This is a genomic window from Planococcus soli (genome assembly GCF_016881065.1).
In the GTDB taxonomy this organism is placed as follows: domain Bacteria; phylum Bacillota; class Bacilli; order Bacillales_A; family Planococcaceae; genus Planococcus; species Planococcus soli.
The window spans coordinates 1-57,671 of the sequence record NZ_WXYN01000046.1 but is presented as its reverse complement, the minus strand read 5'-3'; the positions used below and the strand labels follow the sequence as shown (position 1 = coordinate 57,671).

54 protein-coding genes and 1 other annotated feature (1 of these 55 running past the window's edge) are annotated in these 57,671 nt (G+C 45.1%); of the genes, 16 read left to right on the top strand and 38 right to left on the bottom strand.

What is annotated here, in order from left to right; all coding sequences use genetic code 11:
- The 7 genes from GJB59_RS13995 to ezrA form a co-directional block, all read right to left on the bottom strand.
- Positions 1 to 82 carry the 5' portion of an RDD family protein gene (locus GJB59_RS13995; RefSeq protein ID WP_142829359.1) on the bottom strand. 494 nt of this gene lie to the left of the window's left edge, so the window shows 82 of its 576 coding nt (coding positions 1–82); it begins with the start codon at positions 80 to 82; the stop codon falls past the left edge of the window.
- A gap of 12 nt (positions 83 to 94) precedes the next feature.
- The gene (gene sppA, locus GJB59_RS13990; RefSeq protein WP_142829361.1) at positions 95 to 1,108 is read right to left on the bottom strand and encodes a signal peptide peptidase SppA; all 1,014 of its coding nucleotides are present in this window, start codon (positions 1,106 to 1,108) and stop codon (positions 95 to 97) included.
- Positions 1,109 to 1,184: 76 nt separating this feature from the next.
- Positions 1,185 to 2,102 carry an EamA family transporter RarD gene (gene rarD / locus GJB59_RS13985; RefSeq protein ID WP_142829363.1) on the bottom strand — a complete coding sequence of 306 codons (918 nt, stop codon included), beginning with the start codon at positions 2,100 to 2,102 and terminating at the stop codon, positions 1,185 to 1,187.
- Positions 2,103 to 2,312: 210 nt separating this feature from the next.
- On the bottom strand, positions 2,313 to 3,887 hold the full coding sequence (mbcS, locus tag GJB59_RS13980) for an acyl-CoA synthetase MbcS (protein WP_142829365.1): 1,575 nt from the start codon (positions 3,885 to 3,887) through the stop codon (positions 2,313 to 2,315).
- A gap of 234 nt (positions 3,888 to 4,121) precedes the next feature.
- Entirely contained in the window at positions 4,122 to 5,324 is a 1,203-nt protein-coding gene (thiI, locus tag GJB59_RS13975) for a tRNA uracil 4-sulfurtransferase ThiI (RefSeq protein WP_142829367.1), read from the bottom strand.
- Between the two features lie 6 nt (positions 5,325 to 5,330).
- Positions 5,331 to 6,434, bottom strand: a complete 1,104-nt coding sequence (locus tag GJB59_RS13970) for a cysteine desulfurase family protein (protein ID WP_142829369.1) — start codon at positions 6,432 to 6,434, stop codon at positions 5,331 to 5,333.
- A gap of 58 nt (positions 6,435 to 6,492) precedes the next feature.
- A complete protein-coding gene (gene ezrA, locus GJB59_RS13965; protein ID WP_142829371.1) occupies positions 6,493 to 8,196 on the bottom strand; it encodes a septation ring formation regulator EzrA in 1,704 nt (567 codons plus the stop codon).
- Between the two features lie 154 nt (positions 8,197 to 8,350).
- Here ezrA and hisJ point away from each other — a divergent pair, with 154 nt between their 5' ends.
- Positions 8,351 to 9,151 carry a histidinol-phosphatase HisJ gene (hisJ, locus tag GJB59_RS13960; RefSeq protein WP_142829373.1) on the top strand — a complete coding sequence of 267 codons (801 nt, stop codon included), beginning with the start codon at positions 8,351 to 8,353 and terminating at the stop codon, positions 9,149 to 9,151.
- A 55-nt stretch (positions 9,152 to 9,206) separates the two neighbouring features.
- Positions 9,207 to 9,686 carry a free L-methionine (R)-S-oxide reductase MsrC gene (locus GJB59_RS13955; protein ID WP_142829375.1) on the top strand — a complete coding sequence of 160 codons (480 nt, stop codon included), beginning with the start codon at positions 9,207 to 9,209 and terminating at the stop codon, positions 9,684 to 9,686.
- Between the two features lie 60 nt (positions 9,687 to 9,746).
- Here GJB59_RS13955 and megL read toward each other — a convergent pair whose 3' ends face one another.
- A complete protein-coding gene (gene megL / locus GJB59_RS13950) occupies positions 9,747 to 10,955 on the bottom strand; it encodes a methionine gamma-lyase (RefSeq protein WP_142829377.1) in 1,209 nt (402 codons plus the stop codon).
- A gap of 331 nt (positions 10,956 to 11,286) precedes the next feature.
- Between megL and rpsD the strand changes: the two genes are divergently transcribed.
- Together rpsD and GJB59_RS13940 are read left to right on the top strand one after the other, a co-directional pair.
- Entirely contained in the window at positions 11,287 to 11,889 is a 603-nt protein-coding gene (gene rpsD, locus GJB59_RS13945; RefSeq protein ID WP_142829379.1) for a 30S ribosomal protein S4, read from the top strand.
- A 74-nt stretch (positions 11,890 to 11,963) separates the two neighbouring features.
- Positions 11,964 to 12,176 (top strand): hypothetical protein, encoded by a 213-nt coding sequence (locus GJB59_RS13940; protein ID WP_142829381.1) that lies wholly within the window; start codon positions 11,964 to 11,966, stop codon positions 12,174 to 12,176.
- Here GJB59_RS13940 and GJB59_RS13935 read toward each other — a convergent pair.
- The gene (locus tag GJB59_RS13935) at positions 12,173 to 13,015 is read right to left on the bottom strand and encodes an STAS domain-containing protein (RefSeq protein WP_142829383.1); all 843 of its coding nucleotides are present in this window, start codon (positions 13,013 to 13,015) and stop codon (positions 12,173 to 12,175) included. The genes GJB59_RS13940 and GJB59_RS13935 overlap by 4 nt on opposite strands.
- A 350-nt stretch (positions 13,016 to 13,365) precedes the next feature.
- Between GJB59_RS13935 and GJB59_RS13930 the strand changes: the two genes are divergently transcribed.
- The gene (locus GJB59_RS13930; RefSeq protein ID WP_142829385.1) at positions 13,366 to 14,172 is read left to right on the top strand and encodes a cobalamin-binding protein; all 807 of its coding nucleotides are present in this window, start codon (positions 13,366 to 13,368) and stop codon (positions 14,170 to 14,172) included.
- A gap of 89 nt (positions 14,173 to 14,261) precedes the next feature.
- Here GJB59_RS13930 and GJB59_RS13925 read toward each other — a convergent pair whose 3' ends face one another.
- Positions 14,262 to 14,843, bottom strand: coding sequence for a YflT domain-containing protein (locus tag GJB59_RS13925; RefSeq protein WP_142829387.1), 582 nt, complete (start codon positions 14,841 to 14,843; stop codon positions 14,262 to 14,264).
- Between the two features lie 147 nt (positions 14,844 to 14,990).
- Positions 14,991 to 16,256, bottom strand: coding sequence for a tyrosine--tRNA ligase (tyrS, locus tag GJB59_RS13920; RefSeq protein ID WP_142829389.1), 1,266 nt, complete (start codon positions 16,254 to 16,256; stop codon positions 14,991 to 14,993).
- Positions 16,257 to 16,626: 370 nt separating this feature from the next.
- Between tyrS and GJB59_RS13915 the strand changes: the two genes are divergently transcribed.
- Positions 16,627 to 19,647, top strand: coding sequence for a transglycosylase domain-containing protein (locus GJB59_RS13915; protein ID WP_142829391.1), 3,021 nt, complete (start codon positions 16,627 to 16,629; stop codon positions 19,645 to 19,647).
- A 92-nt stretch (positions 19,648 to 19,739) separates the two neighbouring features.
- On the opposite strand, the gene acsA is transcribed toward GJB59_RS13915, so the two are convergent.
- Positions 19,740 to 21,458, bottom strand: a complete 1,719-nt coding sequence (gene acsA / locus GJB59_RS13910; protein WP_142829393.1) for an acetate--CoA ligase — start codon at positions 21,456 to 21,458, stop codon at positions 19,740 to 19,742.
- A 168-nt stretch (positions 21,459 to 21,626) separates the two neighbouring features.
- Here acsA and GJB59_RS13905 point away from each other — a divergent pair, with 168 nt between their 5' ends.
- Genes GJB59_RS13905 through GJB59_RS13895 form a run of 3 tightly spaced genes read left to right on the top strand, consistent with a single transcriptional unit; the run spans position 21,627 to position 24,075 of the window.
- A complete protein-coding gene (locus tag GJB59_RS13905) occupies positions 21,627 to 22,259 on the top strand; it encodes a GNAT family N-acetyltransferase (RefSeq protein WP_142829395.1) in 633 nt (210 codons plus the stop codon).
- Positions 22,260 to 22,282: 23 nt separating this feature from the next.
- The gene (locus GJB59_RS13900) at positions 22,283 to 22,927 is read left to right on the top strand and encodes an acetoin utilization AcuB family protein (protein ID WP_142829397.1); all 645 of its coding nucleotides are present in this window, start codon (positions 22,283 to 22,285) and stop codon (positions 22,925 to 22,927) included.
- The gene (locus GJB59_RS13895; RefSeq protein ID WP_280525838.1) at positions 22,897 to 24,075 is read left to right on the top strand and encodes an acetoin utilization protein AcuC; all 1,179 of its coding nucleotides are present in this window, start codon (positions 22,897 to 22,899) and stop codon (positions 24,073 to 24,075) included. Before GJB59_RS13900 ends, GJB59_RS13895 begins: the two co-directional genes overlap by 31 nt.
- A 176-nt stretch (positions 24,076 to 24,251) precedes the next feature.
- On the opposite strand, the gene ccpA is transcribed toward GJB59_RS13895, so the two are convergent.
- From ccpA to GJB59_RS13830, 13 genes are all read right to left on the bottom strand, one after another.
- Positions 24,252 to 25,250 carry a catabolite control protein A gene (ccpA, locus tag GJB59_RS13890; protein WP_142829399.1) on the bottom strand — a complete coding sequence of 333 codons (999 nt, stop codon included), beginning with the start codon at positions 25,248 to 25,250 and terminating at the stop codon, positions 24,252 to 24,254.
- 100 nt (positions 25,251 to 25,350) lie between these two features.
- Complete coding sequence (locus tag GJB59_RS13885; protein ID WP_142829401.1) at positions 25,351 to 26,436, bottom strand: bifunctional 3-deoxy-7-phosphoheptulonate synthase/chorismate mutase; 1,086 nt, start codon at positions 26,434 to 26,436, stop codon at positions 25,351 to 25,353.
- A 170-nt stretch (positions 26,437 to 26,606) separates the two neighbouring features.
- Positions 26,607 to 26,936 (bottom strand): bacillithiol system redox-active protein YtxJ, encoded by a 330-nt coding sequence (gene ytxJ / locus GJB59_RS13880; RefSeq protein ID WP_142829404.1) that lies wholly within the window; start codon positions 26,934 to 26,936, stop codon positions 26,607 to 26,609.
- A gap of 16 nt (positions 26,937 to 26,952) precedes the next feature.
- The gene (locus GJB59_RS13875) at positions 26,953 to 27,765 is read right to left on the bottom strand and encodes a YtxH domain-containing protein (protein WP_142829407.1); all 813 of its coding nucleotides are present in this window, start codon (positions 27,763 to 27,765) and stop codon (positions 26,953 to 26,955) included.
- A gap of 40 nt (positions 27,766 to 27,805) precedes the next feature.
- Positions 27,806 to 28,297, bottom strand: coding sequence for a DUF948 domain-containing protein (locus GJB59_RS13870; RefSeq protein WP_142829409.1), 492 nt, complete (start codon positions 28,295 to 28,297; stop codon positions 27,806 to 27,808).
- A gap of 134 nt (positions 28,298 to 28,431) precedes the next feature.
- On the bottom strand, positions 28,432 to 29,745 hold the full coding sequence (gene murC / locus GJB59_RS13865) for a UDP-N-acetylmuramate--L-alanine ligase (RefSeq protein ID WP_142829411.1): 1,314 nt from the start codon (positions 29,743 to 29,745) through the stop codon (positions 28,432 to 28,434).
- Positions 29,746 to 29,902: 157 nt separating this feature from the next.
- Positions 29,903 to 32,467 carry a DNA translocase FtsK gene (locus GJB59_RS13860; protein ID WP_142829413.1) on the bottom strand — a complete coding sequence of 855 codons (2,565 nt, stop codon included), beginning with the start codon at positions 32,465 to 32,467 and terminating at the stop codon, positions 29,903 to 29,905.
- A 6-nt stretch (positions 32,468 to 32,473) separates the two neighbouring features.
- Positions 32,474 to 33,082 (bottom strand): YtpR family tRNA-binding protein, encoded by a 609-nt coding sequence (gene ytpR / locus GJB59_RS13855; RefSeq protein ID WP_142829416.1) that lies wholly within the window; start codon positions 33,080 to 33,082, stop codon positions 32,474 to 32,476.
- Positions 33,079 to 33,894 (bottom strand): DUF1444 family protein, encoded by an 816-nt coding sequence (locus GJB59_RS13850; RefSeq protein WP_142829418.1) that lies wholly within the window; start codon positions 33,892 to 33,894, stop codon positions 33,079 to 33,081. The genes ytpR and GJB59_RS13850 overlap by 4 nt, the downstream gene beginning before the upstream one ends.
- 65 nt (positions 33,895 to 33,959) lie before the next feature.
- Positions 33,960 to 34,277: a thioredoxin family protein gene (locus tag GJB59_RS13845; RefSeq protein ID WP_142829421.1), complete on the bottom strand. Its 318-nt coding sequence runs from the start codon at positions 34,275 to 34,277 to the stop codon at positions 33,960 to 33,962.
- Between the two features lie 12 nt (positions 34,278 to 34,289).
- The gene (locus GJB59_RS13840; RefSeq protein ID WP_142829423.1) at positions 34,290 to 34,805 is read right to left on the bottom strand and encodes a hypothetical protein; all 516 of its coding nucleotides are present in this window, start codon (positions 34,803 to 34,805) and stop codon (positions 34,290 to 34,292) included.
- A 59-nt stretch (positions 34,806 to 34,864) separates the two neighbouring features.
- Entirely contained in the window at positions 34,865 to 35,383 is a 519-nt protein-coding gene (locus GJB59_RS13835) for a DUF84 family protein (RefSeq protein WP_142829425.1), read from the bottom strand.
- A 42-nt stretch (positions 35,384 to 35,425) separates the two neighbouring features.
- Positions 35,426 to 36,499 carry a M42 family metallopeptidase gene (locus GJB59_RS13830; RefSeq protein WP_142829427.1) on the bottom strand — a complete coding sequence of 358 codons (1,074 nt, stop codon included), beginning with the start codon at positions 36,497 to 36,499 and terminating at the stop codon, positions 35,426 to 35,428.
- A 279-nt stretch (positions 36,500 to 36,778) separates the two neighbouring features.
- Here GJB59_RS13830 and GJB59_RS13825 point away from each other — a divergent pair, with 279 nt between their 5' ends.
- A complete protein-coding gene (locus GJB59_RS13825) occupies positions 36,779 to 37,093 on the top strand; it encodes a PepSY domain-containing protein (protein WP_142829429.1) in 315 nt (104 codons plus the stop codon).
- Between the two features lie 26 nt (positions 37,094 to 37,119).
- Here the strand turns inward: GJB59_RS13825 and GJB59_RS13820 are convergent, their stop codons facing one another.
- The 6 genes from GJB59_RS13820 to pepV all read right to left on the bottom strand — a co-directional run bounded on the left by GJB59_RS13820 (position 37,120) and on the right by pepV (position 42,476).
- Positions 37,120 to 37,974, bottom strand: a complete 855-nt coding sequence (locus tag GJB59_RS13820; RefSeq protein ID WP_142829431.1) for a YtnP family quorum-quenching lactonase — start codon at positions 37,972 to 37,974, stop codon at positions 37,120 to 37,122.
- 22 nt (positions 37,975 to 37,996) lie between these two features.
- Positions 37,997 to 38,647, bottom strand: coding sequence for a tRNA (guanosine(46)-N7)-methyltransferase TrmB (gene trmB, locus GJB59_RS13815; RefSeq protein ID WP_142829433.1), 651 nt, complete (start codon positions 38,645 to 38,647; stop codon positions 37,997 to 37,999).
- 22 nt (positions 38,648 to 38,669) lie between these two features.
- Positions 38,670 to 39,578 carry a diacylglycerol/lipid kinase family protein gene (locus GJB59_RS13810; RefSeq protein ID WP_142829435.1) on the bottom strand — a complete coding sequence of 303 codons (909 nt, stop codon included), beginning with the start codon at positions 39,576 to 39,578 and terminating at the stop codon, positions 38,670 to 38,672.
- A 23-nt stretch (positions 39,579 to 39,601) separates the two neighbouring features.
- The gene (thpR, locus tag GJB59_RS13805) at positions 39,602 to 40,144 is read right to left on the bottom strand and encodes an RNA 2',3'-cyclic phosphodiesterase (protein WP_142829437.1); all 543 of its coding nucleotides are present in this window, start codon (positions 40,142 to 40,144) and stop codon (positions 39,602 to 39,604) included.
- Positions 40,145 to 40,236: 92 nt separating this feature from the next.
- Entirely contained in the window at positions 40,237 to 41,085 is an 849-nt protein-coding gene (dat, locus tag GJB59_RS13800) for a D-amino-acid transaminase (RefSeq protein WP_142829439.1), read from the bottom strand.
- A 17-nt stretch (positions 41,086 to 41,102) separates the two neighbouring features.
- Positions 41,103 to 42,476, bottom strand: coding sequence for a dipeptidase PepV (gene pepV / locus GJB59_RS13795; protein WP_142829441.1), 1,374 nt, complete (start codon positions 42,474 to 42,476; stop codon positions 41,103 to 41,105).
- 301 nt (positions 42,477 to 42,777) lie between these two features.
- On the opposite strand from pepV, the gene GJB59_RS13790 reads away from it, so the two are divergent.
- Positions 42,778 to 42,999, top strand: coding sequence for a DeoR family transcriptional regulator (locus tag GJB59_RS13790; RefSeq protein ID WP_142829443.1), 222 nt, complete (start codon positions 42,778 to 42,780; stop codon positions 42,997 to 42,999).
- Between the two features lie 40 nt (positions 43,000 to 43,039).
- Here the strand turns inward: GJB59_RS13790 and GJB59_RS13785 are convergent, their stop codons facing one another.
- Both GJB59_RS13785 and GJB59_RS13780 read right to left on the bottom strand, forming a co-directional pair.
- Positions 43,040 to 43,753 (bottom strand): pseudouridine synthase, encoded by a 714-nt coding sequence (locus GJB59_RS13785; RefSeq protein ID WP_142829445.1) that lies wholly within the window; start codon positions 43,751 to 43,753, stop codon positions 43,040 to 43,042.
- Between the two features lie 10 nt (positions 43,754 to 43,763).
- Complete coding sequence (locus GJB59_RS13780; RefSeq protein ID WP_142829447.1) at positions 43,764 to 45,368, bottom strand: putative polysaccharide biosynthesis protein; 1,605 nt, start codon at positions 45,366 to 45,368, stop codon at positions 43,764 to 43,766.
- A 128-nt stretch (positions 45,369 to 45,496) separates the two neighbouring features.
- Here GJB59_RS13780 and GJB59_RS13775 point away from each other — a divergent pair, with 128 nt between their 5' ends.
- Entirely contained in the window at positions 45,497 to 46,780 is a 1,284-nt protein-coding gene (locus GJB59_RS13775; RefSeq protein WP_142829449.1) for a BaiN/RdsA family NAD(P)/FAD-dependent oxidoreductase, read from the top strand.
- Between the two features lie 288 nt (positions 46,781 to 47,068).
- On the opposite strand, the gene leuS is transcribed toward GJB59_RS13775, so the two are convergent.
- From leuS to GJB59_RS13760, 3 genes are all read right to left on the bottom strand, one after another.
- Positions 47,069 to 49,480, bottom strand: coding sequence for a leucine--tRNA ligase (gene leuS / locus GJB59_RS13770; protein ID WP_142829451.1), 2,412 nt, complete (start codon positions 49,478 to 49,480; stop codon positions 47,069 to 47,071).
- Positions 49,481 to 49,523: 43 nt separating this feature from the next.
- Positions 49,524 to 49,730 (bottom strand) — a binding site (T-box leader).
- A 44-nt stretch (positions 49,731 to 49,774) separates the two neighbouring features.
- Positions 49,775 to 50,428 carry a 3-oxoacid CoA-transferase subunit B gene (locus GJB59_RS13765; protein WP_142829453.1) on the bottom strand — a complete coding sequence of 218 codons (654 nt, stop codon included), beginning with the start codon at positions 50,426 to 50,428 and terminating at the stop codon, positions 49,775 to 49,777.
- A gap of 17 nt (positions 50,429 to 50,445) precedes the next feature.
- Positions 50,446 to 51,138, bottom strand: coding sequence for a CoA transferase subunit A (locus tag GJB59_RS13760; RefSeq protein ID WP_142829455.1), 693 nt, complete (start codon positions 51,136 to 51,138; stop codon positions 50,446 to 50,448).
- A 176-nt stretch (positions 51,139 to 51,314) separates the two neighbouring features.
- On the opposite strand from GJB59_RS13760, the gene mnmL reads away from it, so the two are divergent.
- Both mnmL and mnmM read left to right on the top strand, forming a co-directional pair.
- Positions 51,315 to 52,268 (top strand): tRNA modification radical SAM protein MnmL/YtqA, encoded by a 954-nt coding sequence (gene mnmL / locus GJB59_RS13755; RefSeq protein WP_142829457.1) that lies wholly within the window; start codon positions 51,315 to 51,317, stop codon positions 52,266 to 52,268.
- On the top strand, positions 52,265 to 52,828 hold the full coding sequence (mnmM, locus tag GJB59_RS13750) for a tRNA 5-(aminomethyl)-2-thiouridylate-methyltransferase MnmM (protein ID WP_142829459.1): 564 nt from the start codon (positions 52,265 to 52,267) through the stop codon (positions 52,826 to 52,828). The genes mnmL and mnmM overlap by 4 nt, the downstream gene beginning before the upstream one ends.
- A 57-nt stretch (positions 52,829 to 52,885) precedes the next feature.
- Here mnmM and GJB59_RS13745 read toward each other — a convergent pair whose 3' ends face one another.
- Both GJB59_RS13745 and GJB59_RS13740 read right to left on the bottom strand, forming a co-directional pair.
- Positions 52,886 to 53,746: a hypothetical protein gene (locus tag GJB59_RS13745; protein WP_142829461.1), complete on the bottom strand. Its 861-nt coding sequence runs from the start codon at positions 53,744 to 53,746 to the stop codon at positions 52,886 to 52,888.
- A gap of 266 nt (positions 53,747 to 54,012) precedes the next feature.
- Complete coding sequence (locus GJB59_RS13740) at positions 54,013 to 56,019, bottom strand: heavy metal translocating P-type ATPase (protein WP_142829539.1); 2,007 nt, start codon at positions 56,017 to 56,019, stop codon at positions 54,013 to 54,015.
- A gap of 283 nt (positions 56,020 to 56,302) precedes the next feature.
- Here GJB59_RS13740 and GJB59_RS13735 point away from each other — a divergent pair, with 283 nt between their 5' ends.
- Entirely contained in the window at positions 56,303 to 56,845 is a 543-nt protein-coding gene (locus GJB59_RS13735) for a recombinase family protein (RefSeq protein ID WP_142829463.1), read from the top strand.
- Positions 56,846 to 56,876: 31 nt separating this feature from the next.
- Positions 56,877 to 57,671: LTA synthase family protein (locus GJB59_RS13730; RefSeq protein ID WP_369122945.1), on the top strand; the 795-nt coding region annotated here is incomplete at its 3' end.

The window sequence follows — 57,671 nt, the reverse complement described above, 5'->3', positions numbered from 1 at the left end:
GAACTTCCTCGTAGCTTGGTGTGTCGGGACGATGTGGTGCGACTTGCACTTCTGCTGGTTTATTCGTTTCGTGGTCTGTCATCATGGTCCCTCCTTATTTATCACCGTATAAATACATCATACGCGGAGAACTGTATTCAGTCAGCATTTTTGTAATCATCTGCGTCTCAATGTCATTGCCGAAGAACGAATTTACTTTCATCGATAACAATGAGCCCAATCCTTCTGAAGCACCGTATTGGAATACTTCTGCATTGCCCAAATCAAAGTCGGTCTTTACTTGCTCAATGACGTCTTCTTCAAATCCGAAATCATCTGCCAAGTTGACTTCCACTGCCTGGCGGCCATTCATGACACGGCCATCTGCAACAGCTCTCACTTCATCTTCCGTCATGCCTCTGCCTTCTTCGATAACATCTACAAATGATTCATATGAATCATCCAGCATCTCCTGAAGAAGTGCACGTTCGTCCTCTGTCATGTCGCGCGTTGCGCTCATAATGTCTTTGTATGGTCCTGACTTGATCGTGACAAAGTCCACACCGTAGCGCTCTGCCAGTTCGCCGTAATTGACGCTTTGCATGATGACCCCGATAGAACCCGTCAAAGTTTCTTCATTTACAAAAATCTTATCTGCGGGTGCAGCAATGTAATAGCCGCCTGATGCTGCTGTCGCTCCCATGGAAACATAAAACGGTTTTTCCGTTTCTTCCTGGATTTCAATAATCTTGTCGTAAATTTCAGCTGACTCTACTACTCCGCCGCCCGGTGAATTTACCGTAAGCACGACAGCTTTAACTGAGTCATCCTCTTTGACATTTTCCAATTGTTCCATAAAGAAAGAATGGTTATACCCGGTTGTTCCAAATAGAGACGATGCCTCGCCTGTGTCTTGGATCACTCCGTCCACATTCAACACTGCTACACGATTATCAAAATCTCCCTCTTCTATAACGACTTCGGAGATGCTAGATTGGGTAGTCGCCATCAAGTCATCGACACCCTCTCCAAATCCGCTTTGAAGAAAAGCGAAAGCTGAGTTGATAACCAATGAAATTCCCAATACGGCTGCAGCCACTACTAAAGCGATCCATCTTTTTGTATTCATTTATGCAATTCCCTCCTTGGTTTCTACCTCTTACTATACGGTAAACACTTGCAAATGTTTCATCGAAAAAGGAAATTTAAACCGAAACTTTCCGGTTGGCCTTTCGGATTCCCCGAGCCTCCAAAAATTTCGAGGAAGTGAACAGCACCAAAGCGCTCCAAATCAGCGAGAAGGATATGATGTCTATTGCAGTAAAAGCTTCTCCGTAGATAAAAACGCCGATCAGCAGCATCAGTGAAGGAGCAATATACTGCAGGAACCCAACCATATACAGCGGGATTAACGGGGCTCCGATGGCAAAAAACAGCAGCGGCAAGGCTGTAACCAATCCGCTGGCAACCAGCAGAACATCTGTAGTCAGTCCAGTATGCAAAAAAGATACCCGGTCGATCGACATCAAATAGACATAGTACGCAATTGCGATAGGGAAAACAAACAAAGTTTCGATTGCCAATCCGCGCAATGCATCCAAACGAATGGTTTTCTTGATCAGTCCGTAAAAAGCAAAACTGAACGCCATTCCTAATGCAAGCCATGGTAGTGAACCGAAAGAGACTGTTAATATCAAAACGCCTGTTGCCGCTAACAAAAAGGCGATTTTAATCGCAGGTGATAACTTTTCTTTCAGGAAAATTGCGCCCAGGAGCATGGAAATCAACGGATTGATGTAATACCCCAAGCTGGTTTCGACAATCCGGTCATGTGAGACTGCATAGACATAAAAAAACCAGTTTGCAGAAATCAGGAACGATGCCAGCATCAATAAGAAAAATTTCTTCTTGGAAGACCACAGCATTTTCAGGTCAAGCCATAACTGACGGCCGCCGTTTATGAGTAAGATAAAACCAAGAGTAAACAAGAAAGACCATATAATTCGTCCTGCCAGAATCTCATCTGCTGGAACATGATCGATCTGCTTCCAAAAAATCGGCATGAACCCCCACAATGTATACGTTAAAATAATGACCAAAACACCTTTTTTAGATTCTGTCATCCTGCATCGCGCACCATTCTTTATATATTTTGTATTTCGAAATAACAGTCTCATTATAGGCTGATGTCGTATGTAAAGTAAATAAAGAGAAACTCCCATGAAATGTGTATGCAGCGTACCGAGTGGCAAAAATAGGACAAAAGAAAAACAGCCGGTCATAAGCTGTGCGGGAGCAGTTAAACTCCAGTAACGGCTTGTGACTGGCTGTGCTTATTTATTAAGCTCTTCTTGTTGGCGCAACTCCACACGACGGATTTTTCCGGATGCCGTTTTCGGCAATTCAGCAAGGAAATCGATGGCTCGCGGGTATTTATATGGCGCCGTCAATCCCTTGACGTGGTCCTGCAGACTTTTCACCAATTCATCTGAAGCGGCATGCCCTTCCACTAACACTACAAAGGCCTTGACAATCGTGCCGCGTATTTCGTCAGGCGCACCGATAACGGCACATTCTTGAACCATTGGATGTTTAACCAGTGCATCTTCCACTTCAAACGGCCCGATCGTGTAGCCGGACGAAATGATAATATCGTCCCCACGTCCTTCAAACCAGTAATAGCCGTCATCATCTTTTGAAGCTTTGTCGCCTGTAACATAATAGTCCCCACGAAACTGCATCCTGGTGCGCTCCGGATCTTTGAAATATTCTTTGAACAGGGCGGGCGTCTCAACGTGGACGGCGATATCTCCCACTTCTCCGGCCGCACACGGTTCACCAAAATCATTGATGATTTCCACGCTGTTTCCTGGCGTTGGTTTGCCCATTGAGCCGATGCGTGTTTCCATTCCCTTCATCACACCGACCAGCAATGTGTTTTCCGTTTGACCATAGCCATCGCGTACCTCAAGCCCGAAATTATCCTGAAAGACATTGATCACTTCCGCATTCAGCGGCTCGCCAGCCGACACGGCGCTGTGCAGTGCGGACAAATCGTATTTTGCTAAGTCCTTTTGCTTCGCCATTATGCGGTATTCTGTAGGCGTGCAGCAGAGCACGTTGATGTTGCGGGTTTCCAGCAGTTCCAAATACACGGCCGGATCAAACTTGCCATTATAGACAAAACCGGTGGCTCCGCTTCCCAACGTTGCCAGGAACGGACTCCAGATCCACTTCTGCCATCCTGGGCTCGCTGTCGCCCACACCACGTCTCCTTCTTTCGCTCCGAGCCAATGTTCAGCGGACGTGCGCAGATGCGCGTATGCCCAGCCGTGGCTGTGTACGGCGCCTTTAGGATTGCCGGTAGTTCCTGACGTATAGGAAAGAAAGGCCATGCTTTCTTTTTTTGTCGGTGCTGCTATGTATTCGGTGGACGCGGATGCCATTTCATCCAACAAGGAAATCCAAGAATCATCGGATTGGCCAATGACAAACTTGACGACATTATCCATTTCCATGACATCTTTAAATTGATCCATAAACGGTTCATAAGCAATTACCGCTTTAGCATCACTGTGGTTCAAGCGATAGGCAATGTCTTTTGCCCGAAGCATTTCAGAACTTGGAATGACGGCCAATCCTGCTTTTAAAGCACCAATATACACAACATATGCTTCAATCAAGCGAGGCACCATCACCAGCACGACATCGCCTTTTACAAGACCAGCTTTTTCAAAGCTATTGGCTGCACGGTTTGCACGCTGCATCAATTCGTCATATGTAACCTGCTGCTTTTCACCTTTATCATTTTCCCAGAGGATTGCAAGCTTCCCGTCCCCATTTGCATATCGCTCGATTTCTTCTACCAGGTTATACGAATCCGGCGCTATCAGTTCTTGTCGTTTCACAGTGATTTCCTCCTTGCAGATAGACTGATTATTATTCTCCTATCATTATACAGGAAGAGTTTAAGTATTCATATTATTTCATATAGTTGAACTATTGATTTTCCTACATATCAAAGGACGAAATGTTGGACTTATGAATCATCATTTTAGAAACTGCTATGTAAACCTCTTTCCTATATGAATTAACTATAATTTCCCTACAAAAAAAGCCGCCCATGACAGGCGGCTCCACTTTTATAGTAAATCTTCAAATTGGCTTACTTTAACTCGTGGAAACTTGATGATTTCCCGCTCTGCCACCGCTTCTTCAATAAACTCATCAAATGATACAAAGTTTTCGTAGTACTCCACTTTTTCAAGCTTTGGTTTGGTTTTTGGATTTGCCGGCGTAAAAATCGTGCAGCAATCTTCGAAAGGCCGGATGGAAATGTCATATGTCCCAATCTGTTGGGCCGTCTCGATGATTTCCAGTTTATCGGTTGCGATTAGTGGACGCAGCACCGGTGTATTCGTCACTGCATTGATCGCCTGCAGGCTTTCCAAAGTTTGGCTCGCTACCTGGCCCAAGCTTTCGCCTGTAATAATGGCGCGGCAATTGGTCTCAGCCATTACCAGATCCGCGACGCGCATCATCATCCGGCGTGTTGAAGTCATGGTGATATTGTCCGGCACTTGCTTATGCACTTCCTGCTGAAGCTTAGTGAACGGGATAATGTGCAGATTGACGGATGAACCAAACTGCGAAAGTTTTTCAGCCAAGTCGAACACTTTTTCCTTTGCGCGGTCATTGGTAAAGGGCGGACTAAAAAAATGGATCAGTTCCAGCCGGACGCCCCGTTTGAGCATATGATAGCCGGCAACCGGACTGTCCAAACCACCCGATAGCATCAATAAGGCCTTGCCACCGGCTCCTACAGGCAAGCCGCCAGCTCCTTGAATAACTTCTGCCATCATATAAACCGCTTCTTCCCGCACTTCCACTTTCAAGTCTATTTCCGGATCTTTCATCTGAACTTTCAAATCCGGAAAAATTCTCAATACGTGGGAGCTGAGCTCTTTCATGATTTCCGGTTTTTCATGCGGAAATTCTTTGAAGGGCCGTTTAACGGATACCTTAAAACTTTTATCAGTATCCTGGATTTTGGCGATAACGGCTTCCGCTGTTCTTTTCATCGCTTCAAGATCCAATTCACAGGCGGTTACCGGGCTGAACGATTGGATGCCGAAAACATGCGGCAAGCGTTCAATCACTTGCGCCAAATCCTGTTCGCTGTCTGATGTGATGAACATCCGGTCGCGTTCCGCTTTGATCTGCAGGCTTTCCAAATCGGCAAACGTCTGCCTGACATTGTCGCGCAGCCGTCCAATAAACGAACTGCGGTTTTTGCCTTTTGTTGATAACTCTCCGTAGCGCACGAGGATTTGATTGGTTTTCATGGTGGGTTAAACTCCTTTTATGGTGCGGTAGACCCGCTGAAATGCGCTTTGCAGCGCGATAATGTCTTGTTCTTCGGTAAATGCTCCAAAACTGATGCGGATGACGCCATCCTTAAATTCACGCGGCAGTCCGATTGCCCCTATGACATGGCTCGTATCGCCGCTTTTAGATGAGCAGGCACTGGAAGTGGAAACGATAACCGATTCTTTTTGCAAACCTGATACGAGGATTTCACCTTTTGTCCCTTTTACCGCTATGGCCAAAATATGCGAAGCCGCTCCTGCGGGGCTGACGATTTTTACGCCTTTGAATTCCGAAAAAAACTCACGCAGCTTTTGGTTCCACTCTAGGTGCAATGGATTTGGCTGTGCCAATCTCAGCGCTTTTGCTAAAGCGACTGCATTGGGGACGGAAACAGTGCCGCTCCGGATTCCAGATTCCTGGCCACCGCCAAACTGAATCGCCTGCAGCTTGACACCGGAATATGCCAATAGTCCGCTGCCCTTTAATCCGTGAATCTTATGGCCCGACACAGACAATAAATCAGGCATGGCAGTGGGATCAAGTTCCAGCTTGCCGATACTTTGAACAGCATCTACGTGAAACAAGATGCGCCGTTCTTTCAGCATGGCCGCAATTTCTGCAATGGGATGGATCGTGCCAATTTCATTGTTGACGTGCATAAGCGATACCAGAATCGTATCGCTTTTAAGAGAATTCATCAACTCAGCGACATCGATCGCTCCTGACCAGCTGACTGGAAGACGCGTCACGCTAAAGCCTTCCTGTTCCAATGCTGCCAAGCTGTTTAATACGGAAGGATGTTCTGTTGCGGCTGTGACAATATGTTTGCCACGGTGCTGATAGCTTCTGGCGGTGCCGATCAAAGCTAAATTGTTTGCCTCAGTTCCACCGGAAGTAAAAACAATCCTTTCCATGTGCAGTTTCTCTTTCACTTGGCTGCGTGCAGTTTCCAGCAGGTCTTCTGCCTGATTTCCCCATACATGAAGTGATGCTGGATTGGCATAAAAGCGCTCATTAGCTGCCACAAAGGCATCAAGCACTTCTTTTCTGGGACGGGTTGTCGCGCTGTTGTCCAAATAAATCATGTTCCACCTCCGAAAAGAAAACCACCAGCTCATTCGCTGGTGGTTTACATTTTGTTTTTTAAATGCGCCATGCGTCTTCTTTGACCAGTACTTCAATGCGCTTCATCGAACCAGGTTCAAAGTTTTCAACTGCAGTCGCAGCTTCTTCCAGTGCTTTGGTATAGCGAAGCTGGCGGAACGATTCTTCCGCTCCTTCAAGCTTGGCATCCAACTCCAGGTTGGATTTGCGGTAACGGTTGCCGTATTGGATAATTCGTTCAATCAACAGCACGTTCTCAACCATTTCAACAGCTTTTGCATGGACTTCTTCTATGCTTTTCTCTGCTTGCTCTAAGTAGTTATGCACCAATTTAATATTCAATGGCACTTCACGCAAAGTCTGCATCGTAACGAAAAGATGTTCTTCTGCTTCTTCGAGCCGGACATCCATATCTTCCGGAATTCCAGGAATGTTGGCTTTATGCAGAACGCGATCTGTTTCCTGCAACTTGCGTTTTAATTGCTCGACTTTCGCACGTGCATTATTTTCTTCAATGCGCAGGCTCTTCAATGCCGTCATGAAATCAATTTGCGTTGAGTCCACAATCGAGAGGTCTTCACGAATATGAAGCAATTCTTCCTGAAGGCTGGAATACGCTGATTGGTCTTCTTCCAGGCGTGAACGCAGCAAATCGTAGCGTTTGGCCAATTGCTCCATTTTTTCCATACAGGATTTCGGAATGGCAGCTTCGCTTTCGCTGATCTTGTAGCTATGCTGTACATATCTGCATTCTTCTTCCATTTCTTTCGTGTCGCGTGCCACAACTTCCAAGTGGCGTTCTGTATCTACACGGAAATCATCAACATAATGCTTGGCTTCCACTTCTTTTTCCAGAAGCTCATAAAACGAGTCGATCCGGTCTTTCATTTTTTCAACGGCAATTTTCGTTTGTTCAATCTCGAGCTGCGCAATGTTCACTTTCAAAACTTCCAGCTCTTCTTCTATCTCATCTAATTGAAGCGTCAACTCCAAATGACCAAGGTAGTAAGACTGCTCTTCCATTTCGTTTTTGCCTTGGCGCAATTCAGCAATATAGGAAGGGATTTTCGTCTGAACATCTGCCAATAATGGTGGAATATCATCAACCAGCAAAAATGCTTGTTCGCCTTCAGTAGACAAACTGATAACAATTTCGCGTGCTTTCAAGTAATTGCCTTCGTTAGTCAGTTTCTCATATTCGTCAAACATCGGAATAAAAGATTCAAGTCTTTTTTCCAGCGGTCCTGCAGCAGCACCATAAGAATGCTGATGAGCCAGCAGGTTTTTGCGGGCACGACGGTATTTTTCCTGAATTAAATCAATTTCGCTGCGATTTTTTTCTTCGCTGCCAATCAATTCTTCCAGTTCCACCAGAATCGTGTTCATCTGTTGATCGACATTGTCGATTTTCACTTCCGTATCCTGTTCAAGCTTTGTCGCTTTGCTGAATCGGAAGCGGTTGATTGCTTCTTCAGCGTCATATAAGGAAGCATCTATTTTTGGAATATGCACATCCATGATTTCTGTCCATACGTTGCGCCAGCGTTCAAACATTTCTTCCGTCTGGCCGTTCATGTTCAATTGTTTTACTTTTGTCAATTCTTCAAGTATCGGTTTATTTTGTATTTGCAGTTTTAACTGTTCCAAGCGCTCAATTTCAGCCAGATGTTTTTTGCGAAACATAAAGCCGATGATCATTATCGCTAATAGAATGATGACCGCAATGATGATATACTCCATCATAAGTCACATAGCCCCCTGTTCCAAAATCACATTACCAGTTATACGTAAATGTATTCATGATTCTTTTATTTTAACATGTATTCTACTCTTATGTTTGCCAAATTAGAAGAAAAGCGATTATATTTTTTAATAGACAGAAAAGAGGGTGACTAATATGAAACGAGATGGTCATATTCATACACATTTTTGTCCTCACGGGACAAAAGACTCAACAGAATCTTATATTGAAAAAGCAATAAAGTCCGGATTTACGGATATTTCTTTTACCGAGCACGCCCCGCTTCCGAATAACTTTATAGACCCGACACCTATGAAGGATAGCAGCATACGCATGGACCAGCTTTCTCCTTATATGCATGAAATAAACCGGTTAAAGGCTGCCTATCAACGGGACATCCGCATCCGTGTAGGGTTGGAAGTCGACTTTATAGCAGGATATGAAAATGAGATAAAGTCTTTTCTGGATGATATCGGACCTTCTCTTGACGACGCCATTTTGTCCGTCCATTTTCTCAAAGTCGGCAACCAGTATTATTGTTCCGATTACAGCAAGGAAGTGTTTGCCGAACTGGCTGCTGCATGTGGTTCTGTCGAGGCCGCCTATAATCTTTATTATGATACGGTGGAAGCTTCCATACAGGCAGACCTTGGGCAATTCAAGCCAAAACGAATTGGCCATCCGACTTTGATCCACAAATTCCAAACAGTGCATGACGAAAAGATCGAAGATAGTGCACAGATTCTACATGTTTTGCAGTTGATGAAGAAAATGGGCTGTGAACTCGATGTCAATGGTGCTGGATTCTCAAAGCCCGAGTGCCTGGAAGCTTATCCACCGCTCCCTTATATCGGATATGCTAAATCTCTCGGCATCCCGCTTGTCTTCGGTTCAGACGCTCATAATGTCAATGGCTTGCATAAGCATTACGAGAAATTTTATACTTATCTAAGTTAAATGGTTTCTGCTGATCAAACTTATCCAAAAAAAAAAATGAAATGAGGTTATGCAATTGTTTACACAAACAGATTACAGCGGCAGCCGCTTAGATCAATACAAGATGCTATCAAAGCAATTGGATGCATTGCTGGAAGGCGAAAAAAATAACATTGCCAACTTGAGCAATGCCTCTTCTTTGCTCAATCAATTTCTTGAACGCACAAACTGGGTCGGCTTTTATTTGATTGAAGACGGAGAACTTGTGCTCGGTCCTTTCCAAGGTCTCCCGGCATGCGTAAGGATTCCCGTCGGCAAAGGGGTTTGCGGCACGGCCGTAGCTGATAAAAAAACAATGCTGATAGAGGATGTCCAAGCATTTCCCGGCCATATTGCCTGCGATGCGGCATCCCGTTCTGAAATCGTCATCCCGCTTATGAAAGAAGATCAGGTGATCGGCGTCCTTGATATCGACAGCCCAGAGCTGAGCCGTTTTACTGAAGAAGACCAGCAAGGCCTTGAACTTTTTACTGAAGTTTTAATGAAGCATCTTTAAAACAGGAAGACCCGGAACTCGAAATTCGAGCTTCGGGCCTTTTTTTCAAGCCATTACCTATTATATTTCCTGCAGTTTCGGTTTTACTCTTTCAAATGCTTTGGTTAAATCCTCAATCAAGTCATCTGTGTGCTCTAATCCGACCGACAATCGAAGCAAAGAGTCGCTGATGCCCATTGCCTTTCGCTTTTCTTCTGGTACGACAGCGTGGGTCATCGTTGCCGGATGCTGGATCAATGTTTCCGCATCACCTAAACTCACCGCAATCTTTATGAGCGACAAAGCATTTAGGAATGCTTGTGCTTCTTTTTTCCCCCCACTGATTTCAAAAGAGATCAACCCGCCTCCTTGCCGCATTTGCCGCTTCGCAATTCTAACTTGTGGATGCCCCTCATCGTACGGATAATAAATTTTCTTCACCAGTTCCTGCTGTTTCAAAAAACTTAGCACAGTTTTAGCATTGGCAACATGCCGATCCATCCTCACATGCAAAGTTTTCAGCCCTCTCAGCAATAGCCATGCGTCGAATGGCGACATGATGCCGCCCACGTCTTTTTGCACCGTCATACGAAGATGCTGCATTTCTTCCATGTTACTTCCTACCAAAATTCCTCCGACCACATCACCATGGCCATTCAAGTATTTGGTTGCACTGTGCAAAACAAAGTCCGCTCCTAGACGCAACGGATTTTGCAGATATGGCGAACAGAAAGTATTGTCCACAACCACCCGGAGATTGCGCCTTCTCGCTACCGCCATCACTGCTTCCAAATCAACAAGTTCCATCGTCGGATTGATCGGCGTTTCTACATAGATGCAAACCGTTTCCGGCGTGATTGCCTGCTCCACTTCCTGTTCGCTTGTCATGGAAACGAGATCATGCGTAATTCCATATTTTTCTTCCATGATTTCAAGCAAGCCATACGTACATCCATAAATCCCTCTGGAGCAGAGGACATGGTCACCGGCTTTGGTCAGGTAAATCAATATGGCACTGACCGCTGCCATCCCTGATCCGAAAGCCAGCGCACCTTCGCCCCCTTCAATTTCTGTCATCCGATCCTCCAGCACGCGAACTGTCGGATTGCCAAGCCGTGAATAAATATTGCCTTCACACTTTCCTGCAAACCGATCTTCCCCTTGTTCTGCATCTGCAAAAGAATACGTCGATGTCTGATAAAGCGGTGTGACCAGACTGTCTTGATGGCCAGCACTGTCATAGCCTTTGTGAATGACTGCCGTTTCAATATTCATTGGTTTTCCTCGCATAAAATCCACTCCTTGACCGAAATAGAAAGCGCTTACATTATTACTTGATTTCATTCTACCTTGAACGATATAAAAAAGGAAGCCGCCACTTTCTAAACATGTCTGCGGATCTTTGTTGACTTGAGTGTTCGAAATCGGTTATACTATGCTTTGTGTAAAATAATCGCAGCAGTTGTATGTGCGTGTTCGTCCATTTTATTCCTTATATTAAGGTGTATCGTGTAACTCTTTGGCTGCTGAGCGAAGGTACAAGAATATAAAATGGCTTGCAGCATGAATGCATCTGGTTTTTATTTTACTCTAAAAACCAAAAACAGAGGAGGAGACTACTATGTCTCGTTATACAGGTCCATCATGGAAACTGTCACGCCGTTTGGGAATTTCTCTTACAGGCACAGGTAAAGAATTAGAAAAACGCCCTTACGCACCAGGTCAACACGGTGCTAACCAACGCAGAAAAGTTTCTGAATATGGTTTGCAACTACAAGAAAAACAAAAACTACGGTTCATGTACGGAGTTAACGAACGCCAGTTCAAAACTTTGTTCAACAAAGCCGGCAAAATGCCTGGTAAGCACGGTGAAAACTTCATGATCCTTCTTGAAGCTCGCCTTGATAACGTTGTTTATCGTTTAGGTCTTGCGCGCACTCGTCGCCAAGCTCGCCAAATCGTAAACCACGGCCACATCCTTGTTGATGGCAAACGCGTTGATATTCCGTCATTCAGCGTGAAACCAGGACAAACAATTGCTTTCCGTGAAAAATCAAACAACCTTGATGTAGTAAACGAAGCAATCGAAGTAAGCAACTTCGTTCCTGAATACGTAACTATCGATACTGATAGCAAAACAGGAACATTCGTACGCCTTCCAGAGCGCAGCGAATTGTCTGCTGAAATCAACGAACAGTTGATCGTTGAGTACTACTCACGTTAATTTAAAATTTTCGTGAATGGTAGTTTCGAAAACCCCCAAAACCTTGTTCATTCAATGGTTTTGGGGGTTTTTTTGTGCCGTTTTTTGATTATGCAAACAAACTGGCGGATAGCGCAAACAAACTGGGTTATTCCGCAAATAAAACCTGTATTCCGCAAACAACTCGGGCTTACCCGCAAATAAAAATCGAAATTGATGATCTTTCCTTAATAAAAACTCACAAATTTGCAACATTCAATAAAAAAATCCCAGGAGCCCAATTAGGCTCCTGGGATTTTATTGGTTAAACCAAGTGAACTCTGTGCTGCTTCAAGGCTTGGGCGATTGTGTTGTAGACTTCAATGTCGACAAATTTTATGCCAAGCTGCACGGCTGTTTGCGCAATGACAGGGCTGATTCCGGATAGCGCCACTCGCACCCCGATAATTTCCAATCCTTTAATCAATTGAAAAACCTGTTGGGCAACCATTGTATCAATCAACGGAACACCCGACAAATCGATAAACAGTTTTTCCAGATTGTGCTTGGAGCTTTGTGCCAATGCTTTTTCAAACATAATTTCCGCCCGGTGCGGCGTAATTTCGCCGATCAATGGCAGCATGCCGGTTTTTTCAGCTAGCAAAATAACAGGAGCACTCATTTCGATAATCATTTGCTGCTGCGAATTCATACGCTCTTCCGCAGCTTTTGAATTTTTGTCCGTAAACTCAACAATGACTTTGCTGATGGTCTCAACCACTGCTTTTGTCCATTGAATCAGCTTTTCTTGGCTAATGTGTTCTTTATGTGTTAAAACATACTCTCCGATTTCATCCAAATATTGCTGCTGTGTCCGAAAAAACTCTTCAATGACTTCCACAATCGGTGTATCGAGATGGGCATCATCCTTTGCAATTGTTTCAATCCAATCTTGAAAGCCTGTTTTAAACTCATTGCTGTCTTTTTCGAACATGGCGCAAAAGCGAAGATGGAATTCATGATTTTGTTTTTTTAACAACTCCACTTTTTCCGGATCGGTCAAACCGTAAACGCCAGCTTTACTTTTATCTAATGAACGATACCAATCCTCAGTCATTTTCCAGGTCCGTGCGCTTAAGTGCTCAAACAATTCTTGGTCTTTCAACATTTAACAGCCATTGCATCAAATCGGTTAATAATCTTTGCATAATGTAAACATTGCAAGATTTTAACACCTATTTAGCAATAGCTTCCACCCCGCTCTCGCTTAATAATTTCACTCTCGCTATTCACTGGAGTGCATTAATTTACATTTACTCTTCTCACTATGCTTACCCATTTTTATACATAATAAACTCTGGTTGTTGCTTTGCCGTTACTCTTTTCATAGAAATCAGACAGAAAGCGGTCATTTTAAAGTGTTGCTGTCTTCATCATACTTGGTTTAAACTATTTCATCAATTGACATTAATGTTTTCTGCATACATGGTAAACTGGACTAAACGGAGGTGGAACAGGATGCGAATAATTTCAATTTGCCCAAGCAATACGGAATTACTGGCATTTTTGGATGCCGAACATTTACTGGTCGGCATAGACGATTATTCTGATTGGCCGAAAGAAATTACGGCATTGCCAAAGTTGGGGCCTGATTTATCGATCCGCATGGACGAACTAGAAGCTTTAAAACCTGATTTGGTTCTGGCATCATTGAGTGTGCCGGGAATGGAAAAAAACGTGGATGAACTGATTCGAAGAAAAATCCCTCATCTTGTTTTAAATCCTCAAACCCTGGATGACATTGGACAGGACCTATTGAAAGTAGCCGATGCCTGCGGAATAAATGCTGCAGCTATCCACGCCGAGTACGTGGGTGTGATTGAAGAAATCAAAACAAGAGGACAGCAAGCGGCAACGCGCCCTTCACTCTACTGGGAATGGTGGCCAAAGCCGGTCTTCACTCCAGGAAACATCAATTGGCTGTCAGAAATCAGCCGCATGATTGGCGCCCGCAACTCTTTTGATGATACGGATTCCGCCAATATTCAAACTGATTGGGCCGATGTACTGAAACGGCAGCCTGATTATATTCTCCTCGCCTGGGTTGGCGTTTTAACTGCCAAAGTCAAGCCGGAACTTGTCAAAAAACGTCCCGGATGGACTGGCATGAAAGCAATCGACCATGTACATGTTATGGAAGAAGAATTGTATTGCCGCCCTTCTCCCCGGCTGATTGAAGGAGCTATCAGGCTTGGCAAACTGATTCATCCCGCACAATTCGAAGACATGCAATTGCCGCGTTTCATTAAAGAAAAACAAACTTAATTTTCTTCGATAGTCGATTAAGACAAGAATTGCATAGCTTATCAACCACCAAAAAAGCCATCCTTTTTCGGGTGGCTTTTACTCTTTCTTTACAGTCCGGCTTGTCCTCGTCTGCTTCCATTTAAAGGGTCATTATCCAATCGGCCATCATCGCCTCTTATTGTCGTGTTCCTTTCATTTCCAATAAGGGGATCACGCTCTGTCGTGAATGTATCCTGGTCACTGCGATCCGGAATCGTATTTTTGTCCTCTTCGACTAGCACTAATATTTTTCCTTCATTAAAATGTGTTTCATACATTTCCGCTTCATCGTCGGGTACACCCAAACCTATGAGAGCTCCTGCGAGTCCGCCTACGCCTGCTCCAGCAGCTGCGCCTGTCAAGCCAGCTGCTATCGGTCCGGCTGCAACGATTGGGCCTATGCCTGGAATGGCTAATGCACCGATACCGGCCAATATTCCCCCGATTCCGCCTAAGGCTCCACCCGTTATGGCACCTGTTGCTGCTCCTTCACCTGCATGCGTTCCCGTCTCTTCGGCAACTGTTTTGGTTTCCTGCTTATCTTTGCTCAATACTGAGATTTCTTCATTGTTATACCCTTGCTGCTGCAACTTTTCAATTGCTCTAATCGCTTCATTTTCTGTTTCATATGATCCAACTACTCTTGACATTCCTAACGCCTCCTTGAAGTTTTAGTGAAGTCAATCGCCGTACACTTTTTCTGTTACCCGCTGTCAATCCGGCTAAACGTGTATTTACTATTTTTTAACGCCACAAAAAAGAACAGCTGGAAAAACCGGCTGTTCTTTTCAATCAGTTTACTGAAATTGCACCATATGGTATTTCTTTTTGCCACGGCGGATGATGGCAAATGCATCTTCCAGCCGATCTTTCTCGTCGACGATATATTCCAGATCGACCACTTTTTCACCATTTACAGAAATTGCGCCATTGGCAACGTCTTCCCGTGCCTGTCTTTTTGATGAAGAAATTCCCGCCTCAACAATCAAGTCGACAATGGATTTGTTTTCTTTTGCCATTTCCACTGAAGGAACATCCTTAAATGCCGCTTTCATTTCTTCTGCAGACAAGGCTTTCAAGTCGCCGCTGAACAAAGCTTTTGTAATGCGCTGTGCATCAGCAAGCGCCTCTTCTCCATGAATCAATTTCGTCATTTCTTCGGCTAATGTTTTTTGGGCTTTGCGCAAATGCGCTTCTGTTTGGACTGCCGCTTCCAACGCTTCAATTTCCTCACGGCTGATGAATGTGAAAATCTTCAAGTACTTGATGACATCAGCATCTGCTGCATTGATCCAAAACTGATAAAACTCATACGGCGTCGTCTTTTTCGGATCCAGCCAAACAGCTCCGCCAGCCGACTTGCCGAATTTCGTACCATCCGCTTTTGTTACAAGCGGGATGGTAATGCCAAACGCTTTGGATTCCTCGTCATGCGTTTTGCGAATCATTTCAAGGCCAGAAGTAATATTGCCCCATTGATCGGATCCACCGATCTGGATGCGGCAATTGTGGTGGTTGTACAAATGATTGAAATCGATTGCTTGGATAATGGTGTAGGAAAACTCTGTAAACGAGATGCCGGTCTCGAGCCGTGAAGCGACTGAATCCTTGGCAAGCATGTAATTTACTGAAATCAATTTGCCGTAGTCGCGCAGGAATTCAATGACGCTCATTTGCCCGATCCAGTCTTGATTGTTTACCATTTTCGCCCCGTTCTCGGATTGGAAATCAAAAATCTGTTCCATCTGAACTTTGATGCCTTCAACATTGCGGTCGATCTGCTCAGTTGTCTGCAGCTGGCGTTCTTCGTTTCGGCCTGATGGGTCGCCGATCATGCCGGTGGCTCCTCCGACCAATAAAATCGGCTGATGTCCGTGCATTTGAAAGCGGCGCAAAGTCAACAGCGGAACAATGTGTCCAATGTGCATGCTGTCTGCCGTCGGATCCACTCCGCAGTATAAAGAGATTTTCTGCTCATCAAGCAGCTTCTCCATTCCTTCTTCGTCTGTCTGCTGGTAGAGCAAACCACGCCATTGTAAATCCTGAATCAATTCGTTAGCCATTCCAATTCCTCCTTAAAATTATAAAGCCTTGAGAGCCGGCAAAAACCACATAAAAAAGCCCCTGCATGAAATTTCATGCAGGGACGCAATTGCGCGGTACCACCCAGCTTGGAGAATAGATCTCCCTCTCATCATGTGCCAAACGGGGCACTTCCGTAAACTCCAGACCTGTAATTCGGTTTATGCATTTTGTCCGGTTTGCACCACCCACCGGCTCTCTAAAACAAAATCGCACGACCTACTTCGGACCCTTCAACGTTTTGAATATGAAATATACTAGTAGTTTACTTTATTATTTAACATTGTCAATAAGTTTAGATGGAATTATAAGAATATGATATACTATAAAGGATTTTAGGAGGGCGATAATGTGCGTGAAAAAATGAAAAATTGGATAGGTAAGGCTGAAGATACAACCGATAGATGGACTTCAACAAAATGGTTTAAACGTATGAGCATAACGACAGGGGTCATTTGGAATTTAGCATTGATCCTGGCCATTGTTTTGGTTACAGGCGGAGTTTTCGCCGCATCTGTCGGAGCTGGCTATTTCGCTTCGCTGGTAGACGAGCAAGAGCTTCGCACCGAAGATGAAATGCTCAGTGAAATCTACAGCTTTGAAGAAACGTCCGAACTGTATTTTGACAATGAAGTGTATCTTGGAAAGCTGCAGACGGATTTAGAGCGTGAAGTCACAACATTGGACAACGTTTCCACCTACGCAAAAGATGCCGTTCTGGCTACAGAAGATGAATACTTTCTTGAACACGAAGGCATCGTACCAAAAGCGATTCTTCGCGGCCTTTTTCAGGATGTCTCAAATTCAGACAGCCAAACAGGCGGCTCCACTTTAACACAGCAATTGATCAAAAATCAGATTCTGACAAATGAAGTGTCCTACGAGCGAAAAGCAAAAGAAATCCTTCTTGCGATGCGCCTGGAAAAGTTCATGACAAAAAATGAGATTATGCAGGCTTACTTGAATATTGTTCCTTACGGCAGAATTTCTTCCGGAGCCCATATTGCCGGCATTGAAACTGCATCAAAAGGAATATTCAACGTATCAGCCAGCGAACTGAACTTGGCGCAGGCGGCATTTATTGCCGGCATCCCTAAAGCTCCGTATAGTTATACCCCGTACGTTGAAGGCGGAGAGCTAAAAGATGAAGCAGGATTGAAACCGGGTCTTGATCGGATGAAAACCGTTCTTTACCGAATGAAAGAAACCGAATATATCACACAGCAGGAATACGATGAAGCCATTGCATACGACCTTGTGGCTGATTTCCGCCAAAACGAATCTCGTTCTTATTCCGACTTTCCGTTTGTAACAGTCGAAATAGAAAAGCGTGCATCCCGCATCATCATGGATGTATTAGCGGAACAGAATGGCGTAGATCCTGCAACACTTGAAGAAAACAACAAACTGTATGAAGAATATGCAATTCTTGCAGACCGGGCAGTCCGTTCAAACGGCTACCGAATCCATTCTACTATTGATAAAGAAGTTTACCAAGCACAGGAAGAAGCCCAAAAATCCTATGAATCTTATGGTACTACTGTAGGAGGCACAGGGTTGAACGACGCTGGAGAAACTGTCGACAAGCAGTTCCCTGTTCAGGTCGGCAGCATAATGATCGAAAACGGAACCGGACGCATCATCAGTTTCGTAGGCGGCCGTGATCATGAAACCGAGAACTTGAATCATGCCACTTCTGCCTACCGCTCGATGGGTTCTACTGTAAAACCATTATTGGTATACGGCCCTGCAATTGAGTTAGGACAGATTGGTGCGGGCTCTCCTCTCGTTGATGTCAAGTTCGAACACATGGACGGTGATACAATGTGGGAACCTACAAACTTTGTCCCAACAAGTGAGCAAGGCATCATGCCTGCCCGTGATGCTTTGGCACAGTCCCAAAACTTGCCTACACTTCGCCTATTTGCCCAGATTCAACAGCAAATGCCCATCCAGTATATGATGAATGCTGGATTCACGCGTGTTGAAGAAGCTGAGAACAATAATTATTCTTCTGCTCTTGGCGGAGGAATCGAGGCATCTGTAGAAGAAATTACTAACGGTTATGCAATGATCGGAAACAACGGAGAATATGTAGAAACTACTATGATCGACAAAATTGAAGACACGGACGGCAACATCATTTATGAGCATGAAGCAGAAGCGCAGGAAGTATTTTCACCGGCAACTTCCTATGTGCTGACAGATATGCTGCGGGATGTCTTTAATACGGATCGCGGAACGGCAAATCGCGCCAATAATTTATTGAATTTCAATGCTGACTTTGCCGGTAAAACAGGTACTACACAAAGTACAACGGATGTTTGGTTAGTTGGCTACAACCCGAATGTCACCATGGGTGTATGGCTAGGCTATGATTCTGAGGAATTTACGCTATCTCGCTTTGAAAATCGTGATTTGCCGGCTTCTCTCCGCGTTAATCAGGTATGGGCGCGTTTGATGAATGCCAGTTACGATGCCAGTCCTGATCTTGTCGGAACTTCGGAAGAATTCAAGCAGCCTGAAGGAGTCGTCACAGAAGCATTTTGTGGAATTTCTGGACTAGCTCCCGGCAGTGCCTGCCAAGACGCTGGACTTGTTCGTTCGGATTTGTTCAACGCCGAAGCAATGACACCAACAGAAGCAGACGACAGCTTAACAAGCGGTTCGTTTACTACAATTAATGGCAAACGCTATGCCGCTTTATCCAACACGCCAAGCGAGTTTATCTCTGGCGGCGGCATCGCGGTGTCAGAAAAATATATTGATCGTATGATGGCTCCGTTCGGTGGAGACGCCGGCAAGCTGTTCCCTGGCAACTCGAAATTCTCTTCGGTTGTTTCAGGAGCTACTTTCGATGCAGACGGCTCTGCACCTGGAGGAGTCCGGACTGCCATTAGCGGCAATTCCATCACTTGGACCGACTCAGGTTCGAATGATGTAGTTGGATACCGGGTGTACAGAGGCGGTTCACGTGTCGCCTCCATCTCAGAAGCAAGAGGCAATTCGTATTCTGCCTCTGGTCCAGGAAGTTATACAGTAGTAGCTGTAGACATTACGGGCAGACAATCGGCTGCTTCAAACACTGTCAGCATCGCTGCACCAAGACCTGAACCTGAACCTGAACCTGAACCGACGCCGCCACCTGAAGCTCCGCCGGAAGAGGAACCGGAAGAAAGAGAACCTGAACCGGAAGCAACTCCACCAGCTGAAGAGGAAGCCGAAACTCCTCCTGCCGCTGAAGAAGAGGAAGCTCCGCCGGAAGAAGAACCCGCTGAAGAAACTGAAGAGCCGGTCGAAGAAGAACCTGCTCCAGAAGAACCTGAGGAACCGGAAGAACCTGAAGAGCCTGCTGAAGAAGACGCAGCTTAACACAGGCAAAGCCCGATTCGCCTAGTTGGCGAATCGGGCTTTTTCCATTGCAAAAAAAAGCGGCTGGATAAATATCCTACCGCTTTTTAGTATCAATCTTCCATTGTAGACAAATCGCCTGTCGGCAAATCCAACTCCCAAGCTTTCAAAACTCGGCGCATAATTTTCCCGCTTCGAGTTTTTGGAAGCTTGTCCTTAAACTCTATTTCACGGGGAGCTGCATGGGCAGCCAGCCCTTTTTTGACGAATTGCTGAATATCCTGCACCAATTCTTCTGACGGCTCATATCCATCAACCAATGCAACAAATGCTTTAATGATTTCACCGCGGACAGGATCCGGCTTGCCGATCACGCCTGCTTCTGCAACTGCTGGATGTTCCAGCAATTTGCTTTCTACTTCGAATGGGCCGACGCGTTCACCAGAAGTCATGATGACATCATCTACCCGCCCTTGGAACCAGAAATAGCCTTCTTCGTCCATATAAGCTGAATCTCCCGATACATACCACTTATCCTTCAGGAAATAGGAATCGTATTTTGCCGGATTGTTCCAGATCTGGCGCATCATCGACGGCCATCCTTTTTCAATCGCCAAGTTGCCCATTTGATTCGGCGGCAGTTCATTGCCCTGGTCATCGACAATTGCGACTTTGATGCCCGGCACCGGTTTGCCCATAGAACCTGGCTTTATGTCCATCGACGGATAGTTGCAGATGGTTTGTGCACCTGTTTCTGTCATCCACCACGTATCGTGGATGCGTTTATCAAAAACTTGAGCTCCCCATCTGACCACTTCCGGATTTAACGGTTCCCCTACTGACAATACATGGCGGAGAGTCGATAAATCATAATCCTTCACTAAGGCATCTCCTGCTCCCATAAGCATGCGGAATGCAGTCGGTGCGCTGTACCACACAGTCACGCCAAAATCTTCAATTGCTTTATACCAGCCATCCGGAGAAAATCTGCCCCCTAAAATAACAGTGGTTACCCCATTCAGCCACGGCGAGAAGACGCCATATGCCGTTCCGGTTACCCAGCCCGGATCTGCGGTGCACCAGTAAATATCGGTTTCATTAAAATCCAAAACCCATTTGCCGGTCTGGTATTGCTGCACCATTGCATATTGGGCATGCAAAACACCTTTCGGCTTGCCAGTAGAACCCGATGTATAATGCAGCACCAAGCCATCTTCTTTATCAAGCCATTCGGGCTCAAACTTATCGGAACTGTTCGGCAAATGCTTCATCACATCAATATGGCCTTCCCGCTCTTCAATGTTTTCTCCCACCAGGTAGATTGTTTCCAACTTAGGCAAACGGTCAAATGGCACGCGCTCCAGCAGCTCTGGTGTCGTGATGATTGATTTTGCTTCGCTGTCATCAAGACGGTCGTAAATAGCCCCTTCCATGAATGCTTCAAATAACGGCCCTACAATCAGCCCTTTTTTCAGCGCCCCGAACATCAGGAAATACAACTCTGGAGAACGCGGCATGAAAATAAAGATCCGGTCCCCTTTTTTCAGATTCGAAGTCGATTCGAGCAAGTTTGCTGCACGGTTCGTCATGCGCTTCATTTCATAAAATGTATAAGATTCATTTCTGTTCTGATCTTTATAGTAAAGCGCGACTTTATTTTTACGGTAGGAGTCGGCATGCCGGTCAATCGCTTCATGAGCCATATTGACTTTGCCGCTTTCATACCAACTAAACTCCTTCTCAACTTCTGCCCAATCGAAGCTGGCGGCAATTTCTTCGTAATTATGTAATTGATGATTTCCTTGTCGTGCTGGTAACGCTTCCACTTTCATCCTGATCACCCTTTCGCATTGATTACTTTATATTCTACAACATTGCCACAAATGATTGCGAATTATTTTAACTTTTTAGAAAATATAGCTTTTTTCACCAGCTTTTTTCCAAATGCCCTTTTCGTTCATGTATAATATAGCTAATTGTATTCTACAGGTGGTGAAATGATGGAACATAAAAAAACGTACAACTCTATGGAACTGGAAACTCAGCATGGCACTTTAATCATTGAAGGCCCTATTCCCGGAAAAGAATTGATCGAAATGGATTTTCATGAAGACCTGGTCGCATTCCGGCCGCCCGCTCAGCAGCACAAGGCTATTTCGGAAATTGCGGACTTGCCGGAAGGCCGAATTTTAATTGCACGGGAAGGCAACACGATTGTGGGCTATGTCACATTCCTTTATCCTGATCCCCTTGAACGCTGGTCGGAAGGAAAAATGGAAAACCTGATCGAACTTGGGGCGATCGAAGTCATTCCCAAGTACAGAGGCAGCGGCGTCGGCAAAACATTGCTGAAGGTGTCGATGCAGGACGATGCCTTTGAGGATTTCATCGTCATTACAACCGAGTATTATTGGCACTGGGATTTAAAAGGTACAGGTTTGAATGTATGGGAATACCGTAAAATCATGGAGAAAATGATGCAGGCCGGCGGGCTGGAATACTACGCTACCGACGATCCGGAAATCAGCTCGCACCCGGCAAACTGCCTGATGGCCAAAATTGGCAGCCGCGTTGATAATGAATCCATCCAAAAGTTCGATCAGCTGCGATTTATGAATCGTTATATGTATTGAGTTAACACAAAAGGGGTGTTCTTATGTTAGTGGAAGAAATCATGAAAACCGATGTCCATACGCTGAGATCTGATCAGACAGTACAGGATGTTATGCATCTATTCAAAGAACAGCGTATTCGCCACGCACCAGTCGTTGATGATGGCAAAGTGGTTGGCATCGTCACAGACCGCGATCTAAAAGATGCGGTTCCTTCAAGATTCACGGTTGCGCCAAAAGGCGAGCCTTATAAAAAGAATGTTTCAGAAATTATGACGCCCAATCCAATAACTGCCCACCCTCTCGACTTTGTAGAAGAAGTGGCGATGATTTTTTATGAACAGAAGATCGGCTGCATTCCCGTTGTCAGCAATGAAAAGCTTGTCGGATTCCTGACAGAAACAGATCTTTTGTATACGTTTATCGAACTGACCGGCGCACACCAGCCAGGTTCGCAAATTGAAGTGCGTGTAAAAAACCGATCCGGCATCCTGTACGAAGTTTCGAAAGTATTTCATCAGCAGAACGTCAATGTGCTGAGTGTCCTCGTTTACCCCGACAGAGAAAACAGCAGCAACAAAGTTCTTGTTTTCCGCGTTCAGACGATGAACCCACTCGCCATCATCAACGACCTGCGTAAAGAAGGATTCGATGTCCTATGGCCAAGCATGCCTCAAGTGAACGAATGAAACATGCGGTATTCATCTTTTCAGAAGATCAATTGGGGTATAAATTTTCTGAAACTCATCCTTTTAACCAGAAAAGGCTCGTTTTGACCATTGATTTATTAAAAAAAATGAATGCGCTTCCAGATGATTTGATTGTTCCTGCAAGGATTGCTACTGACGAAGAACTGTTGCTGGCCCATGATGGGCGCTATATCGATATTGTCAAAAAGGCCAGCCGCGGCGAAGTGACACCGGAAGCAGGCGAAAGCTACGGTATCGGCACTGAGGATACGCCAATTTTTGAAAATATGCATGAAGCCAGCGCCCGGCTCGTCGGGGGAACATTAACGGCTGTCGATTATGTTATGGAAGGCAAAGCACAGCACGCACTAAATTTGGGCGGCGGACTTCACCACGGCTTCCGAGGCAAAGCATCCGGCTTTTGCATCTACAATGACAGTTCGGTCGCCATCAATTACCTGAAAACCAAATACAATGCCCGCGTATTGTATATTGATACCGATGCGCACCATGGAGATGGAGTTCAATGGAGCTTTTACGATGATCCCGATGTCTGCACTGTTTCGATCCATGAAACGGGACGCTATCTCTTTCCAGGGACAGGCAATATTAATGAACGCGGCAGCGGACAAGGATATGGCACTTCTTTCAACTTTCCTATAGATGCGTTTACGGAAGATGAATCTTTTCTTGAAATCTACCGTACATCGATGAAAGAAATTATCGAATTCTTTAAGCCGGATGTCATTTTAACACAGAACGGAGCAGACGCCCATTATTTGGACCCTCTGACTCATTTATACGGGACTATGAATATTTACAAGGAAATACCCAGGATTGCTCACGAACTCGCTCATGAGTATTGTGAGGGCCGTTGGATAGCCGTTGGCGGCGGCGGTTATGATATATGGCGGGTTGTCCCCCGTGCGTGGTCCCTAATTTGGCTGGAAATGAACAATTTCCCAATCCCTTCCGGCAAATTGCCCGAATCCTGGATAGAACAATGGCAGCCGGAATCACCGGTCAAATTGATCGATACGTGGGAAGATCCACCGAATATGTATCAAGCCATTCCCCGAAAATCGGAAATTACCGATAAAAATCTTCAAATGCTTAACAAAGCTTTATACATGATTCGCAACAATTAAAAAGAATACACGCAGAAAACAGAGCCAACGGAAATAATTCCGTTGGCTCTGCAGCTTTACTTATAGAAACTAAAAATAAGTTGTCCATATCGAACAACCAACTGAATAAACGACAAAAGCTGACTGGGTTTTCGTCCAGTCAGCTTTTGCAATTACTATTTAAGCGGAATTCGCTATTAATCGTTTTTGGTCGATTGTCTTTCTTCGATCCGGTATGGAAGAATGACTTGTTTTTCTTCAATTTCTTCATTGTTCATATACTTTGTCAATAAACGCATAGAGACCGCACCGATATCATACAACGGGAATGCGACAGATGTCAGCATTGGGCGTGCCATGCGCGCCAGCTTGGAATTTTCATAGCTGATGACTTCTGCATCTGAAGGTATTTTTTTACCCTGTTCTTCCAAACCATGTATTACCCCGATTGACATTTCATCGTTGCTGACAAAATAAGCAGTCGGTTCGAATGGCGCCAAAGTTTGAACAGACTCGATACCTTCATCGTAAGAATTGTTGCATTCCACAACCAAATTCTCATCGAAGTCGATTCCTGCATCCGCCAAAGCCTCTTTATAAGCTTTGAGCTTGTATTCTTTGTTGATCATTGACGTTAACGGACCTGAAACAAAAGCAATTTTCTTATGGCCATTTTCGATAAACTTCTTAACAGCTTCATAAGCAGCACCATAATAGTCAATGTTGACCGAAGCAATCGCTGCGGATTCGTCAATTGAACCCGCCAGGACGATTGGTGTTGGAGAACGTTCCATTTCATAAAGAAGTTCAGTTGAAATTACATCACTCATAAAGACGATTCCATCCACTTGTTTTCCGAGCATTGTCTCCAATAACTGAAGTTCCTTATTTTGGTTCTGATCCGAGTTCGATAAAATGATATTGTAGCGGTACATTGTAGCGATATCTTCAATTCCACGGGCCAATTCAGCATACATGCTATTGGAAATATCGGGTATGATGACGCCGACCGTCGTTGTCTTCTTGCTTGCAAGTCCACGAGCAACAGCATTTGGACGATAGCCCAATTCTTCTATTACTTTCAGTACTTTCTTTCTTGTGGCAGGTTTTACGTTTTGATTGGCATTAACTACACGTGACACAGTAGCCATCGAAACGTTCGCCTCTCTTGCCACATCGTATATCGTAACGGTCATTGTGCGCCCTCCTTTTCCAGTCTTTCTCTAATCATACGACAAATTCTTCAGTAATATCAACTAAAAAAAGAAAAGCCGGAGTTTATCCGGCTTTTCAGGCTTATATTTTCAATTCATACTGTTTCATGAATTTCATTAGTGCATCGTAGTATTCATCGAATTGGCCTAAATCCATTTGCTGTTGAGCATCGGATAATGCTACTGCCGGATCCGGATGAACCTCAGCCATTACGCCATCTGCTCCAATTGCGATCGCAGCTTTAGCTGCTGGCAGCAATAGGTCACGGCGGCCTGTTGAGTGAGTTACGTCAACAAATACCGGAAGATGCGTTTCTTGTTTCAAGATTGGCACTGCAGAAATATCGAGTGTGTTGCGAGTCGCTTTTTCGTATGTGCGGATACCACGTTCACATAGGATAATGTTTTCATTTCCTGAAGCGATAATGTATTCAGCTGCGTTGATGAATTCTTCAATAGTTGCCGACATACCACGCTTTAATAAAACCGGTTTGTTGATCGAACCCACTGCTTTCAGCAATTCAAAGTTTTGCATGTTGCGAGCTCCGACTTGGACCACATCCACATAATCAAGAGCAGCTTCGAGATGTCCTGGCGTTACGATTTCTGAAACAACAGCTAGATTGTACTGGTCTGCAGCTTTTTTTAGCATCTTCAAACCATCTAATCCAAGACCTTGGAAATCGTAAGGCGATGTGCGCGGCTTGTAAGCTCCACCACGGATCATTTTCAAACCTTTTGCTCCAATAGCTTCTGCAACTTTTGAAACTTGCTCTTGTGATTCTACTGCACATGGACCGAAGATGAATGAAGGATCACCAGCACCGACTTGCTCGCCATTGATATTGATAACGGTATCTTCGGCTTTCTTTTTACGCGAAACCAATAATGCTTTACGTGTATCTTCTTCTTGCATATTCAGGGCCGATTTGAAGATTTCTTTGAAAATATGATCAACGGTCTTCTGTTCTAACGGACCGTCATTATTATCTTTCAGCAAGTTCAGCATGTGGCGTTCCCGCAACGGATCGTAACGGTCAACTCCTTGCTTTTCTTTCAATTTTCCGATGTCCTGAATCACGGAAGCTCTCTCATTGATCAGAGACAGAATCTGCAGGTTGACTGCGTCCACTTTTTCTCTTAGTTGCTCTAACTCTAAATTACTCATTCTATAACTTCCCCTTTCGCGAATTACCTTTTGCAGGTGACTCATATTATCATGATAGGACTATTATAAGCAAACAATTCGGGAAAGTCACGGAAAATATTTTAGCGCTTCAACGCGCTAAAGTGTTTTTCAGACCAAAAAAGCCGAAGCACCAAGGCTTCGGCTTTTTCTCAGGCGATAAATTCCTGCATAGATTGTCTTTTAATCTTGTTATGGGAAGCGTGCCAGTCTACTTTTTGACTCGTAAAATGGAACAATTGGGGCGATTCATGCTTGATGCCCGTAATCTCTTCAATCGCTTGAGAGAATTCGCGATCTTCCTGTACTACTAGATACAAAAAGATTTGGTTGGGATGCAACGAACAATATTCGTTAAATTCATTCCACGCTTCAGCAGATACAGGACATGTACTGCTATGCTTAAACAGCCAATAATGCTGATTGTGCCCCACTGCCTGTTTTAAACTGTCCAGACTGTTTACTTGCACTAAGTTTTTCATCTAAACCGCTCCCAGATTAATTCTTTTTGTTGAAGTTATTGCTAGTAGACGAGCTGTTGCTTGAAGCATTTGATGATGATTTGTTGCTGTTGTTGCTGTTGTTGCTGTTATTGCTTGAGTTTGACGACTTATTGCTGTTGTTGTTGCTGGTCGTGTTTGGACCTTTGCTTGAATTTGCATTGTTGCTGTTCGTGCTGCTGCCTGTGCTGCCAGCTGTTGATGAAGTTGAATCTGATTTCTTTTCTTCTTTAACTTCTTCAACCGCTTCTTTTAAAGCATTGGCAGTAGAAGTGAATGCATCAGAACCTTTGCTATCTGATTTGTTCGGAGTGTTTTGAACCGTTGAGTGGATGTCGATTGACTCCTCTCCTTCTGAAGAAGCAGTGCCATCGTCCATAGGCGAGTTTCCGCCTTTAAGGTTTTTCACTTTATCAACCACTTTAGTGGACTGGTCTTTTAATTGCTGCGCAAAGCCAGCTGAATCATCATTAGACGAATCCGACTGCTGAGACGCTTTTTCTTTCAGCGTAGTAGCTTGCGTCTTTAAATCAGCCTGAAATTCTTTGCCGGATTTAGGTGCAAGGAATAATGCAGCCGCAGCTCCAACAATCCCGCCGACCAGAATTCCAACTAGGAAACTTGAGCCTCCGCCTGATTCTTCGTAATCGTAAAGATCGTCGTAGCGGTTAGAAGCTCCGTATGATTGTGGTACATAATCGCTCTGCTGATAATTCTGGCCGCTGTTCTGGCCGCCTTGCGAATAGTAATCCTTGTTATACTGTGAATCGTTGAAGTTGGATTGAGTGTAATAATCTTTGTTTTTGCTCATTAATATTACCTCCGTTTAATTTTAGTAGTGAAAACTGATCTTAATATTGTTCGTTATGCGGTAATTTCTTTTGCTCTGGTACTGGTGCATATGCTGCATTTGCACGAGTTTCATAAATTTTGCGTTCGTTCCATTTGTCACGGATCCCCATGACTACGTTGCCCCATTGTACTACTTGAGCAATCTTGTCTTCATTCTGTTCGACTTGGACACCAACTTTTGAAGTGATGCTGCGAACTGTAGAGTTCAAATCAGTAACAGAGTTGCCGACGCCTTTCACTGCGTCTACGACACCATTCAACTTTTCTGACTTTATCTGAATGTCTTCAGCAAGTTCATTTGTTTTATGCAACAGGTTAGTCGTTTCCAACGTTACCCCCTGCAATTGATTTTCAAGACCAGCTACGGTGCCTGAAACTTCTTTCAATGTGTTTTTCAACGAATTTAATGTTATTGCCAACGCTACGCATAGAACTAAGAATCCAATAGCGGCTACGATCGCGGCAATGTAAAGCAAGATTTGCCAATCCATCCTGTTTCCTCCTTTTAGCGAATTATGTTATATCCTTTTTCTACCCTTGATGAGTTTGGATTAAACACGGTCTCTATTATTATTCAACAAAAACAATTAGATTCCTGCATAAAAAAAACAGTTCAACCCGAAAGTTAAACTGTTTTTCCTGCATTTAATTCATTTTCAAAAGCTTCCTGGAATTTGGTGACATCTCCTGCTCCCATAAACAGATACACGGCATTGCCATGCTGTCTCAAAGAACCCACTTCGTCCAATGCCAACAAACGGCTGCCCTCAATTTTCTCTGCCAAGTCCTGTATTTTCAAGGTTCCGGCTTTCTCACGGGCAGAGCCGAAAATGTCGCACAAGTATACATGGTCCGCTTCAGTAAGACAATCCGCGAACTCCTGCAAAAAAGTCTGTGTACGCGTGAACGTATGCGGTTGGAAAATTGCGATAAGCTCCCGCTCGGGATATTTCTGGCGTGCAGATTGCAGCGTTGCACGGATTTCTGTCGGGTGGTGTGCATAGTCATCAATCAAAATGCGGTCTCCGATCGAGGTTTGGGTAAAGCGCCGCTTAACGCCTTCAAAGTCTTCGAACTGCTGCTGGATAATATCCGCTGGAATGTTTTCGTAATGACATAATGAAATTACAGCCAACGCATTTAGAGTCGCATGATCGCCGAACATCGGAATCGTGAACGTATGGAAAAATTCATTGCGGATGACTACATCGAAAGTCGTTCCGGCTGTCGTCTTCACTACATTTCTCGCCTGGAAATCGTTTTCTTCACCAAATCCGTAATAAACAACCGGAATTGGCGCTTGAATCTGCTGAAGGTGTTCATCATCCCCGCAGGCAATGATGCATTTTTTCACTTGCTGGGCCATTTCTTCAAACGCTTTAAAAACGTCATCGATTCCTGTGAAATAATCCGGATGATCATAATCGATATTAGTCATAATCGCGTAATCAGGATGGTAGGCAAGAAAGTGGCGGCGGTATTCACAGGCTTCTGCCACGAAGAAATGAGAATCTGCCTGGCCGACGCCGGTTCCGTCACCGATTAAATAAGACACGGGCTTGTATCCTTCCAGTACATGGGCCATTAAGCCCGTAGTAGAAGTTTTACCATGCGCTCCCGTAATGGCGACCGAAACATATTGCTTCATCAAATCGCCTAAAAACTGGTGGTAGCGGATGATGGTCGCACCTAATTCACGCGCTTTGACCAATTCAGGATGATCATCTCCAAATGCATTTCCTGCAACGATGGTCATGTTTGTTTTGATATTGTTGGCGTCGAAAGGCAAGATAGTTATGCCTCTGTCACGAAGCCGGTCTTCAGTGAAAAAATGCTGTTCGATATCCGAACCTTGAACTTGTTCGCCCATATCATGCATGATTTGCGCAAGTGGACTCATACCGGAACCTTTGATTCCGGTAAAATGTAAAACTGTCATAAATGAACCTCCTGTGGGAGCTGAAAATTAGTCTACACAAATCGCCAGGCGAAATCTATAGCTGATGAAGATAAACATAATGCCATATTATATCATATATTTACAACTGGTTAAAATGAGCCAGTATTCTTTATATTCAATCGATCTTTCCGGAATCTTAATGAAACACTTCTTCAATGTCGGTTTCTGTGATCAATACCGAACGGGCTTTGCTGCCGTTCTGCTCGGAAATAAAACCATGCTGCTCAATTAGATCCATCAACCGGGCTGCACGGTTATAGCCGATATGGAACTTCCGCTGCAGGAGAGAAGTCGATGCGCTGCCCTGTACCATAATAAAACGGCATGCCTCTTCAAACAGGTCATCCTGTTCACCCGGAGATTCGCTTCGCTTGATCAATTCCTCTTCTTTAAAAAAGTATTCAGGCTTCCCTTGCTGCCTCACATGCTCAATGACTTTTTCAATTTCATCATCGGTTACAAATGTGCCCTGCAATCGGCTAGGTGCTGACATGCCGTTGCCAAGATACAGCATGTCCCCTCTTCCGAGAAGACGCTCCGCTCCCTGAGAATCAAGGATAGTGCGGCTGTCTACTTGTGATGAAACGGAAAACGCAATGCGCGTTGGAATATTGGATTTAATCAATCCCGTAATAACATCGACAGACGGACGCTGCGTCGCAATTACCAGATGGATTCCGCAAGCACGGGCTTTTTGCGCAATGCGGCAAATTGAGTCTTCTACATCTGAAGGAGACATCATCATCAAGTCCGCCAATTCATCTATAACAATCAAAATATACGGAAGATGCTGCGCATAATCCCCTTTGTCTTTCACCAGCTTATTGTACCGGCTGATGTCACGGACACCGCTATGTGCGAATAATTGGTAGCGGCGCTCCATTTCTTCAACAGCCCACTTCAGCGATGCAGTTGCCGCCTTGACATCTGTGATGACTGGGCTGACAAGATGTGGTATGTGATTATATGGTGCCAGCTCGACCATTTTTGGATCGATCAGCAGCAGTTTAAGATCTCTCGGTGATGATTTGTAAAGCAGGCTGACCAATAATGAATTGATGCAGACAGATTTTCCGGAACCAGTAGCCCCAGCAATCAAACCGTGCGGCATTTTTCGCAAATCCAATGTCACCGGTTTGCCTGTCAAATCCAGTCCAAGTGCTGCTTCTAATGGAGAATCTGAATCCTGGAATACAGGACTATTGATTATTTCTGAAATTCTCACAGCACGGCTCGTTCGATTTGGAATCTCGATGCCTATGGAGCTTTTGCCGGGAATAGGCGCTTGAATCCGAATATCCCGGGCAGCCAATGCCAATTTCAAATCATCCGCCAAATTACGGATTTTGCTGACTTTTATGCCTTGGGCAACCTTTAATTCAAATTGTGTGACGGCTGGTCCTTGAACCGTACTGAGAATTTCGGCTTTGATTTGGAAATAAGACAAAGCTTCAATCAGGCGGACTCCCTGTTCTTCCATCCACTCTTCGTCTTTCCGATCGTTTTCGGGTGCCATCAAATATTCCAACTGCGGCAATTCGTAGGTTTTGGACTCGCCACTAGCCACCAAATTCAGCGAATTTGGTGGCTGTTCAGCTGAATCTGCCGTTTTTTTTTCCGCACTTTCAGCCGGAACTTCGCCCACTTCACGAATTGGTGCGGCATCTGGCTGTGATTTAGCTTTGTTTTTCAATAGTTCCTTGTCTGACTTTAGCATCAAAACATTGAACGGCACAGTTTTTTCACGCTTCGGTTCATATTGTGATTTTGTTTTTGTATCCACACTCAACTCAGATGATGATGAATTTTCTGGATTCGGATCTTTCGGCAGTTCAGATTCAGGTTCCGAATCTTGTTCTGTCTCAAATGCCAGGTCAATCTCCGCCTCTGGTTCTTTCTGCAGTTCTGGACTTGAATCCAGTTCTGATTGCGGTTCGAGCTCTGTCTCATTTACAGAAGTCCATTCTTTGTTGTCTGCAATTTCCATTGCTGGAGATTCCATATGTACCTGGCTTGTTTCGGTTGTCTTTTTTTCCGTTTCAAACTCCGGAGTTTCAGCCTTTTTCTCTTCATGCGGTTCAACTGAAAGAGGTTCCTCAATTTCCGGCATATCTGGTGCTGTTTCAGGAACAGTTTGCTGTACTGCTGGCTCTTTTTCAAAAATTGGTGCGAACTCGTGTTCAATTACAGGTCTTGGCTTATGCCAGCCAGCTCTTGCTCTTTCTTGGATCGCTTCATCATGCAGTTCACGGTTGTATTTACTTTCTCTTTCTTCAGTCAGTTTTTGGGTTGGAGCAGGGCGTGCCGTGTTATAGCCATAAACCGATGATACGGAACGGCTTGGTTCGAAACGGCGTGCCGTATTGACAGGCAGTTCTGCAGCTTTTCGTTTTGCAGCTGCTGCCGAAGGGCGTACGGGCGCCTCTTTTGGCCCCATGATCGGTTTTCCAGCCGGATGTTCCGACTCTTTCCGAAGAATCTCTCTTTCCCGCTCATCAAAAATTGGCATCTTAGGGCGGTTTTCTGCTCGTTTTACGTCATGGATAAAATCGTCTTTTTCTTCATCCGGAATTACCGGAAAGCGAAAAGGCGCTTTTTCTTTTTTTGCTGCCGGGGGTGGTGTTTCATAAATGACCTCTTCTTCGACTTCGTCAGCATCATCTGTGAACATGCGGTTCCATACGTTTTTAATCCAGCTCATTTTGCGTCACGCCTTTACTTGGAAAGCTGAACCGATTTCTGCATCTTCAGGCAGCACAAAAATGCCTTTTTCCTGAGGTGCATCCGGCAAAGCCAATTCTTTTGCTGAACAGATCATACCGGACGATGCCACTCCCCGAAGTTCCGCATCACGGATGACCATTCCTGAAGGCATAACAGCTCCTACTTTTGCCACGACCACTTTTTGCCCTTGTTCGACGTTGGGCGCACCGCAGACAATCTGCAGTTGCTCTCCGCCGACAGAAACCTGGCAGACATTCAATTTATCGGCATTTGGATGCTTTTCTTTTGCTTCCACAAAGCCCACGACAAATTTCGGCGAGAAATCCACTTCCAATGTAAAATCAATATCGTTTTTCGCAAGAGCGTTCTGCAAAGAAGTCACAAGCCCTTCTGACAGTTCTACTGGCTCCCCTTCCGGAAGCTCTGCATAGCTTGAAGCATTGAACAAATTGAATCCGGCAATTGTGCCGTTTTCATCTTTAATTAGTGTTACGTCTCCCGATTGCTCAGGATGGATTTTTTCAGGAGTTTCTGTTTGCAGTTGAACCAGCAGCACATCGCCAATTCCCTGCTTATTATAGAATACATTCATTTTTTATCGTTCTCCTCATTAGGTCTATTTTTAGCCATGATAAAAATCGGCTCGAGTTCGTCATTTTCATAAATGAACGACAAGGAAGTGATCGGCACTTTACCATTCGTAAAGAAATGCATGGCCATTTGTGCAAGCACATCGTATCCCGTTTCATTTTGGATATCACCGATGATCAATACGTCCTGGTGGGGCACGGATACGGTCATATCTCCGGTAATTTTTGCTTTCATTTCTTTCAGGAAAGATTCATTTAAAATTCGTGAAGCGTCATAGCCGTCATTTTCGTTGAGAAAATAAAAAATATTACCGGCAACATGGTCTTCTTTTACAGCAGTTTTCAATTTTTTCACTTGAAACTTCGCGATTTCCTTAATCTGCTCTTCTGACAGACTTAATGAATTTAACACATTTTCGTCAATTAAGCGATAGGTAGTGCCAGCATCCAAAGCAAAATAGATGCGTGTTTCGGCGGTATGGTCAGCGGTAATGAACCGGTGGCCTTCGTTGGATTCGATTGGAAATGAAGTTGAACGGATGACCGGAAAAATATGCTCGGTTGATTTCATTTCGCCCTTTGCTTCCCGTTCCATTGCATCGAACGTTTCCGTAATTGTATAGACGATCTCCTGGATTGCTGCGTCGCCATTCGCTTCAAATCGGTTGATCACTTGCGGCAAGGAGATGCTGATGCCTTTGCCGATTTCCTGATGTTGGATATGTGCTGTGTCGTTTTCCCGGTCATAGCGCCATTCCAATTGGCGGCTTGGCATCCGCTCTCTAAGTATATTAAAAAGTTCAGTAGATTTCATCGTTGTTTTGGCCTCACTTTCATAAATAAACGGTTCAGCCTAGTCTAGGCGAACCGTTTTTATTGTTATTTTGGCAAATTCGAAATAAACCCTTCGATTTCTGCTTGCGTTTTGCGATCTTTGCTGACGAATCTTCCAGTTTCGTGGCCATTCGCATAAGCAAGGAAGCTTGGAATGCCGTAAACATCCTGCTCGATGCACAAATCAATAAACTGATCGCGATCTACGGATACAAAAGTATAATCTGGGAACGCTTTTTGGACTTCAGGCATAACAGGATCAATGACGCGGCAATCCGGACACCAGCCTGCCGTAAACATGAAAATCGCTGCAGATTCTTTTGTCAATTCATGGAATTCTTCCGTTGACTGTAAGCTTTTCATTGTACTACTCTCCTATTCGTCACTATCAATTGAACGGACTGTTTTCATCATCCAGTCCATATTTTGTGGGATTTGGTTTTCTGTTGTTACAGTCGTCAATTTAACACCACCGGCGCTGACTACAAGCTCCAACTGGTCATCCGCAATCTCTTCTACTGTCGCAAATCCGAAGCGGCCATTTTGCTGAAACGTCTCATCCGCTACCCAAAGCTGTTCGGAATCCTCTTTTTGAAGATCATAGAAAAAAGTGCTGGCAGCTCCTTCGTTCGGATTGATGAGTAAAGCAAAAGAATCGCCGCCTTTTGTGATTAAGCTATCAAAGCCATCCGATGGTTCTTCAATATTATAGCCGCTCGGAACATACAAATTGGTTTTTCCGACTGTTTCGTTGGCATTTTCCGGCTCGTCTTCAAACGCGCCTTGCGCATTTGCTATTCCCTTTACAATCTGCTCTTCTGGCGTTGCGCTGCAGGCAGCCAACATACCTGCCAGCAAAAGCAGCATAAAAATTAATCCATACCGAGGCACACTTTTTCCCCCTTACATTACTGCTCCTTATTTTAAAGGTGTTTACATGGACATGCAACTTAATCGCTGTCCCGCTGGTATTGACCAATCAGCAATTTGACGACATGGCTGAACATTTCACCCCGATTGACGAAACCGTCTGTCAGGATTCCGACTGCGCCTTTATGATGGCGGATTCCGATTTCATTGGCATAGTCGTCCATGACAGGTCCGAGTTCAATGCCCTTATGGAGGCCTTCTGCAATCTCGGGTGGCAATGGAATCTGAGCTCCAGCCGCTGTATACATGCGCCCATCCTGAGTTGCTAAAGCACCCCAGTTGCACAGATAAAGAATCCCTTCCATTTCGTAGACGCCGCCCTCCAAGCCAATGGCAAAATCAAAATCACCTAAAGCATTTTTGGCCCTGTTTACTGCACCTTGACGCGTTTCCTGCTGCGAGAAAGGCTGCGCTGACACTTCCGATTCGGCATCTACAGCAGATAAATCGACTGTCCACTCCATGTCCGTAAGAACACTTGATACGGCGTTGATTTTCGCAGGATTTTTTGAGGCAATTGCTGCACGATTTTTTTTCATCTCCACTGTTCCTTTCCAAAAAAAAGAGCCCGCAGGCACTTTTTAGACATTTTGTTTGATGGTCTCAAGCGTCGTTCGGTCAGTCGCTTTCACTAGTTTCGTCAATAGCTCTTTAGCTGCTGCATAATCATCTGTGTGGATAATTGATGACGATGTATGGATATAGCGGGAACAGATTCCAATGACTGAACTTGGAACTCCTTCGTTCGTGGTGTGCACGCGTCCTGCATCTGTGCCGCCCTGTGAGACGAAATATTGATAAGGAATGTTATGTGTTTCAGCAGTATCCAGGATAAATTCACGCATGCCGCGGTGAGTCACCATACTTTTGTCGAGAATGCGCAATAGGGTTCCTTGGCCCAGCTGGCCGAATTCATTTTTGTCGCCTGTTGCATCGTTAGCCGGGCTGGCATCGAGAGCAAAAAACAGATCCGGTTTGATCATTGTGGCAGCCGTTTGGGCACCGCGCAAACCGACTTCTTCCATAACTGTCGCACCGGAAAATAATTGATTCGGCAACTTTTCATCTTTCAGTTCTTTCAGGAGTTCAATGGCCAGTCCGCAGCCATAGCGATTATCCCAGGCTTTGGCCATGATTTTCTTTTCATTGGCCATTGGTGTAAAGGGGCTGTACGGCACGATTTGCTGGCCGGGACGGATACCCATCGCCAGCGCATCTTGTTTGTCGTCTGCTCCAACGTCAATCAGCATGTTCTTGATCTCCATCGGTTTGCTGCGAAGTTCTTCGCTCAACAGATGAGGAGGAATCGAGCCGATAACACCTTGAATTGCTTTTTCGCCAGCAATGATTTCAACGCGTGTTGCCAGCATCACCTGGTTCCACCAGCCGCCCAAAGTCTGGAATCGGAGCATGCCGTTATCGGTAATTTGGGTTACCATAAATCCCACTTCATCCATATGGCCCGCTACCATAATGCGCGGTCCATCCTGCTGTCCATCTTTTACGCCGAAGATGCTTCCCAGGTTGTCTTGAATAAGTCGGTCGGATACTTTGCCGAGCTCCTGCCGCATAAATTTCCGGACTGCATGTTCACTGCCTGGCGCTCCAGGCAATTCCGTTAAGGTTTTAAACATTTCACGTGTTTCAGCATTCATATCAAAATTCCTCCTATGTAAGTAGCAATGATTTCCGCGGGCCTGGCAGCTGGCGAAAATCATTAGTTCGACTTATATCACACTTTTCCATACGCCGTTAGAACCTTAATTTCTTATCATTACTTATATAATAACTTGTCTCCATTCAGTTTAGAGCTTTTATCAGAAAATTTCCAGTTTTATATTTCGTTTTTCGAAAGAATACCATCTTTAATGCTATCATTTCGCCCTTCAAAATTTTATGGTACAATTTATCCAGTAATCAGAGGAGGGATTTTAGTGAACAATCGTGATTTGCTTATTGGATTTGCTACAGGTGTAGCAGCAGCCTATTTGGTAAAAGAATTGTATGATCGCAAGGAAAAACTATACCCGGCAGATGACGTACTAAAAGAAGTCAAATCTGCATTTAAAGAAGAAGGCCCCATTGATGGCTCTTGGATTTTCATGAAAACCGAGCCATACAAGCAGCACGCGTTAACGACTGAAGTTTATAAAGGCGGCATCACTCGCCATAAGGAAGACGAACTGCAGCAATTCGAATTTTTGGCTGATGCCTTCACTGGCGCAGTCATTGAAGTAAAACAGGTGTAAAAAAAGGAGCCCCTCGGCTCCTTTTTTTACACCATTTTTTCCTTGCGTACAAGCGATTCAACAATTTCTTTGCCGTCCGCACTCCATTTTAGGATACGGTAGTAGGCGTCATGGTAAAAACTGAAGTAATAGCCGTTTTCCAGCGCTTCCTTCATCAGCTTTTCTTTTGCATAGATCGAGTCCATCGGATAATCGTCAAATGCCAATACCCATAATGGGTTCTGATGAGCATGCGTTGGCATGATGTCTGCCATATGCAGGATGGTTTCATTGCCGCTGGTCATCTTGATAACGCTGTGGCCATCCGAATGGCCGCCTGTATGGATTAACGTTATGGCATCAAACAAGATTTTCTCTCCTTCAAAAGTTTCGACTTGTCCGACAATCGGTTCCCAATTTTCTTTCCAGTATGTGTTGCCTGAACGGATATTCGGATGCTGCATTTCATTCCATTCGACTGCGGATACATGAATTTTTGCATTCGGAAATACCGATACCATCTCGTCGCCTTGCCATTTTGTCAAACCGGCTGCATGGTCTCCATGAAGGTGGGTCATCAGAATTGTATCAATATCTTCAACGGTCAAACCGAGCTCCGCCAAATCCTTTTCAACCCGTGACTGCTCGGAAACCCCTAAATTACGCAGTTGGCGATCTGTCAATTTGCCATCGCCCAACCCACTGTCGATCAAGATATTATGCCCTTCAAATTGGACTAATATCGGATGTGTCGGCAATTCGATTTGATTTTTTTCATTTGCCGGATAACGCTTTGACCAGATGACTTTTGGCACTACCCCAAACATCGTGCCGCCATCCAGAAAAGTCGTCCCCCCATCAAGCCAGGTTAAAACCATGTCGTGAAATTGAAATTTCTGCATTCCCTTTTCCCCCTTGTCATGATCAGCTAACTGAAAACTGTGCTTCCATCCGGTAAATCGGCTGGCCTTTTTTCGAAAATTTTTCTTCGTATTCGGTCATGATGTTCCATTCGGGTTCATTGTCATGAAGATCCAATGAGACCTCTTTCAATAACATACCATACTCAGAAATGCTCGTAAGCGAATATTCAAAGAGTTTGCGGTTATCGGTTTTGAAATGAATTTCTCCATTTTCCGGCAATACCGCTTCATAAAGCTCCAAGAAAGATTCGTGCGTCAAACGACGCTTGGCGTGGCGCTTTTTGGGCCATGGATCCGAGAAGTTCAGGTATAGCCTGTCCACTTCCCCTTTGTCGAAATACTCGGCAATTTTTTTGGCATTGACTTTCAAAAGCCGCAGGTTAGGGACGCCGTGCTCTTCTTCCAAAACTGTTTCCAGTGCCGTTACAATCACGCTGTCGAAAAGCTCGATTCCGATGTAATTGATATGCGGATTGGCTTTTGCCATTCCAATGATAAAACGGCCTTTGCCGGTTCCTGCTTCGATGTGGAGCGGGTGTTTATTGCCGAAGACTTCCTGCCATTTACCTTTTTTCTGCTCTGGGTCCGGAATTACAATTTCCGGATGCGTATCGATTAAATCTGCTGCCCATGGTTTAAAACGTGATCTCATGTTTCATCCTCTTTCTATTCCTTTAATATATTGATTTCCAATCATACTGGCTGACCGAATAAACGACCATTTCGTTTGGAAGGCTCATACCGGCATCATCACCATCGATATGCCGGCAAACCGGCTTGTCAGTCGATAGCCTGAATTCCGTGCTGCTCATCTGGCTGACCTCTTTAAAACGTGTATGTGCTCCGCTGAATACCGTACCAAAAACCAGCAATAGTTTCAAACGTGAAATTTGGTGGACGACCGTCAATTCAAGCAATCCGTCGTCTGTTATTGATGCAGGGGAAATTCGCATGCCTCCCCCAAAATAGGGCTGATTGCTGACCGTTGCCAACCAGACATCGCTGTAAGTGATCCACTTGCCATCGACTTCCACGGACAAAGTGAATTTTTCGAACTTCAAAAACGTCCGGACGACATACAAAACATAAACCAGTTTGCCGATGCCCAGTTGATTCATTTTTTTCTTACTGGCTGACCGGTTGACGGCGATGGTGATCTCTGCGTCAAAGCCGATCCCTGAGCTGCTGACAAACTGAAAACCAGTGCCATCAATAAGTTGCGCCAAGTCTTCTCTACGATATACAGGATTTAAGAGAAATTTCTCAATTGCCCGTGCGTCCTTGAATGTACCATAAGCTCTTGTGAAATCATTGCCGGACCCTGCTGCTACGGAACCGACAATCAGCTCTTTGGCACCGGCCGCGCCGGCGACAATTTCACGCAACGTGCCATCTCCGCCAAATCCGATCAACAAGGCAGATTCCTGCCGTTCCCGGTAGCCAGCCGCAATCTCAGCAGCGTGCCCCGAAAAGCGCGTCGTGACCTGGTCGAACGGAAAGTTGACAGTTTTAACAAAACGGTGCCATTTTTTTAACGCTCTGCCGTTACCCGCTGCGGGATTAATGATAAATACTATTTTCATAAGCACTCGCCTACCGTCTTTTGCTATTCAACATCTTTTTCCAACACATAATTCGCTATCTTTCGATAACGAGGATTTTCCTTTGGCGCAATTTGGAACAGTGAGAACTCCGTTACTTCGAATCGCATCTTGCCGATCGAAAACTGCGGTTCGCCAGGAGCACCGCCAGCCCATTTGCTGGCCAATGTAATGTGGGGTATAAATTCTTTCGGGTCTGGCCGGATCTGCAGCGGTTCAAGAGACTCCAGTACCTGCCGCTGAAGCCCCTGCAGCTCTTCGCTGTTTTCCAGCGAAGCATAAATGATACGGGGTGTTGAGGGGTTGCCGAACGCCTTTATGCCATCAACTGCCAAGCTGAACGGCGGTTGCTTGATACTGGACAGCAATTTTTCAGCCTGGCCGATTTCATCGTATACATCTTCTCCGATAAACAGCAGCGTGATGTGCATGTCCTGTGGAGGCGTTTGCCTTTTATGGCTTTGCATATTCCATGAGCGGCGTTCTTCATCCAGTTTTTTCGAAATTGCAGATGGGATCTTTATCCCAATAAAATAATGTGGCTTCATTGTCATCACCTGGTTTCAGTTTACCATGTGCGCAGACACAAAAAAATAGTGATTGGCCGGAGCCAATCACTTTTCTTCTGAACATTTTGAGATTACGATTTCACGCCTACCCCAATTCGTACTTCAAAAGCAGACTGCAGTTTGCGGGTCAATTCTCCCGGTACGCCCTGTCCGATTTTTTGGCTGCCAATCTCAATAACAGGCATTACTTCTGTAGTCGTTGAAGACATGAAAAATTCATCCATTTCGAGTGCCTGTGTTTTTGTAAAGGCTTTTTCTTCCACTGGAATGTCCAGCTCTTTGCACAGCTCAAGAATAACTCTTCTCGTGATGCCGTTCAAAATGAGGTTATTGGCCGGATGAGTATAAAGAGTGCCGTTTTTGATGCCGTACATATTTGATGAACAGCCTTCTGTCACAGTTTCACCCCGGTGCAGAATGGCTTCGAAAAAGCCTTCTTCGGTAGCTTCCTGTTTTGCCAGCACGTTGCCGAGCAAGTTCAAGCTCTTGATGTCGCAGCGAAGCCAGCGGATATCCTCGATAAACTTGGCTTTCACTCCTGACTTCATGCTTGCGACCGGACGCTCTACTGATTTGGTGTTGCCGGTAATGACGGGCTCTGCCTGAGTCGGGAACTGATGTTGGCGTTCTGCAGCACCACGTGTGATCTGAACATAAACTTGGCCGTTGTTGATATTATTCATTTCAACGAAATCATACATCATTTTATGGAAAACATCTTTTGTATGAGGAATGACGATTTTGATTTTATCGGCACTCTCATAGAAGCGGTCGATATGCTCTTTTGCTGTAAACAAATTGCCGTCATATACGCGAATCACTTCATAGATCCCGTCCCCAAACTGGTAGCCGCGATCTTCCTTCGAAATCACCAAGTCTTCTTCACGAATAAACTCTCCATTGTGCAATATCAAATCCATATCCATTCCCTCTTTCCTCATTTTTTGCAAGCCAATTGATAAATCGCTTCTGCGTAAATCGCAGTCGCTTTAATTAAATTGTCGATGTCGACAAATTCATCCGCTTGATGCGCAACATCCGGTTCGCCAGGAAACAGCATTCCGAATGCTACACCTTTATCCAATACGCGCGCATAGGTGCCTCCACCAATCGCAAGTAAATCTGCTTTGTTGCCGGTCTGCGTTTCATATGCGCTTTGCAGCGTTTTGATGAACGGATCGTTTTCGTCCACATAATGAGGAGGAGAATTGGACGCAATGTCCAGTACGAAATCCTTCAACTGATAGGCAGCCATCTTTTCTTTGAATGGGTAACTTACAGAATAACGCATGCTGACAGTAATCATAGCGGTTTTCTTTTTCTCGAAACGAATAATTCCGGCATTGAACGTTGTTTCTCCGGATTGATCATCTGCGAAATCAAGGCCCAGTTTGCGTCCCCGTGAATCCTGGTAGAACGTATCGGCGACAAATTCCACAAACTTTTGGCCATCGCCTTCTAAACGGTCTTTCAAGAACAATGCCAGCAGAACTCCGGCATTAATGCCGTTTTCCGGTTCCATCGCATGAGCCGACTTGCCATTCAAGGTCAATTCAGTCGAAGCGTTGTGCTGCTCCACGACACCGGTCACCTTGTGCTTCAAGCAAAATTCTTTAAAATCCTCTTGCCATTCTGCCAGCTGCCCATCTAAAATTGCAGTTGCCTTATCGGGCACCATATTGGTCCGATGTCCAGCTATAAACGATTCAAGGATCGCATCCTCATGCATCGAGAACGTTGAAAAATTCAGGCTGGCAATTCCTTTTTCAGCATTGATGATAGGGAAGTCTGCATCCGGCGCAAATGCGGCTGCAGGCATTTCTTCTGTCTCGAAATAGCGGTCCATACAGCGGAAGCCGCTTTCTTCATCCGTACCGATAATCAGACGCACCCGCTTCGTGAATTCCATATCCAAATCTTTCAGCATGTTCAACGCGGTCCATGCCGCAATAGTCGGCCCTTTGTCATCGATGGCCCCACGTCCGTAGAGGCGGCCGTCCTGAATCTCTCCGCCGAACGGGTCTTTTGTCCAGCCTTCACCTGCCGGCACAACATCAACATGCCCTAAAATACCGAGCAGCTCTTCACCCTGACCGATTTCCAGGTGCCCTGCAACATCTCCAACATTTTTCACCGAATACCCTTGTGCTCTTCCTTTTTGCAAAAACCAATCCAATGCCTGCTTGACTTCTTTTCCAAAAGGAGCTGTTGGCGTTGTTTCTTCGCTTAATACGCTGGGAATCGCCACTAATTCCTGCAATTCACTCAGCATGGTGTTCTTGCGTTTCTTTGCTTCTAACAGCCAATCCATGTTTCACACTCCTTTTTGTTATGGCTATTGTACACCTTTTTTCAGGAAATTAAAGAATTTGACGGTAATTAACACAAAAAATTCTGTCTTTCTATTGTTATTTTTACGTAAAAATAAAGGAAAATCCTAGAATTCGAGATGTTTTTCCGCTATAATCAAATTGTCAGACTAGTTAGATTGACACATCTTTTTAGGAAAAGGGGCTGTCTTTGGCATCTATCATTAACCGGCTGTATAAACCTCAGCACATCGTCCGCTAGTCTTTGCCAATGGAAAAAGATGAAGGAGTGGTTCTATTAACATGAAACCTACAACCGATCGCATGCTCATTCGAATAAAAGATATGTATAAGTACATTCTCGAAAATGGGACTGTAACGACGCAAGATCTTGTCGACGAATTCGGCATCACTCCTCGCACCATTCAAAGAGATTTGAATGTGTTAGCCTTTAACGACTTGGTGACCAGCCCAACTCGAGGCAAATGGACAACGACGCAACGAAAAGTGAAAATGACGTCCTAAAAAGATTTCCTAAACAAAGAAAATGACCGCAGCTATGCGGTCATTTTCTTTGTTTTAAACTGGTTACTTCCTCTTCCGTCAAATGGCGGTATTCTCCGAGTCCAAGCTCCGGATCAAGGCTTAACGGTCCCATCGACAAGCGCTTTAAGTACACCACTCGTTTGCCGACACTTTCAAACATCCGCTTGACCTGGTGGAACTTGCCTTCGGTGATGGTCAATTCAATTTTGGAAACAGGACCGCTTTCAAGAATGTTCAAGATGGCCGGTTTCGTTACGTAGCCATCGTCCAGCTCCACGCCCTTTTCGAACGCCTTGCCATCCTCTTCTGTAACTAGCCCCTCAATCAGCGCATAATACGTTTTGTCCACGTGCTTTTTGGGCGACAATAATTCATGTGCCAGTTTGCCGTCATTCGTCAGCAACAGAAACCCTTCGGTATCCTTATCCAAGCGTCCAACAGGGAACGGCTCGAAATGCCGCTCTTGTTCGTCCAACAGATCGATGACCGTTTGATCGTATTTATCTTCTGTCGCTGAAATGACGTCCTGCGGTTTATTCATCAGCAAGTAGATAAACTCGGTATAGGCAACAGCTTCTCCACCCACCAGCACGATGTCGGCATGTTCGTCGACGTGCACTTTCGGATCGCGGACGACTTCGCCATTCACTTCCACTGCATTTGTCTTCAGCAGGATTTTCACTTCTTTTCTGGAGCCGTAGCCCATATTGGAAAGGAATTTATCTATGCGCATTGTGCCACTCCTAAAAACCGAATTTCCGGGAAATTCTTGTTATTTTCGAGCCCAGCAACTTCTGTGCCAAACCGGTTTTCAAGCCAAGGTAGCCGTAAACGATTGCCCCGACACCGCCGACCAGAATAATGCGCAGCAATGACAGGAATTTGTTGTCCATGCCAATAAACAGATCCAACCCTGAAAGAGCCAGATAAACTGCACCCGCCATGATCAAGTTCAAGATGACGATCAGGATGACGCGTCTGCCCACCATCTGCGAACGGTAGTTCATGGTTTTGACGATGACCAGCATGTTCATGCCGATAGCTGCCACATACCCGATGATCGTTGCCGCAATTGCACCGTCTGTTTCAAAACGCTCAATCAGCGGAGTGTTCAAAATCGCTTTCAGCAGAAGTCCAGTAGACAAGTTGATAATGATCCATTTTTGTTTGTTGATGCCCTGCAGGATTGAAGCCGTCACCGGAAAAGCTGCAAACAAGATAGCAACCGGCAAGTAATGCGCTAAAATTTCAGAACCTACATCACTGACTTCGTAGAACACATGGTACAACTCATCAGACAGCATCGTCATGCCGATCACCGCTGGCAATGTCAAAAACAGCATAACCTGTATCGATTGATCGAGTGTCCGTGACACTTGAAGATGTTCATTGCGCGTAAAGTGTTTGGTGATCAGCGGAATCAAAGCCATTGAAAAACCGGTGGCCAGCATAACTGGAATCATCACCAGTTTATGGGCAGTCAAGTTCAGAATTCCAAGCAAGTCGATATCCGAGACATTGCCGCCGGAACTCATTGCCCGGTTAAAGGTCATCAAATCGACAAATTGGAACAAAGGATTGGCAATTCCAAGGAAAATGACCGGAACCGCATAAACCAAAATTTCTTTGTACATATCACGTAATTTTACGTCGTAGGATTCAACAGAATTTGCCAACAGGCGATTATACTCCGGTTTTTTCTTTTTCCAAAAATAGCCTAAAGTGACAATTCCGCCGAGCGCCCCGATGGCCGCAGACAATACAGCGAATTGAATCGCCGTTTTCGGCGTGCCGTCAAATAGATAAATGACCGCAAAAGCTCCGCCCAACAGGAAAATAATGCGGACAATCTGCTCGACCAGCTGCGAAACAGCCGTCGGCATCATGTAATTATAGCCTTGGAAAAATCCTCTCCAAAGACTCATGAATGGTACGACAATCAGCGCAAAGCTGACCCAACGAATTGCTTCTGTGACATCTCCAACCGAATAAATTCGCTCGTCTTCAGAAATCGTGATGCGGGCAAGCGGTTCGGCAAAGAGGTAAAGCAGCAGAAAAGAAACAAAGCCGGTGATCATCATCGTCAGCAATCCTGACTTTAACAACCGCCTCCCCGTTTCATAATCTCCGAGGGAATTGTATTTGGCGGTAAATTTCGAGAATGCGATCGGAGCTCCTGAAATGGCCAGCGCCAGCATCAGGTTATACGGTATGTATGCGTATTGATAAAGACCGATATTGTCTTCTCCCACCATGCTGTAGAACGGGATGATATAAATAACTCCAAGGATTTTCGATAAAAATAAACCCAATGTTAAGATGGCTGTACCTTTGATTAATGACGACATTTTGCACTTCCTGACTTGTTCATGATAAAAGCAATCTACACGATAGTTTACACCTATAGAAGAAATTACTCAACGTGTTTCGCCTCATCGTGTATACTGAGAGAAAAACGAAAGCGAGTTCTTATTTTATGTATGACGTTATAATCATCGGCGGGGGTCCCTCCGGTTTAATGGCTTCGATTGCCGCAGCTTCCAACAACCAAAAGGTTTTACTGATTGAAAAAGGAAAGAAACTAGGAAAAAAATTAATTATTTCCGGCGGTGGCCGCTGCAACGTGACCAACCGTCTGCCTCTTGACGAAATTGTGAAACATATTCCAGGGAACGGCCGATTTCTCCACAGCCCGTTTTCCGTATTCAATAATGAAGACATCATTTCCTTTTTTGAAGGTCTTGGCGTCGCTTTAAAGGAAGAAGATCATGGACGAATGTTCCCGGTATCAAACCGGGCACAGGACGTGGCGGAAGCCATGTTCAAAGAAATGGATCGGCTGAATGTTGCGGTGCTGCTCGACTCACCCGTTAAAAAACTATTGATGACCGACGAGCACATAACGGGTGTCCGGCTCCATACCGGCGAAGAGTACACAGCTAAAGCAATCGTGGTAGCAGTCGGCGGCAAGGCCGTACCGCAAACCGGTTCTACTGGGGACGGCTATCCGTGGGCGGAAAAAGCAGGGCACACAGTCACTGACCTCTATCCGACCGAGGTACCGCTGCTGTCGAAAGAACCGTTTATCGTCAGCCGGGAACTTCAGGGACTGGCGCTTCGCGATCCGGCTGTGACGGTCCTGAACAAAAAAGGCAAAGTGCTGGTGACGCATCAAATGGATATGCTGTTTACCCATTTCGGATTGAGCGGCCCGGCTGTTTTGCGCTGTAGCCAGTATGTCGTCAAGGAAATGAAAAAAAATGGCGGTGCGCCTGTTGAAATGCGCATCAACTCTTTGCCGGATGAAAATGCTGAATCCGCTTTTCAGCTGCTCTATAAAATGATGAAAGACGAACCGAAAAAATCGGTTAAAAACGTTTGGAAAAGTCTCGCCCAGGAGCGGTGGCTGCTGTTTCTTCTAGATCGCGCAGACATTGATCCCCAAATAACCGGTGCGGAACTGCCAAGCGACAAGGTCCGTGCATTTGCGCAACAGTTGACTGCCTTTGCCATGTTCGTAAACGGTACACAGCCGATCGAAAAAGCGTTCGTCACAGGCGGCGGGGTTTCCATCAAAGAAATTGAGCCGAAAACGATGGCTTCCAAAAAGAAACCCGGCTTGTATTTCTGCGGTGAAATTCTGGATATCCATGGCTATACAGGTGGCTATAATATCACATCTGCACTGGTGACCGGCAACGTCGCTGGCCAAAGTGCAGCAAGATTTGCAAAGGAAAGCCCCATAGAAAGCGGAGTTTAAGCGCTATGGACAACAAAACCGATTTTATTCTGCTGCTTGTCTATTTCCTGCCATTGCTAATCATTTTCGGCGCCCTGCTAATCGGACGCGCTTTTGATAAAAACAAGAAAAAATGATGCTTTCCAAATTCCGCTCTGTTCATCAACTCTTTTGAGGCTGTTCGGAGCAGTTTATATAGTGATCATTCTTAAGTTCAACTTATATCGCCTAATATTGATTAACCAAAAAAGAGCCAGACTGAAGAATTCCAGTCTGACTCTTTTTATTATTTATAATCCGCTTTTCTTTTTAGCCTACAACAATATTGACCAATTTCCCTGGAATGACGATGACTTTGCGTACTTGTTTGCCATCTGCAGCTTTTTGGACATGTTCGTCCGCAAGTGCTGCCGTTTCCAATTGTTCTTTTGTGCTGTCTTTAGCAACAGTCAGCTTGGTTTTCACTTTGCCGTTCACTTGCACCACAACTTCCACGACATCGTCGACCAGTTTCGACTCGTCGTACTGCGGCCAGTTTTCATATGCGACTGACCCTTCATGGCCCAATTTCTCCCATAGCTCTTCTGCCACGTGAGGTGCGATTGGCGACAATAGTTTTACGAAACCTTCTACATATTCTTTTGGAATCGAATCGACTTTGTAGCCTTCGTTAATGAACACCATCATTTGTGAAATCGCTGTGTTGAAGCGCAGCCCTTCAAAATCGTCCGTCACTTTCTTAACCGTCTGGTGATAAATTTTCTCCAGTTTGCCATCGTTGGCACCAGTGACTTTCGCACTCAATTGCTCGCCATCCATCAATAGGCGCCAGACGCGGTCCAGGAAGCGGCGGGAGCCGTCCAAACCGTTTGTCGACCAGGCAATCGAAGCTTCTAAAGGACCCATGAACATTTCGTACATGCGCAATGTATCTGCTCCGTGGCTTTCGATGATTTGGTCCGGATTGACGACATTGCCTTTTGATTTTGACATCTTCTCATTGCCTTCACCCAGAATCATCCCTTGGTTGAACAGCTTCTGGAATGGCTCTTTTGTCGATACCACACCGATATCATAAAGCACTTTATGCCAGAAACGCGCATACAATAAATGAAGTACGGCATGTTCGGCACCACCGATATAAACATCAACCGGCAGCCAGCGTTTCAAGAGTTCCGGATCAGCCAGCATTTCATCATTGGTTGGATCGATAAAGCGCAAGTAATACCAGCAGCTTCCTGCCCATTGCGGCATCGTGTTGGTTTCGCGGCGCCCTTTCATGCCGGTTTCAGGATGGACAATATTGACCCATTCGTCGATATTGGCAAGCGGTGATTCGCCTGTACCGCTCGGCTTGATGTCTGTCGTGACCGGCAGCATCAACGGCAAGTCTTTATCTTCGACCGGTGTCATCGTGCCGTCTTCCCAGTGGATAATTGGAATCGGCTCGCCCCAGTAACGCTGGCGGCTGAACAGCCAGTCACGCAAACGATATGTGATTTTCTTTTCGCCGACTTGTTTGTCAACCAACCAGTTGATGGCTTTTTCAATGGCTTCTTTCTTGTTCAAACCGTTCAGGAAATCAGAATTGATCAATTCGCCGTCGCCTGCATATGCTTCTTCTTCAATATTGCCGCCTGAAACAACTTCCACAATCGGCAATTCAAATTGCTTGGCAAATTCGTAATCGCGTTCGTCATGAGCCGGAACTGCCATGATCGCACCTGTTCCGTAAGTTGCCAAAACATAATCAGCAATCCAAATCGGCATTTTTTCGCCGCTTGCTGGATTGGTTGCATAGGCACCCGTGAAAACGCCAGATTTGTCTTTCGCCAAATCGGTGCGCTCCAAATCACTTTTCGTCTTGACGTCATCAATGTATTTTTCAACAGCCTGTTTTTGCTCAACCGTCGTGATGCCAGCCACCAATTTATGCTCAGGAGCAAGGACTGCATAAGTCGCGCCAAAGATCGTATCAGGACGTGTCGTGAATGCACGGAAGGAATGTTCCGTATCAGCTACCTGGAATTCCAGCTCCGCCCCTTCCGATTTGCCGATCCAGTTGCGCTGCATGTCTTTCAGGCTTTCCGGCCAATCCAATTCATCCAAATCTTCAAGCAAGCGATCTGCATATTCAGTAATGCGCAGCACCCATTGGCGCATTGGACGGCGCTCTACCGGATGGCCGCCGCGTTCGGATTTGCCGTCGATCACTTCTTCGTTTGCCAGAACTGTTCCAAGTGCCGGGCACCAGTTGACTGCCACTTCATCTACATAAGCAAGGCCCTTATTGTACAATTGGATAAAAATCCATTGGGTCCATTTATAGTAAGAAGGATCTGTCGTGTTTATTTCACGGTCCCAGTCATAGGAAAATCCAAGTTCCTGAATTTGGCGCTTGAATGTAGCGATGTTTTTAGCAGTAAATTCTGCAGGATCATTTCCGGTATCCAGTGCATACTGCTCTGCCGGGAGACCGAATGCATCCCAGCCCATGGGATGAAGGACGTTATAGCCCTGCATGCGCTTCACGCGACTCAGAATATCGGTTGCCGTGTAGCCTTCCGGATGTCCAACATGAAGGCCGGCACCCGATGGATATGGGAACATATCCAATGCATAGAATTTCGGTTTCGATGGATCATCCATCATTTTAAATGTTTTGTTGTCTTGCCAATATTTCTGCCATTTTTTCTCCACTGTTTTGTGATTGAATGTCATTTTCCAGTTCCTCCTCAAAAATAAAAACTCCCGTCCCTCATAAATAAGGGACGGGAGTTTTCCCGCGGTACCACCCAAATTAGCGATCGCTCGCTCAACTTGATTCCTTAACGCGGAAAACGGTGTATCTTACTTGGTTTCACATACACGGACTCCAAGGCGAGTTCACTTGTGTGTTTTGCCGGCTTGCACCAAGCGCCGGCTCTCTGTGGAAAACACACAACCTACTAGTCCTCTTCACTGTCATTGGTTATTGACTCTATTTTAGACGAACCGCCGTTTTTTGGCAATAGCCTATGAGACTTTAACGTTTTCCGTATTCAACGGCGCATCGGTGGAATCGATAATATCCTGAACCGTAAAGCCCTCGAATACTTCTGTCAGCACAAGTCCCGCATCTGTCACTTCGATGACAGCACGTTCCGTGATGATTTTGTTGACTACAGCTTTGCCGGTCAGCGGCAAGTCGCATTGCTTTTTGATTTTGGCCGAACCGTCTTTGGAAACATGGTCCATAATAACAATGACTTTTTTAGCGCCATGGACCAAATCCATTGCACCGCCCATGCCTTTGATCATTTTCCCTGGGATCATCCAGTTTGCCAAGTCGCCGTTTTCAGCTACTTCCATGCCGCCAAGAATCGCCACATCGATGTGCCCTCCGCGAATCATCGCAAATGACTCCGCACTTGTAAAGAATGCAGACCCTGGAATCGTTGTGACGGTTTCTTTTCCAGCATTGATCAAGTCCGGATCTACTTGGTCTTCTGTCGGGTAAGGCCCAATTCCCAATAGTCCGTTTTCTGATTGAAGCACAACACTTTTGTTGTCGGAAATAAAATTGGCTACCAAAGTCGGCATGCCGATTCCCAGGTTGACGTAATCGCCATCTTTAATTTCTTTTTCGGCTCGTCTTGCAATTCGTTCTCTCACTAATTGTTTGTCCACGATTTTCTCCACCCTTCCTAAACAGTGCGCGTCGTTAGACGTTCGATGCGTTTTTCCTGTGTTGCTTGAAGCAAGCCTTGAACGTAAATGCTTGGTGTTTGTACATGGTTCGGATCGATGTCGCCGATTTCCACGACTTCTTCCACTTCAGCAATGGTGATCCTTCCAGCGGCAGCAGCAAGCGGATTAAAATTCTGAGCCGTCTTGTTGTACACCAAGTTGCCCATCTTATCTGCCTTATGCGCCCGTACGAGTGCAAAATCAGCTTTTAAGGCATGCTCAAGAACATACTCTTTGCCGTCAAATTCACGGATTTCCTTGCCTTCCGCTACAGTTGTCCCGACGCCAGCTGGTGTAAAGAAAGCCGGAATCCCTGCTCCGCCTGCGCGCATTTTTTCAGCAAGTGTTCCTTGCGGCGTCAGTTCCACTTCGATTTCACCCGACAGCACCTGGCGCTCGAACTCTTTGTTTTCGCCTACATATGAACCAATCATTTTTTTAATTTGTTTATTTTTTAATAACAAGCCCAATCCCCATTCGTCCACTCCACAGTTATTGGAAATGACGGTCAGATCGGTAACCCCTTTATCAACCAGTGCTAAAATCAATTGCTCAGGTATTCCCACTAATCCGAACCCGCCCACCATAATTGTAGCGCCGTCCTGGATCTGTTCAACTGCTTCTTTTGCAGAACTGTAAATCGGTTTCATTCCATTATGCCCCCTCTGCCTTATCAACTGAAAAATTGATTTATAAAACGCTTCCATTTCAATTTAAACAAACTATTGATGCAAACGCAATATTCTTAAAAAACAGGGTTTGAATTGCCTGGGATTGTGGGCAGTTTTGTCTGCATGCTACACTATTAACAGAGGAGTTGTTTGGAGTGAATACAGAATTTCCTTTTTCATCTGATGGAAAACGCTACTATACATGGAATCGCCACTTGCGTGATCATTTTGGCTTTAAGGTGATGAAAATCGCACTGGACGCAGGCTTTGATTGCCCAAATCGGGACGGCACGGTCGCACATGGCGGCTGCACTTTCTGCAGCGTCGCAGGTTCCGGTGATTTTGCAGGAGACCGGGTTGATCCGATTCCCGAGCAGTTCGACAAGATCAAAGAAAAAATGCACCGCAAATGGAAAGACGCGAAATACATGGCTTATTTCCAGGCTTATACCAATACACATGCTCCGTTGCCGGTCATCAAGGAAAAATTCGAAGCAGCGCTTGAGCAGGAAAACGTCATCGGCTTAAGCATTGCGACACGCCCTGATTGCCTGCCAGACGATGTGGTCGATTACTTGGCGGAGCTGAACGAACGGACCTATCTGTGGGTGGAGCTTGGACTTCAAACCGTTCACGAGCGGACAGCGCTGCTGGTCAACCGTGCCCATGATTTTGAAAGCTATGTCGAAGGCGTTACGAAGCTGCGTAAGCGCGGCATCCGTGTTTGTACCCACATCATCAACGGCTTGCCGCTCGAAGACCGGGACATGATGATGGAAACCGCCCGTGAAGTGGCCAAACTTGATGTCCAGGGCATTAAAATTCACTTGCTTCATCTTTTGAAAGGCACACCGATGGTTAAGCAGTATGAAAAAGGCATGGTCGAGTTTCTGGAAAAACAGGAATACATCAATTTGGTAGCCGATCAACTTGAAGTGCTGCCAGCTGAAATGGTAGTCCAGCGCATCACCGGCGACGGCCCGATTGACTTGATGATTGGACCCATGTGGAGCGCCAATAAATGGGAAGTCTTAAACGGCATCGATGCCGAACTGGAACGCCGCGGAAGCTGGCAAGGGAAAATGTCTACTGGGAGCGTGGCTCGATGACTTTGCAGCGTGTTTTGCCGTATACAAAGTTTTTGCTCGAACAAGCCATTTCGCCCGGAGACTCCGTAGTGGACGGTACAGCGGGGAATGGCCATGACACCCACTTCCTTGCAGGGTTGACCGGGGCATCAGGGAAAGTTTTTGCTTTTGATATTCAGGAAGAAGCGATCCGGGCGACTGCTGAACGGGTCAACGGATTTCAGCATGTCGAACTTGTTCACGACAGCCATGCTAAAATTAAGGAATACGTGTCCTCTCCGATATCTGCTGCTGTTTTCAATCTGGGGTATTTGCCTAAAGGCGACCACAGCATCATCACCAAAGCACAAAGCACATTGGCAGCTCTTGAACAATGTTTGGAGCTTCTGCAAGTTAAAGGTTTGCTGCTCGTCGTCGTCTACAGCGGCCATGACGGCGGCAGCGAAGAACGGGATGCGGTCTTGAAATTTGTTTCCGCACTGCCGCAAAAATCTTTCGACGTCTTAAAATACGAATTTATCAATCAACAGCATTCTCCGCCTTTTCTGTTGGCGGTTGAAAAAAAACAGACGCACCAATAAAAAACGCACAAAGGAGCAGCTGCTCCTTTGTGCGTTTTCTTTTTGAAAAGGCACGGGTCATTGAAGATTCCAGTTCACATCTGTTTGGAAACTCTGCTGATAGCTCAACAGCTCCGCGTTGCACATGGCAGCATATGCTTCAGATTCTTTTGCAGATTCAACTGCTTCCGCTACTGAAGCATCCACTCGCTCCCCGGTATCCAATGCCTCCAGTAAAATTAGAGCTGCCTCGATGCGGTAAAGAACTGCTCCTTCAAGATACAATTTATAGTCATGGAGATGCTGGGCATACTCTGTAACGCTTTTAAATTCCACGTGCCTAATGTGATCCAATAGCGACTCATACTTCTTTTGGATCTTTTCCAGATGGACAGGTAGCGATTGCTTGCTCACCCCCTCAGGATTAGCAACAAACCTTCCCCAATGCTTTTCCCACACCTCATTGAACTTGCTGTTCATTTCATTAATTTCCAGCCAGGCGTAGTTCATAGAATGTTCCTGTTTTCCCAGAACGGCATGAGCGATCTTCGGCTCATGAAAATCAGCTGAAGGCACATCTACATCAGCTGGATCCTCTAGTTGAAGGGTCACCATGCGCCATTGTTCCTCTTCTAAATGAGAGAGAAATTTTTCTATCAACTCATTTCTTATAGCTTCCAGTTCTTCCGCTCTGCTGATATCAATCTCTTCAACTTGCTTGTTTTCTTGAAAGTTCACAAATTTGCTTGCCGGCTCATCTTGTTCTGTCTTTTCTTCTGGAGTAGGGATGCGCTCAAGATTTCCTTCAACTTCAAAACAACCTCCCAACAAAAAGCATGCCAGCATGAAATTGCCCGCCATAATGGCGCGGCCATCCGTTCGATTTTGCCTGATCATGTAATCAACCTTCTTCCACAGGTTGTTTTTACGCAATTCCACTGCCTGATCAGCACTAAAGCTCCTTTCCTATTATTATGCTGCATCTCTCATATACAAAATCAACGAACATCAATTATGTACTATTTTTTAAAAAATATTAACATTATTTCAATACCATCTTTTCCCTTTTTTAAAACCTATATGAGACATTAAATGAAAGTGATGAAAAGCTAAAAAATATCCCTTTTCAGAAACAACTTTAACAGCAAAACGAAGCCGATCTCTTACTGCAGAAGATCGGCTTTACATACATCAAGTTGTGGGTTTCATACCTTCAATAGTTTTGCGTTGATTGCGACTATAACTGTGCTCAAACTCATGAAAACTGCACCGATTGCCGGGCTCACAACAATTCCCCAAGGCGCCAGCACACCTGCAGCCAGTGGGATGGCAAAAATGTTGTAGCCTGTTGCCCACCATAAATTCTGGACCAGCTTCCGGTAAGTTTTTTTGGACAGGTCGATCAGTGCGACAACATCATTAGGATTGCTTTTTACAAGCACCACGTCGGCCGTTTCCATCGCTACGTCTGTTCCAGCTCCAATTGCGATACCAAGATCTGCTGTTGCTAGCGCAGGTGCATCGTTGACTCCATCCCCCGTCATCGCCACTTTCCAGCCTTTGTCTTTGATTTTTTTGATGTGATTGGCTTTGTCATCCGGCAATACTTCCGCGTAAACTTCATCGATTCCGACTTGTTTGGCTACCCAATCGGCGACTTTCCGATTGTCTCCTGTCAGCATAATCGATTGAATGCCTTTTGCCTTTAAAGCAGCCACTGCCTCTTTCGCGGTATTCCTAACAATATCCGCCAAGGCAATCATTCCAACCAGCCTGTCTTCCACGAGAACGAAGACGACTGTCTTCCCTTCTTCTGACAACTTATTAAACCGGTTGTGATTGTAGCTTAAGTCATTGCTATTCACATAACCTGGGCTGACTACATTGACTTTTTGTCCATCCACAGTGCCTTGGATGCCTTTGCCGGTAATCGATTCGAAATCACTTACTTTGCCGATTGAAACATTTTGATGTTTGGCAGAAGCGACGATGCCTGCCGCAATCGGATGTTCCGAATTTTGTTCGATAGCCGCTGCCAGCTGCAACAATTCTTCGTTGGCATAGCGGCTTTCAGAGAAGATATCGGTGACCCCAAACTCGCCTTTTGTAAGAGTTCCGGTTTTATCAAATACCACAGCATCCAAATTCCTTGCTCCTTCAAAGTTTGCACGATCCCGGATCAGCAGGCCTTGTTTAGCAGAAATGGATGTCGAGACGGCAACAACCAATGGCGCCGCCAGACCTAAGGCATGAGGACATGTAATAACCATGACCGTAACCATTCGCTCAATGGCAATATCAAACGAGTACCCCAATGCCAGCCAAGCGAATAAAGTGATAAACCCTGCCGCCAACGCTATATAAAAGAGCCATTTGGCTGCACGATTTGTCAGATCCTGAGTTTTGGATTTAGATTCCTGTGCTTCTTTAACCATCGTAATGACCTGGGATAGATAGGATTCTTTCCCTGTTTTCTCCACTCTGATAATAAGAGAGCCTTCTTTGTTCACCGATCCTCCGATAACATCATCGCTGACTGATTTATCAACAGGGACGGACTCCCCAGTCAGCATCGATTCATCGATGGTCGACGTTCCCTCCAGGATCACTCCATCTACCGGAATTTTTTCGCCCGGTTTTACTAGAACCCGGTCCATGTTCCGGATCTGAGACAAGGGCACTTCCTGGACTTGATCGTCTTCATCCAATTTATGAGCTTCGCTCGGCATTAGTTTCACCAGCTGTTCCAGCGCATTGGAGGCACCCATTATGGAACGCATTTCAATCCAATGACCGAGCAGCATGATGACGACAAGTGTTGCCAGTTCCCAGTAAAGCTGATTGCCAGCCCACCCGAAAACCACCAATGTACTGTAGCTATAAGCAATTGTGATGGCCAAAGCGATTAATGTCATCATGCCGGGATTTTTGTCTTTCAGCTCATTGATGCCCCCGGTTAAAAACGGCCAGCCTCCGTAGAAAAATACAACGCTCGATAAAGCAAATAAAATATACAAATCGTTTTCAAAACGCCAGTCGACTCCCATGAAGTGCTGAATCATCGGAGACAGTGCCAAAATCGGAATGGTAAGAACCAACGACACAAAAAAGCGCTTTTTGAAATCTTCTACCATGTCGCCATGGCCGTGGTGCTCATGAGGAATATGCTCTTCGGGTTCAGAATACCCCTCTGCTTCTTGAAACGTCGGCATGTCGTGATGCTCCTTCTGATGATGACCACTTTTGTTTTTTTCCAATGGGACCCCTCCCTTTTTCACTTTTCAGATTTTTACTCTATTATAAAATCAAATTATCGAGAATGTATGCAGAAAGCTTTGCTGTTAAACCTGGGTTTCTATGTAAATGCAATTTTCTCATAATCTTCTATTCAAGCATTAATGTATTGCCAACTAACCCAAAATAGAACCTTTTTGGAACTATCTATATTAAGATATGTTATGATGGTTACAATCAATTATGTAAGGGGATTTTTAAGTGTTGATAGGATATGCAAGACCAAGCATCGAAGATCCGGATTGCAAAATCCAGCAAGCGCTTTTGGAAAATTCCGGCTGTACGGAAGTTTTTATAGAAACACACGCCTCTCCGAAAAAACGCGAGCAGCTCCACAATCTATTGGCAAAGGCGGCTTTTGGCGATAAAATCGTGGTTTCTAAACTTTATACATTTGCAGATTCTACCAGGCATTTAGTGGAGCTATTAGATAAACTCGAAACCGTGGGGACTTCCCTCTTTTCAATACAGGAAAGCATCGATACAAATCACGGCCAGCAATATGCGTTCACTAAAATTCTCCACTGTTTGGCTGAATTCCAACGTGATGCCATCAGTGAGAAAACCAAGGCCGGCCTGTCTGTCGCCAAAGAAAAAGGGGCAGTCTCTGGCCGTCCGCGCAAACCGGACAAAAATGTAAAAAAAGCAATTGAAATGTACAACAGCAAACAATACAGCTTAGCTGAAATCAAGGAAAAGACCGGCATCAGCAAATCCACTTTATACCGCTATTTGGAATATTAATGCTTGGCGTTCCTCCAAAAGGAGATTTTACATGTTAAATAAAAAATGGCCAAAACACACCATACTGGCAATAGCCATCATCGCCACCTGGTTCAAAACTTATATTACTTATCAAACTGGCTTTTCAATCACAATTGATAATGTCATGCAGGAAGCCATTCTGTTTCTCAGTCCGCTAAGTCTGCTTCTCTTTTTATATGGATTATCGCTATTCTTTAAGAAACAAAAGAACAAAAATCGGTATTTGCTGCTGATGACCCTCGTCACTTCTATTATTTTGTATGGCAACGTCGCTTTCTACAGATTTTTCAGCGACTTTATTACATTGCCCGTGCTGTTTCAAACTGATAATTTCGGGGATCTTGGTTCAAGTGCTGCAGCAACTATCTATCCTGCAGACCTTCTATACTTCAGTGACTTTATCCTGTTGCTGGCGGCAGTCAAGTTTATAAAGATTCAGGAAGATAACAAGGAATCCCGAAGCAGCCATCGGCGAGCCTATTTCGTTCTTTCCGGCGCCGTGTTATTTCTGAATCTCGGATTGGCTGAAGCAGAACGCCCACAATTGTTGACGCGCAGTTTCGACCGGGAAATGCTGGTTAAAAACCTTGGCATGTACAACTATCATTTATACGATATTTATGTTCAATCCAGATCACAAGCACAGCGGGCATTTGCAGATGGTTCCGAACTAACCGATGTCCACAACTATGTTCGAGCCAATAGAGTTGAACCATCTGAAGAAATGTTTGGAATAGCTGAAGGCAAAAACTTAATTGTCGTAACCTTGGAATCGATGCAGAGCTTTACCATCAATGAGCAAATG

Excerpts from the sequence above, each read along its gene's own strand:
- GJB59_RS13875 (WP_142829407.1), bottom strand. The coding sequence starts at position 27,765 with ATGAGCAAAAACAAAGATTATTACACTCAATCCAACTTCAACGATTCA.
- pepV (WP_142829441.1), bottom strand. The coding sequence starts at position 42,476 with ATGGATTGGCTGTTAGAAGCAAAGAAACGCAAGAACACCATGCTGAGT.
- GJB59_RS13785 (WP_142829445.1), bottom strand. The coding sequence starts at position 43,753 with ATGCGCATAGATAAATTCCTTTCCAATATGGGCTACGGCTCCAGAAAA.
- rarD (WP_142829363.1), bottom strand. The coding sequence starts at position 2,102 with ATGACAGAATCTAAAAAAGGTGTTTTGGTCATTATTTTAACGTATACA.
- ezrA (WP_142829371.1), bottom strand. The coding sequence starts at position 8,196 with ATGATGGAGTATATCATCATTGCGGTCATCATTCTATTAGCGATAATG.
- GJB59_RS13925 (WP_142829387.1), bottom strand. The coding sequence starts at position 14,843 with ATGTCAAGAGTAGTTGGATCATATGAAACAGAAAATGAAGCGATTAGA.
- GJB59_RS13835 (WP_142829425.1), bottom strand. The coding sequence starts at position 35,383 with ATGAAAAAAAATCGTGCAGCAATTGCCTCAAAAAATCCTGCGAAAATC.
- GJB59_RS13810 (WP_142829435.1), bottom strand. The coding sequence starts at position 39,578 with ATGAAAATAGTATTTATCATTAATCCCGCAGCGGGTAACGGCAGAGCG.
- GJB59_RS13820 (WP_142829431.1), bottom strand. The coding sequence starts at position 37,974 with ATGCAGAAATTTCAATTTCACGACATGGTTTTAACCTGGCTTGATGGG.
- tyrS (WP_142829389.1), bottom strand. The coding sequence starts at position 16,256 with ATGGCTAACGAATTGATTCAGGATTTACAATGGCGTGGTTTGCTCTAC.
- GJB59_RS13860 (WP_142829413.1), bottom strand. The coding sequence starts at position 32,467 with ATGAGCTGGATTAAAAACGTATGGAACCGCATGTTCACAGATGATGCT.
- ytxJ (WP_142829404.1), bottom strand. The coding sequence starts at position 26,936 with ATGAAAAACTTAGTGCAAGTAAACAGTCTGGACAGTTTAAAACAGGCA.
- GJB59_RS13900 (WP_142829397.1), top strand. The coding sequence starts at position 22,283 with ATGTTAGTGGAAGAAATCATGAAAACCGATGTCCATACGCTGAGATCT.
- megL (WP_142829377.1), bottom strand. The coding sequence starts at position 10,955 with ATGCGAGGAAAACCAATGAATATTGAAACGGCAGTCATTCACAAAGGC.
- GJB59_RS13935 (WP_142829383.1), bottom strand. The coding sequence starts at position 13,015 with ATGTTGAAAGACCAAGAATTGTTTGAGCACTTAAGCGCACGGACCTGG.
- GJB59_RS13760 (WP_142829455.1), bottom strand. The coding sequence starts at position 51,138 with ATGAAACCGATTTACAGTTCTGCAAAAGAAGCAGTTGAACAGATCCAG.
- thpR (WP_142829437.1), bottom strand. The coding sequence starts at position 40,144 with ATGAAGCCACATTATTTTATTGGGATAAAGATCCCATCTGCAATTTCG.
- GJB59_RS13970 (WP_142829369.1), bottom strand. The coding sequence starts at position 6,434 with ATGATTTATTTGGACAACAGCGCGACAACCCGTCCCAGAAAAGAAGTG.
- ytpR (WP_142829416.1), bottom strand. The coding sequence starts at position 33,082 with ATGAATGTATTCTATAATAAGCAGGGAATTGGCGATGTGCTGCTGGTT.
- ccpA (WP_142829399.1), bottom strand. The coding sequence starts at position 25,250 with ATGACCGTTACGATATACGATGTGGCAAGAGAGGCGAACGTTTCGATG.
- GJB59_RS13930 (WP_142829385.1), top strand. The coding sequence starts at position 13,366 with ATGCGAATAATTTCAATTTGCCCAAGCAATACGGAATTACTGGCATTT.
- rpsD (WP_142829379.1), top strand. The coding sequence starts at position 11,287 with ATGTCTCGTTATACAGGTCCATCATGGAAACTGTCACGCCGTTTGGGA.
- GJB59_RS13885 (WP_142829401.1), bottom strand. The coding sequence starts at position 26,436 with ATGAGTAATTTAGAGTTAGAGCAACTAAGAGAAAAAGTGGACGCAGTC.
- sppA (WP_142829361.1), bottom strand. The coding sequence starts at position 1,108 with ATGAATACAAAAAGATGGATCGCTTTAGTAGTGGCTGCAGCCGTATTG.
- hisJ (WP_142829373.1), top strand. The coding sequence starts at position 8,351 with ATGAAACGAGATGGTCATATTCATACACATTTTTGTCCTCACGGGACA.
- GJB59_RS13905 (WP_142829395.1), top strand. The coding sequence starts at position 21,627 with ATGGAACATAAAAAAACGTACAACTCTATGGAACTGGAAACTCAGCAT.
- GJB59_RS13780 (WP_142829447.1), bottom strand. The coding sequence starts at position 45,368 with ATGTCGTCATTAATCAAAGGTACAGCCATCTTAACATTGGGTTTATTT.
- trmB (WP_142829433.1), bottom strand. The coding sequence starts at position 38,647 with ATGAGATCACGTTTTAAACCATGGGCAGCAGATTTAATCGATACGCAT.
- leuS (WP_142829451.1), bottom strand. The coding sequence starts at position 49,480 with ATGACATTCAATCACAAAACAGTGGAGAAAAAATGGCAGAAATATTGG.
- mnmM (WP_142829459.1), top strand. The coding sequence starts at position 52,265 with ATGACTTTGCAGCGTGTTTTGCCGTATACAAAGTTTTTGCTCGAACAA.
- GJB59_RS13830 (WP_142829427.1), bottom strand. The coding sequence starts at position 36,499 with ATGAATGCTGAAACACGTGAAATGTTTAAAACCTTAACGGAATTGCCT.
- thiI (WP_142829367.1), bottom strand. The coding sequence starts at position 5,324 with ATGAAAACCAATCAAATCCTCGTGCGCTACGGAGAGTTATCAACAAAA.
- GJB59_RS13775 (WP_142829449.1), top strand. The coding sequence starts at position 45,497 with ATGTATGACGTTATAATCATCGGCGGGGGTCCCTCCGGTTTAATGGCT.
- acsA (WP_142829393.1), bottom strand. The coding sequence starts at position 21,458 with ATGAAAGTGGAAGCGTTACCAGCACGACAAGGAAATCATCAATTACAT.
- GJB59_RS13895 (WP_280525838.1), top strand. The coding sequence starts at position 22,897 with ATGGCCAAGCATGCCTCAAGTGAACGAATGAAACATGCGGTATTCATC.
- GJB59_RS13790 (WP_142829443.1), top strand. The coding sequence starts at position 42,778 with ATGAAACCTACAACCGATCGCATGCTCATTCGAATAAAAGATATGTAT.
- murC (WP_142829411.1), bottom strand. The coding sequence starts at position 29,745 with ATGACAGTTTTACATTTTACCGGAATCAAAGGTTCCGGTATGAGTCCA.
- GJB59_RS13740 (WP_142829539.1), bottom strand. The coding sequence starts at position 56,019 with ATGCCGACGTTTCAAGAAGCAGAGGGGTATTCTGAACCCGAAGAGCAT.
- dat (WP_142829439.1), bottom strand. The coding sequence starts at position 41,085 with ATGGATTTGATATTGCACAATGGAGAGTTTATTCGTGAAGAAGACTTG.
- GJB59_RS13850 (WP_142829418.1), bottom strand. The coding sequence starts at position 33,894 with ATGAAATCTACTGAACTTTTTAATATACTTAGAGAGCGGATGCCAAGC.
- GJB59_RS13870 (WP_142829409.1), bottom strand. The coding sequence starts at position 28,297 with ATGGATTGGCAAATCTTGCTTTACATTGCCGCGATCGTAGCCGCTATT.
- GJB59_RS13845 (WP_142829421.1), bottom strand. The coding sequence starts at position 34,277 with ATGAAAAGCTTACAGTCAACGGAAGAATTCCATGAATTGACAAAAGAA.